General features: G+C 62.9%; 51 protein-coding genes and 3 pseudogenes (1 of these 54 running past the window's edge). 19 read left to right on the top strand and 35 right to left on the bottom strand.

All coding sequences use genetic code 11. From position 1 onward, the window contains the following. The 4 genes from ACQ4W6_RS16455 to paoA form a co-directional block, all read right to left on the bottom strand. Window positions 1-586, bottom strand: the 5' portion of a protein-coding gene (locus ACQ4W6_RS16455; protein WP_436568238.1) for a magnesium and cobalt transport protein CorA. Its footprint begins 401 nt before the window's first position; the window shows 586 of its 987 coding nt (coding positions 1-586); the start codon lies at window positions 584-586; its stop codon lies beyond the left edge, outside the window. A gap of 146 nt (window positions 587-732) precedes the next feature. After that, window positions 733-2931: an aldehyde oxidoreductase molybdenum-binding subunit PaoC gene (gene paoC / locus ACQ4W6_RS16450; RefSeq protein WP_436568237.1), complete on the bottom strand. Its 2199-nt coding sequence runs from the start codon at window positions 2929-2931 to the stop codon at window positions 733-735. 4 nt (window positions 2932-2935) lie between these two features. Further along, the gene (locus ACQ4W6_RS16445; protein ID WP_436568236.1) at window positions 2936-3904 is read right to left on the bottom strand and encodes an FAD binding domain-containing protein; all 969 of its coding nucleotides are present in this window, start codon (window positions 3902-3904) and stop codon (window positions 2936-2938) included. Further along, window positions 3901-4569, bottom strand: coding sequence for an aldehyde dehydrogenase iron-sulfur subunit PaoA (paoA, locus tag ACQ4W6_RS16440; protein WP_436568235.1), 669 nt, complete (start codon window positions 4567-4569; stop codon window positions 3901-3903). The genes ACQ4W6_RS16445 and paoA overlap by 4 nt, the downstream gene beginning before the upstream one ends. A 304-nt stretch (window positions 4570-4873) precedes the next feature. Between paoA and ACQ4W6_RS16435 the strand changes: the two genes are divergently transcribed. Together ACQ4W6_RS16435 and ACQ4W6_RS16430 are read left to right on the top strand one after the other, a co-directional pair. Next, window positions 4874-5890 carry a M14 family zinc carboxypeptidase gene (locus ACQ4W6_RS16435; RefSeq protein ID WP_436568234.1) on the top strand — a complete coding sequence of 339 codons (1017 nt, stop codon included), beginning with the start codon at window positions 4874-4876 and terminating at the stop codon, window positions 5888-5890. Then, a complete protein-coding gene (locus ACQ4W6_RS16430; protein ID WP_436568233.1) occupies window positions 5887-6699 on the top strand; it encodes an alpha/beta fold hydrolase in 813 nt (270 codons plus the stop codon). Before ACQ4W6_RS16435 ends, ACQ4W6_RS16430 begins: the two co-directional genes overlap by 4 nt. 54 nt (window positions 6700-6753) lie before the next feature. Here the strand turns inward: ACQ4W6_RS16430 and ACQ4W6_RS16425 are convergent, their stop codons facing one another. After that, window positions 6754-7563 (bottom strand): hypothetical protein, encoded by an 810-nt coding sequence (locus ACQ4W6_RS16425; RefSeq protein WP_436568232.1) that lies wholly within the window; start codon window positions 7561-7563, stop codon window positions 6754-6756. A 79-nt stretch (window positions 7564-7642) separates the two neighbouring features. After that, a complete protein-coding gene (locus ACQ4W6_RS16420; protein WP_436568231.1) occupies window positions 7643-7795 on the bottom strand; it encodes a hypothetical protein in 153 nt (50 codons plus the stop codon). Between ACQ4W6_RS16420 and gstA the strand changes: the two genes are divergently transcribed. Beyond that, entirely contained in the window at window positions 7794-8408 is a 615-nt protein-coding gene (gene gstA, locus ACQ4W6_RS16415) for a glutathione transferase GstA (protein WP_436568230.1), read from the top strand. The genes ACQ4W6_RS16420 and gstA overlap by 2 nt on opposite strands. A 22-nt stretch (window positions 8409-8430) precedes the next feature. Here gstA and ACQ4W6_RS16410 read toward each other — a convergent pair whose 3' ends face one another. Further along, window positions 8431-8811 (bottom strand): PaaI family thioesterase, encoded by a 381-nt coding sequence (locus ACQ4W6_RS16410; RefSeq protein ID WP_436568229.1) that lies wholly within the window; start codon window positions 8809-8811, stop codon window positions 8431-8433. Window positions 8812-9129: 318 nt separating this feature from the next. Between ACQ4W6_RS16410 and ACQ4W6_RS16405 the strand changes: the two genes are divergently transcribed. After that, window positions 9130-10227, top strand: a complete 1098-nt coding sequence (locus ACQ4W6_RS16405; protein ID WP_436568228.1) for an acyl-CoA dehydrogenase family protein — start codon at window positions 9130-9132, stop codon at window positions 10225-10227. A gap of 29 nt (window positions 10228-10256) precedes the next feature. Here the strand turns inward: ACQ4W6_RS16405 and ACQ4W6_RS16400 are convergent, their stop codons facing one another. Genes ACQ4W6_RS16400 through ACQ4W6_RS16390 form a run of 3 tightly spaced genes read right to left on the bottom strand, consistent with a single transcriptional unit; the run spans window position 10257 to window position 13009 of the window. Then, a complete protein-coding gene (locus tag ACQ4W6_RS16400; RefSeq protein WP_436568227.1) occupies window positions 10257-11624 on the bottom strand; it encodes an MFS transporter in 1368 nt (455 codons plus the stop codon). 36 nt (window positions 11625-11660) lie between these two features. Then, window positions 11661-12308 carry a 4-carboxy-4-hydroxy-2-oxoadipate aldolase/oxaloacetate decarboxylase gene (locus ACQ4W6_RS16395; RefSeq protein ID WP_436568226.1) on the bottom strand — a complete coding sequence of 216 codons (648 nt, stop codon included), beginning with the start codon at window positions 12306-12308 and terminating at the stop codon, window positions 11661-11663. Between the two features lie 35 nt (window positions 12309-12343). Further along, window positions 12344-13009, bottom strand: a complete 666-nt coding sequence (locus ACQ4W6_RS16390) for an RraA family protein (protein ID WP_436568225.1) — start codon at window positions 13007-13009, stop codon at window positions 12344-12346. A 95-nt stretch (window positions 13010-13104) separates the two neighbouring features. Between ACQ4W6_RS16390 and ACQ4W6_RS16385 the strand changes: the two genes are divergently transcribed. Then, window positions 13105-13998, top strand: coding sequence for a LysR family transcriptional regulator (locus ACQ4W6_RS16385; protein ID WP_436568224.1), 894 nt, complete (start codon window positions 13105-13107; stop codon window positions 13996-13998). 24 nt (window positions 13999-14022) lie between these two features. Here the strand turns inward: ACQ4W6_RS16385 and ACQ4W6_RS16380 are convergent, their stop codons facing one another. Beyond that, window positions 14023-15027: an aldo/keto reductase gene (locus ACQ4W6_RS16380; protein ID WP_436568338.1), complete on the bottom strand. Its 1005-nt coding sequence runs from the start codon at window positions 15025-15027 to the stop codon at window positions 14023-14025. A gap of 196 nt (window positions 15028-15223) precedes the next feature. Between ACQ4W6_RS16380 and ACQ4W6_RS16375 the strand changes: the two genes are divergently transcribed. From ACQ4W6_RS16375 to ACQ4W6_RS16365, 3 genes are all read left to right on the top strand, one after another. Then, window positions 15224-16057 carry an HDOD domain-containing protein gene (locus ACQ4W6_RS16375; RefSeq protein WP_436568223.1) on the top strand — a complete coding sequence of 278 codons (834 nt, stop codon included), beginning with the start codon at window positions 15224-15226 and terminating at the stop codon, window positions 16055-16057. A gap of 146 nt (window positions 16058-16203) precedes the next feature. Then, window positions 16204-16635, top strand: coding sequence for a hypothetical protein (locus ACQ4W6_RS16370; protein ID WP_436568337.1), 432 nt, complete (start codon window positions 16204-16206; stop codon window positions 16633-16635). A gap of 8 nt (window positions 16636-16643) precedes the next feature. Next, a complete protein-coding gene (locus tag ACQ4W6_RS16365) occupies window positions 16644-17561 on the top strand; it encodes a DUF2145 domain-containing protein (RefSeq protein ID WP_436568222.1) in 918 nt (305 codons plus the stop codon). On the opposite strand, the gene ACQ4W6_RS16360 is transcribed toward ACQ4W6_RS16365, so the two are convergent. The 7 genes and pseudogenes from ACQ4W6_RS16360 to ACQ4W6_RS16330 all read right to left on the bottom strand — a co-directional run bounded on the left by ACQ4W6_RS16360 (window position 17562) and on the right by ACQ4W6_RS16330 (window position 24157). Further along, window positions 17562-18137 (bottom strand): flavin reductase family protein, encoded by a 576-nt coding sequence (locus ACQ4W6_RS16360; protein WP_436568221.1) that lies wholly within the window; start codon window positions 18135-18137, stop codon window positions 17562-17564. Between the two features lie 58 nt (window positions 18138-18195). Further along, window positions 18196-18825 (bottom strand): Rossmann-fold NAD(P)-binding domain-containing protein, encoded by a 630-nt coding sequence (locus ACQ4W6_RS16355; protein WP_436568220.1) that lies wholly within the window; start codon window positions 18823-18825, stop codon window positions 18196-18198. Window positions 18826-18893: 68 nt separating this feature from the next. Further along, window positions 18894-19229, bottom strand: coding sequence for a nuclear transport factor 2 family protein (locus ACQ4W6_RS16350; RefSeq protein WP_436568336.1), 336 nt, complete (start codon window positions 19227-19229; stop codon window positions 18894-18896). Continuing rightward, window positions 19225-20346: an alkene reductase gene (locus ACQ4W6_RS16345; protein WP_436568219.1), complete on the bottom strand. Its 1122-nt coding sequence runs from the start codon at window positions 20344-20346 to the stop codon at window positions 19225-19227. The genes ACQ4W6_RS16350 and ACQ4W6_RS16345 overlap by 5 nt, the downstream gene beginning before the upstream one ends. A gap of 81 nt (window positions 20347-20427) precedes the next feature. Beyond that, window positions 20428-21012, bottom strand: a complete 585-nt coding sequence (locus tag ACQ4W6_RS16340) for a TetR/AcrR family transcriptional regulator (protein WP_436568218.1) — start codon at window positions 21010-21012, stop codon at window positions 20428-20430. Between the two features lie 68 nt (window positions 21013-21080). Beyond that, window positions 21081-22360 (bottom strand): annotated as a pseudogene (locus ACQ4W6_RS16335) (arsenic transporter). A gap of 120 nt (window positions 22361-22480) precedes the next feature. Next, window positions 22481-24157, bottom strand: a complete 1677-nt coding sequence (locus ACQ4W6_RS16330; RefSeq protein ID WP_436568217.1) for a DUF4394 domain-containing protein — start codon at window positions 24155-24157, stop codon at window positions 22481-22483. 252 nt (window positions 24158-24409) lie between these two features. On the opposite strand from ACQ4W6_RS16330, the gene ACQ4W6_RS16325 reads away from it, so the two are divergent. After that, window positions 24410-25048 (top strand): NAD(P)H-dependent oxidoreductase, encoded by a 639-nt coding sequence (locus ACQ4W6_RS16325; protein ID WP_436568216.1) that lies wholly within the window; start codon window positions 24410-24412, stop codon window positions 25046-25048. 62 nt (window positions 25049-25110) lie between these two features. Here the strand turns inward: ACQ4W6_RS16325 and ACQ4W6_RS16320 are convergent, their stop codons facing one another. After that, complete coding sequence (locus tag ACQ4W6_RS16320) at window positions 25111-26433, bottom strand: ATP-binding protein (protein WP_436568215.1); 1323 nt, start codon at window positions 26431-26433, stop codon at window positions 25111-25113. After that, window positions 26430-27092 carry a response regulator transcription factor gene (locus ACQ4W6_RS16315; protein WP_436568214.1) on the bottom strand — a complete coding sequence of 221 codons (663 nt, stop codon included), beginning with the start codon at window positions 27090-27092 and terminating at the stop codon, window positions 26430-26432. Before ACQ4W6_RS16315 ends, ACQ4W6_RS16320 begins: the two co-directional genes overlap by 4 nt. Before the next feature lie 356 nt (window positions 27093-27448). Between ACQ4W6_RS16315 and ACQ4W6_RS16310 the strand changes: the two genes are divergently transcribed. Then, entirely contained in the window at window positions 27449-28645 is a 1197-nt protein-coding gene (locus ACQ4W6_RS16310; RefSeq protein ID WP_436568213.1) for a YbfB/YjiJ family MFS transporter, read from the top strand. Window positions 28646-28785: 140 nt separating this feature from the next. Here the strand turns inward: ACQ4W6_RS16310 and ACQ4W6_RS16305 are convergent, their stop codons facing one another. From ACQ4W6_RS16305 to ACQ4W6_RS16260, 10 genes are all read right to left on the bottom strand, one after another. Further along, entirely contained in the window at window positions 28786-30978 is a 2193-nt protein-coding gene (locus tag ACQ4W6_RS16305; RefSeq protein WP_436568212.1) for a glycoside hydrolase family 3 protein, read from the bottom strand. 141 nt (window positions 30979-31119) lie between these two features. After that, window positions 31120-32301: a porin gene (locus ACQ4W6_RS16300; RefSeq protein WP_436568211.1), complete on the bottom strand. Its 1182-nt coding sequence runs from the start codon at window positions 32299-32301 to the stop codon at window positions 31120-31122. Window positions 32302-32525: 224 nt separating this feature from the next. Continuing rightward, entirely contained in the window at window positions 32526-33470 is a 945-nt protein-coding gene (locus ACQ4W6_RS16295; protein WP_436568335.1) for a sugar kinase, read from the bottom strand. Window positions 33471-33475: 5 nt separating this feature from the next. After that, on the bottom strand, window positions 33476-34972 hold the full coding sequence (locus ACQ4W6_RS16290) for a mannitol dehydrogenase family protein (RefSeq protein ID WP_436568210.1): 1497 nt from the start codon (window positions 34970-34972) through the stop codon (window positions 33476-33478). Between the two features lie 9 nt (window positions 34973-34981). Then, a complete protein-coding gene (locus ACQ4W6_RS16285) occupies window positions 34982-35770 on the bottom strand; it encodes an ABC transporter permease (RefSeq protein ID WP_436568334.1) in 789 nt (262 codons plus the stop codon). A gap of 113 nt (window positions 35771-35883) precedes the next feature. Beyond that, window positions 35884-36762 carry an ABC transporter permease gene (locus ACQ4W6_RS16280; RefSeq protein WP_436568209.1) on the bottom strand — a complete coding sequence of 293 codons (879 nt, stop codon included), beginning with the start codon at window positions 36760-36762 and terminating at the stop codon, window positions 35884-35886. Then, window positions 36759-37859: an ABC transporter ATP-binding protein gene (locus tag ACQ4W6_RS16275; protein WP_436568208.1), complete on the bottom strand. Its 1101-nt coding sequence runs from the start codon at window positions 37857-37859 to the stop codon at window positions 36759-36761. Before ACQ4W6_RS16275 ends, ACQ4W6_RS16280 begins: the two co-directional genes overlap by 4 nt. Before the next feature lie 32 nt (window positions 37860-37891). Continuing rightward, the gene (locus ACQ4W6_RS16270; RefSeq protein WP_436568333.1) at window positions 37892-39031 is read right to left on the bottom strand and encodes an extracellular solute-binding protein; all 1140 of its coding nucleotides are present in this window, start codon (window positions 39029-39031) and stop codon (window positions 37892-37894) included. Window positions 39032-39261: 230 nt separating this feature from the next. Beyond that, the gene (gene uxaC / locus ACQ4W6_RS16265) at window positions 39262-40683 is read right to left on the bottom strand and encodes a glucuronate isomerase (protein WP_436568207.1); all 1422 of its coding nucleotides are present in this window, start codon (window positions 40681-40683) and stop codon (window positions 39262-39264) included. A gap of 163 nt (window positions 40684-40846) precedes the next feature. Beyond that, entirely contained in the window at window positions 40847-41605 is a 759-nt protein-coding gene (locus ACQ4W6_RS16260) for a FadR/GntR family transcriptional regulator (RefSeq protein WP_436568206.1), read from the bottom strand. A gap of 284 nt (window positions 41606-41889) precedes the next feature. Here ACQ4W6_RS16260 and manD point away from each other — a divergent pair, with 284 nt between their 5' ends. Continuing rightward, window positions 41890-43101, top strand: coding sequence for a D-mannonate dehydratase ManD (gene manD, locus ACQ4W6_RS16255; protein WP_436568205.1), 1212 nt, complete (start codon window positions 41890-41892; stop codon window positions 43099-43101). 79 nt (window positions 43102-43180) lie between these two features. Next, window positions 43181-44809 (top strand): NADP-dependent glyceraldehyde-3-phosphate dehydrogenase, encoded by a 1629-nt coding sequence (locus tag ACQ4W6_RS16250; RefSeq protein WP_436568204.1) that lies wholly within the window; start codon window positions 43181-43183, stop codon window positions 44807-44809. 477 nt (window positions 44810-45286) lie between these two features. On the opposite strand, the pseudogene ACQ4W6_RS16245 reads toward ACQ4W6_RS16250, so the two are convergent. The 5 genes and pseudogenes from ACQ4W6_RS16245 to ACQ4W6_RS16225 all read right to left on the bottom strand — a co-directional run bounded on the left by ACQ4W6_RS16245 (window position 45287) and on the right by ACQ4W6_RS16225 (window position 51987). After that, a pseudogene (locus ACQ4W6_RS16245) lies at window positions 45287-46669 on the bottom strand (IS1380 family transposase). 101 nt (window positions 46670-46770) lie between these two features. Beyond that, window positions 46771-47874, bottom strand: coding sequence for a porin (locus ACQ4W6_RS16240; RefSeq protein ID WP_436568203.1), 1104 nt, complete (start codon window positions 47872-47874; stop codon window positions 46771-46773). Between the two features lie 85 nt (window positions 47875-47959). Beyond that, window positions 47960-49270, bottom strand: a complete 1311-nt coding sequence (locus ACQ4W6_RS16235; protein ID WP_436568202.1) for a gallate dioxygenase — start codon at window positions 49268-49270, stop codon at window positions 47960-47962. An 8-nt stretch (window positions 49271-49278) separates the two neighbouring features. Beyond that, entirely contained in the window at window positions 49279-50607 is a 1329-nt protein-coding gene (locus ACQ4W6_RS16230; RefSeq protein ID WP_436568201.1) for an MFS transporter, read from the bottom strand. 171 nt (window positions 50608-50778) lie between these two features. Further along, window positions 50779-51987: a LysR family transcriptional regulator gene (locus ACQ4W6_RS16225; protein WP_436568200.1), complete on the bottom strand. Its 1209-nt coding sequence runs from the start codon at window positions 51985-51987 to the stop codon at window positions 50779-50781. 141 nt (window positions 51988-52128) lie between these two features. Between ACQ4W6_RS16225 and ACQ4W6_RS16220 the strand changes: the two genes are divergently transcribed. The 7 genes and pseudogenes from ACQ4W6_RS16220 (at window position 52129) to ACQ4W6_RS16190 (ending at window position 57537) form a co-directional block, all read left to right on the top strand. Continuing rightward, entirely contained in the window at window positions 52129-53244 is a 1116-nt protein-coding gene (locus ACQ4W6_RS16220; protein WP_436568199.1) for a 4-oxalomesaconate tautomerase, read from the top strand. 25 nt (window positions 53245-53269) lie between these two features. Then, window positions 53270-54295 (top strand): amidohydrolase family protein, encoded by a 1026-nt coding sequence (locus ACQ4W6_RS16215; RefSeq protein WP_436568332.1) that lies wholly within the window; start codon window positions 53270-53272, stop codon window positions 54293-54295. Between the two features lie 11 nt (window positions 54296-54306). Then, window positions 54307-54990, top strand: a complete 684-nt coding sequence (gene ligK / locus ACQ4W6_RS16210) for a 4-carboxy-4-hydroxy-2-oxoadipate aldolase/oxaloacetate decarboxylase (RefSeq protein WP_436568331.1) — start codon at window positions 54307-54309, stop codon at window positions 54988-54990. 213 nt (window positions 54991-55203) lie between these two features. Then, a pseudogene (locus ACQ4W6_RS16205) lies at window positions 55204-55410 on the top strand (transposase); the annotation flags it as partial. A gap of 486 nt (window positions 55411-55896) precedes the next feature. Further along, a complete protein-coding gene (gene sodC / locus ACQ4W6_RS16200; protein WP_436568330.1) occupies window positions 55897-56409 on the top strand; it encodes a superoxide dismutase [Cu-Zn] SodC in 513 nt (170 codons plus the stop codon). A gap of 94 nt (window positions 56410-56503) precedes the next feature. Beyond that, a complete protein-coding gene (locus ACQ4W6_RS16195) occupies window positions 56504-57037 on the top strand; it encodes an ankyrin repeat domain-containing protein (protein WP_436568198.1) in 534 nt (177 codons plus the stop codon). A gap of 200 nt (window positions 57038-57237) precedes the next feature. Then, entirely contained in the window at window positions 57238-57537 is a 300-nt protein-coding gene (locus tag ACQ4W6_RS16190) for a transposase (protein ID WP_436568197.1), read from the top strand. The last annotated feature ends 134 nt before the right edge of the window (window positions 57538-57671 follow it).

Genomic DNA, 57671 nt, shown 5'->3' with positions numbered 1-57671 from the left:
GCAACTCGGTCTTGAGCTGGTAGAAATCCTGTAGTTTGTCTTCGCTCAAGCTGGGCTTGAACAGCTGGGCTTCATACTGCTGGAATTTGCCTTGCAAGAGGTCGATGCAGGGCTGGTACTGGTCGACGATGAAGTCGATGATGGAATACAGCACATAGCCGGGGCCGCTGGCCAGCTTCTCCGGCACGCTTTCCTTGCGCTCGCGCAATTTCGCATAGCCGGCCGAGGGGCCATGGCGTATGGTGATGATAAAGCGGCAACCGAGAAAAACGTGGGTTTCTCCATACACGATGGCGTCGCCATCGAGGCTGGCCGTATGCAGCACCATGAACAAGGTGTCGCCGTATTCTTCCAGCTTGGGCCGCTCGTGCGCCCCTTCCGCATCCTCGACGGCCAGTTCGTGCAAGCCGAAGGTCGTTTGCAGCGCGTGCATGGCAGCGCCATCGGGGCCGGCCAGGCCGATCCAGACGAAACAATCAGGGTCGTCGAGACATTCACTCGCCTTGTCGATATCGAAGTGTTCGATCTTCTTGCCATCGCGATATGCTTCGCAATTGACGACGGCTGCATGATTACTAAGGTCCATGGTATTTCCGGATAGTGGCTGCTGTGTTGGAGCGCCAGTATAACGGAAAGGTGCTATCAATCTGTCTATCATGCCCCCCTGGAAGCAGGCTGGCGCACGCCCCTGCCATGGTGCTTTCTCTACCGTCGCTATCTGATCGATGGCCCCTACGCCACGGCCGGCAACTTCGCCAGCAACTTATCCAGCGTCAGCGGATACGCCCGCACCCGCACGCCCGTCGCGTTGTACACGGCATTGGCAATGGCCGCCGCCACGCCGCAGATGCCCAGTTCGCCCACGCCCTTGGCTTTCATGGGCGATGACATGGGGTCGGTTTCATCGAGGAAGATGACGTCCTGGTGCGGGATGTCGGCGTGCACGGGCACTTCATAGCCGGCCAGGTCGTGGTTGACGAAAAAGCCACGGCGCTGGTCGATCATCAGTTCTTCCATCAGGGCCGCGCCCACGCCCATGGTCATGGCGCCGATCACCTGGCTGCGGGCCGCTTTCGGATTCAGGATGCGTCCCGCCGCGCACACAGCCAGCATGCGGCGCACGCGCACTTCGCCCGTGTCGCTGTCCACGCCCACTTCCACGAAATGCGCGCCAAACGTTGACTGCTGGAATTTTTTGTCGAGGTCGCCGTATTCCATATGGTCTTCCGCCACGACCTCGCCATGGTAGGCGGCGGCAGCGAGCGGCACGCTGCGCTCGCCGTCCACCACCTGGCCGTCGGAAAACCTTGCTGTGCTGGCATTCATGTCCAGCTTGCCGGCGATGGCCTGGCGCAGGCGCACGCAGGCTGCGTACACGCCGGCCGTGGAACTGTTGCCGCCCCACTGGCCGCCCGAACCGGCCGAGACGGGAAAGTCCGAGTCGCCCAGGCGCACGACAACCTTGTTCAAGGTGAGGCCCAGCATTTCCGCCGCCGTCTGGGCGATGATGGTGTAGCTGCCCGTGCCGATATCGGTCATGTCGGTTTCCACGGTCAGCATACCGTCGCCATCGAGGCGCACGCGGGCGGCGGACTTCATGACCAGGTTGTTGCGAAAGGCCGCCGCCACGCCCATGCCCAGCAGCCAGCGGCCATCGCGCCGCGTGCCGGGCTGGGCTTGCCGTTCCTTCCAGCCAAACTCCACGGCGCCCGTGCGCAGGCAATCGATCAGCCGGCGCTGGGAAAATGGGCGGCTGGGCTTTTCCGGGTCCACTTTCGTATCGTTCAGGATGCGGAAAACGATGGGGTCCATTTTCAATTTGTCCGCCATCTCGTCCATGGCAATTTCCAGCGCCATCAGGCCCGGCGCTTCACCCGGCGCGCGCATGGCGTTGCCTTCCGGCAGGTCGAGCACGGCCAGGCGCATGGCTGTCATGCGGTTGGCGCCTGCATAGAGCAGCCGCGTTTGCATCACGGCCGTTTCCGGCTTGCCGCCCTTCAAGTCGCCGGACCACGATTCATGGCCGATGGCCGTGATCTTGCCATCGCGCGTTGCGCCGATGCGCAGACGCTGGATGGTGGCGGGCCGGTGCGTGGTGTTGTTGAACATCAATGGCCGCGTCAAAGCCACCTTCACGGGACGCTGCGCCGCGCGCGCGCCCAGCGCGGCCAGCAGCGCTTCGGCGCGCACGAACAGCTTGCCGCCGAAACCGCCGCCTATATACGGCGATACGATGCGCACCCTGTCTTTCGGCACACCCAGGGTACGGGCAAGGTCGCCACGGCCCCAGTCCACCATCTGGTTTGACGTCCACACTGTCAGCTTGTCGCCTTCCCAGGCGGCAATCGATGCATGCGGCTCCATCATGGCGTGCGACTGGTCAGGCGTGGTATAAGTGGCGTCCAGGCGCACGGGCGCGGCCGCATACGCGCCGGCAAAGTCGCCCGCGCGGCTGTCCGGCTTGTCTTCCTTGGGCTTGGTGGCCGTGCCCTTGACCTTCGCCAGGTCGAAAACGCCCTGCTGTTCAACATACTTAACGTCAAGCAACTGCGCGGCCGAACGGGCCTGTTCGAACGTTTCCGCCACTACCAGCGCGATGGCCTGGTGGTAATGCTCGATTGCTGGCCCACCCAGCAGGGTGGCTGTGTTCATTTTTCCTTTTCCCAGCTTGCCCGCCGATTCAGCCGTCACCACGGCCAGCACGCCTGGTGCGCGGCGCGCGGCGCTGGTATCGATGGAGGCGATGCGGCCCTTGGCAATGGCAGCACCGACGACGTAGCCATACGCCGCATGCGGCGCGGCTTTGTTTTGTTCATACGCATACGGCGCGGTGCCCGTGGTTTTCAGGGGGCCGTCGATGCGGTCGGTGGCGCGGCCCACGACTTTCAGCTGGTCGATGGGATTGGTCGTGGCGGGTGTGGAAAATTTCATGGCCTTAGCCTTTCTTTGCTTGCGTTGCTTGTGCTTCAGCCATCACGGCAGCAATCGTGCGCTGCGCCAGGGTCACCTTGAAGGCGTTCTCTGCGGTCGGCTTGGCACCCGCCAGCAACTGCTGCGCCACGGCGGCGGCGCCAGCGGGCATCGCCTGCTCGGCTGCCGCCACTCGCCACGGCTGCGGCGCGACGCCGCCCAAGGCCAGCCTGCCCGTGCCATCGGGCAAGATAATCGCCGCCACGGACACCAGCGCGAACGCATACGAAGCGCGGTCGCGCACCTTGCGGTACACGTGCTTGCCGCCCACGGGCCGGGGCAGCACCACGCCCGTGATCAGTTCCCCGGGCTGCAGCGCCGTTTCCAGCTGCGGCGTGTTGCCCGGCAAGCGGTAAAAGTCGGCGATCGGTATCGTGCGCGCGGCGCCGCCTGGCGCCACCGTCTCGATGGCCGCGTCGAGCACGCGCATGGCCACGGCCATATCGCTGGGATGCGTGGCGATGCAGGCGTCGCTGCCGCCCAGGATGGCCAGCGGCCGGCTGAAGCCGCCAATGGCCGAGCAGCCGCTGCCCGGCAAGCGCTTGTTGCAGGCCTGATTCGTGTCATAGAAATAGGCGCAGCGCGTGCGCTGCAGCAAGTTGCCGGCCGTCGTCGCCTTGTTGCGCAGTTGCGCCGAGGCGCCGGCCAGCAAGGCGCGCGACAGCACGGCGTAATCGCGCCGCACCGTGGCGTGGGCCGCCAGCGCCGTGTTGCGCACCAGGGCGCCGATGCGCAAGCCGCCCTCTGGCGTGGCTTCCACCCGATCCAGGGCCAGGCCATTGACATCGATCAAATGCGCGGGCGTTTCGATTTCCAGTTTCATCAAGTCCAGCAAATTGGTGCCGCCGGCAATGAATTTGGCGCCCGGCGTGCCCAGGGCGGCAGCGGCCGCCTCGGCTGGCGTGGCAGCCTTTTGGTAGCTGAAGACTCTCATGCCGGCCTCCCGGCCACGTCAGTGATGGCCTCGATGATGTTGGAATAGGCGCCACAGCGGCAGATATTGCCGCTCATGCGCTCGCGCAGCTCTTCGGGCGTCGCCTGCGGCCGCGCGTTCAGGTCAAGGCTGACATGACTGGGGATGCCCTGGCGTATCTCGCCCAGCGCGGCGACGGCCGAGCAGATTTGTCCCGGGGTACAGTAGCCGCATTGATAACCGTCATGCGCGATGAAGGCCGCTTGCATCGGGTGCAGCTTGTCGGGCGTGCCCAAGCCTTCGATGGTGGTGACGTGGCCACCGTCGTGCATCACGGCCAGGGTCAGACAGGCATTGATGCGCTGGCCGTCGAGCATGATGGTGCAGGCGCCGCACTGGCCATGGTCGCAGCCCTTCTTGGTGCCCGTCAGTTGCAACTGTTCGCGCAAGGCGTCGAGCAAGGTGGTGCGCGTATCGAGTTCCAGGCTGTGGCGCTCGCCGTTGACGTCCAGATTGACTTTCATCATCACGGGCGGTGGACTGGCCGGGGCTGGCGGCGCGCCCGCCTGCGTGGCTTGCGTGGCCTGCCCGTGCGCCACGCCGGGCACGGCAACCGCCGTGGCGGACAGCGCGCCGGCAATCAGCAATTCGCGCCGGGTCAGATTGATATCGCTGGCATGATCCATGGTGTCGCTTCTCCTCGCTGGTGGCTGGGGTGCGCTGCCGCTAAAGGTCAGACGGCACAGGCAAGTAACTTTGCGCCGGAATCGATGCCGCGTCCGTGCACAAACGTACATACGCATGGATTTACTCCAACGCATGCATCGGCGCGGCAATCTGCGCTTCCAGCCTAGCAGTCAATGATGACGACGGCGTGACTTCCAAGCACGCCCTCTTCGATATTTCCAAACGGAAAATTTCCTCCGCGTCCGAGCGAATCAAAGGGGACAATTCGGCTACACTAAGGCGTACTCTCTCTTTCTGGCCTCCATGATCGAAAAGAACCTGCCCGAACTGGTCATGCTGAAACGCCTCATCGACGAGGGCGGCAGTCACCTGGAAGTGGCCGCGCCTTGCACGGTCGCCATGGATGGGCGCCAGTTTCCCGTGTACACCATTGCGCTGGGCAATCCCAGTCCGGACGTGCCTGCGCTGGGCTTTTTCGGCGGCATCCACGGCCTGGAGCGCATCGGCACGCAAGTGATCCTGTCTTTCCTGGAAAGTTTGATCGCGCGCCTGCGCTGGGATGCTACCCTGCACCAGCAGCTCGAATCGATGCGCCTCGTCTTCATGCCGCTGGCCAATCCGGGCGGCATGTGGCAAGCCACGCGCAGCAATCCTCACGGCGTCGACCTGATGCGCAACGCGCCGCTGAGCGCGCGCGAAAGGGTGCCGTTCATGCTCGGTGGGCAGCGCTACAGCGCGCGCCTGCCCTGGTACCGGGGCGCGGCAGACGGGCCGATGGAGGCGGAAAGCCAGGCCGTGTGCGACCTGGTCGAGCGCGAATTGCTGTCGCGCCAGTTCAGCATCGCCCTCGATTGCCATTCCGGCTTCGGCTTGCGCGACCGCATCTGGTTTCCCCACGCCCACACCAGGGTGCCGATCAGCCACCTGGCCGAGATCGGCGCGCTGGAAGAGCTGTTCAGCGAAAGTTACCCGAATCACAATTATGTGTTCGAGCCGCAAAGCCGGCAATACCGCACCCACGGCGACCTGTGGGACTATCTGTACCTGAACGGCACCAGCTACAGCGAGCGCGTATTCCTGCCGTTGACGCTGGAGATGGGTTCGTGGCGCTGGGTCAAGAAAAACCCACGCCAACTGTTCAACCGCGTCAGCATCTTCAACCCCACGGCCGCGCACCGCCTGCAACGCGTGCTGCGGCGCCACCTGGTGTGGTTCGATTTCCTCATGCGCGCCGCCAGCAGCCACGGCCGCTGGATGCCGGAAGGCCTGGCACGCAAGGCGCAGCGCCGGCGTGCCCTGGCGCAGTGGTACGAGTCATGACGCAGATCAAAACGCAGGAAAACTGGGTCTTGCTGCGCGGCCTGATGCGCGAACAGCGCCACTGGGGCGACTTTCCCGCCACCCTGGCGCGCGCCTTGCCGAACGCCAACATCATCACGCCCGACTTGCCCGGCAACGGCCAGCGCCACGCGCAAGACAGCGCCACGCGCGTGGCCGAGATGGTGGAATCATGCCGCCAGGATCTGTTGGCGCGGGGAATCGCCGCGCCGTATCACTTGCTGGCCCTGTCGCTGGGCGGCATGGTGGCCGTGGAATGGGCTCACCGCTACCCGCAGGAAATCGCCCGCTACGTGCTGGTCAACACCAGCATGCGGCCATTCAGCCCGTTTTACGCAAGACTACGCTGGCAAAACTACCCGGCCCTGCTGCGGCAACTGCTGTTGGGCGACCAGCGCAGCCAGGAAGCCTTGATCTTGCGCCTGACCAGCCACAGGCATGCACAAGGCAACCCCGCCTTGGTGGCCGACTGGTTAAGTTACCAGCAGCAATACCCCGTCAGCTGGCGCAATGCGCTGCGCCAGTTGCTGTCCGCCGCCCGCTACCGCGCCCCCGCCAGCGGCCCCGCCATGCCCGTGCTGGTCATGGCGGGCGCGCAAGATCAATTGGTGGACCACCGCTGCTCACAGCGCCTGGCGCGCGCCTGGCAAGCCGATTGCCTGATACACCGCAACGCAGGCCACGACTTGCCGCTCGATGAGGGGCAATGGCTGGCCGAATCGGTGGCGCGCTGGCTGGGGGTGGAGGCATGCGTGCCGCAAGCTCGCACATACGGAAGAGTAATTGTCTAGAGTGATCATATTGGCATATTGATACGCCGCCAGCGCCGGCTCAACGACAAACAACTAGCGCAAGCGGTGCCGGAAGGTCGGCTCGATATTGCGCGCATGCAGCCAGCGCACGATGTCTTCCAGGGTGGCGTCCTGCAGCAGCAAGCCTGTAGGCGCGCTCGGGGCGACCGGCGCTGGCAAAGGTGCGGGAGCAGCGACAGCCACCGCTTCCGGCACCAGCCCCGCATGCCCCTGCAACTTCGCCAGCGCCTGCGCGAACTGGGCGGGGTTGATGCTACGCAAGCTTTCCAGGAAGCCCAGCTGCGCGGCAGGTGGCGGCGGCATGTCCAGGCCCGGTTCGTCGACGAAGGCGGCGCCCATGCTGGGGTGGATGAAGGCGGCCCATTTGCCCGATGGCTGCAATGCGGGCGGCAGCATGACCTGCTCCACGTAGGCGGGCGGCGCCACGGCGAGGATGTCGGTCGATGCGGGCAGGAAAGTAGAGCGTAGCAGCTGCACGAACTGGCGCGCCTGGGCGATGGGCACGGGCGTGGCCAGGGACAGCCACAATTGAAATGCCGTGCCCGAAATGCTGACTGCGGGCGCCGGCAAGTCCAGCTCGTGCTGCACGGCATTGGCGATCGTGCACAGCGCGCTCCAGTGCTGCTCACCTCCCCTGCCGCCGCCCTTGCCGCCAAACTCCAGCACCAGCGCGCGCGCCAGGCCGCCATCACTGACCAGCCGCGCCGCCACCGTCTGTTCGCCCGCCACATGGCGCGCCAGCACGGCCGGCGTCAGCGGCTGCGCGCTACCGTCCGCATCCAGGTATTGCTGCTGTTCATCGAACAGATAAAGACGCTTGAGTTCAGAAATGAGTTTGTGCATGTGCGGCCCCGTGATGACGTTGCGCAACACTTGCCAACGTGCGGCGATTATAGCCGAGGCAGCAACTGTTTCCCGGACATCAACGCACGGGCAGTTCCACGGCGCGCCACATCCGCTGGGCGCCAAACACCAGCCAGCTGGCGACGGCCGAGGCGTTGCACGAACGCCCGTTTACCGCCGCGTTGTTCGGTACTATAGTGGCATCTTTCCCACACGTTTCAAGGATTGCCATGAAACTCTTCTACTCGCCGGGCGCATGCTCGCTGGCACCGCACATCATCCTGCGCGAAACGGGCGCGCCGTTCACCCTGGTGAAGGTCGACCTGGGCCAGCACCAGACGCAGGATGGCAGCAATTACTACGAACTCAACCCAAAAGGCCAGGTGCCGCTGCTGGCGCTGGGCGATGGGGCTACGTTGAGCGAAGGCCCCGTCATCGCCCAGTACATCGCCGAACTGGCCGGCAGGCACGATTTGCTGCCGCCGGTGGGCAACCTTGCCCGCTACAAGGTGCTGGAATGGCAGAATTACATCACCTCGGAGCTGCACAAATCGTTCAGCCCCCTGTTCGATCCCCGCTTCGACGCGGCGACCAAGGCCTTGCATGTGCAGCAACTGGGCAAGAAATATGCATGGGTAAATAGCCGCCTGGAAGGCTGTGCCTACCTGACGGGTGAGCCATTCACGGTGGCCGACGCCTATCTGTTCGCCGTGACGGGCTGGGCGCCGCGCGTGGGCCTGGACCTGTCCGCCCTGGCAAATGTGCAGGCGTTCCTGGGAAGAGTGGCCCAGCGCGACAGCGTCAAGGCGGCGCTGGCAGCGGAAGGGCTGGCAAAAGCCCCTTAAAAGCTGTGCTACGCTGCACGGATCAAGTTTTTTCCGACTTGCCGTGCATTACCATGATGGTTTGCTGCATCAGCGCGCACAGGATTTCCTTGCCATCGCGCACGGCGACCACTTCGGCCTGCGTAACGATCAGCGTACGGCCCGGGCGCACTACCTTGCCGCGCGCGATCAGCTTCTCGCCATCGGCGGGCGCCAGCAAATTCATCTTGTATTCCACCGTCAGCACGGACGCGCCCTGAGGCACCATGCTCATGGCCGCATAACCGGCGGCCGAGTCCGCAATCATGCCCACCACGCCGCCATGCACGAAGCCGTGCTGCTGCTCGATGCCGCTCCAGTGCGGCACGTGGATTTCCGTGCTGCCGTGCGCCACCACGGGCAGGCTGGCTTTGATGAGCGTCATGGCATTCTGCAAATCAAAACTGGCACGGACTCTGTCGGCAAATTGCGGATCGGGAAGACGGCTCATGGTGGAATACTTTCTCAGTGGACAGGGGAAAACTGCTGAGACGCCACTTTACCCTGCTTGTGCCAGTTCGTCGGCCTTCACCACCATGTTTCGCAAGGTAACAGGCAAGACGCCGGACGAGTACCGGCGCCGCAGCGCATAGCCGAACTCGTCGGCGCCAACAATGCTCCAGCGATACGCGAACGCGCCGGGTACCCAGAGCGCGCCGCTGTGTGCGAAAATGTCCGCCTTCGCCCTTGCCGGATTTTTCCCATGCTGCACACTGCCGTTGACACCCTTGCCGCGCGCGACGCGCAGCGCATCGCGCGCCACGCGCCAGCGGCCGATGCTGCCCGCTTCCTGCATCCGGCCCAGCAAGCGCTGCTGCACCGGCGCGGCTGGCTGACCATGCTGGCGCCGCGCAGCGCGGGCGGCGCCGAGCTGCCCTTGCCGCAGGTGGTGCGCCTGGAAGAAGCAGTGGCCGGCATCGACGGCAGCATGGGTTGGGTGCTGACCCTGTGCGCGGGCGCGGGCTGGTTCGCGGGCTTTTTATCGCCGGAACTGGCGCGCAGCATCATCGGCACGCCGCACGCCTGCCTGGGCGGCAGCGGCGCGGCCACCGGCTACGCGGAGGCAGAAGGCGACGGCTACCGCATCACGGGCAGCTGGGACTACGCCAGCGGCGCGCCGATGGCCACCCACTTCACCCTGAACGCCCAGCTGCGCGCCAACGGCCAGAGCCTGCTCGACGAACTGGGCAAGCCGCGCATCCGCGCCTTCCTCGTGCCGGCCGCCTTGGTGCAGCTGGTGCCGTCCTGGAACAGCCTGGGCATGCGCGCCAGCGCCTCGCACAGCTACCGCATCGACGCTCAATGGCTGGCAAAAGAGCACGGCTTTGCGATCAGCCCCGCAGCCGCCACGGCCGATGGCCCGTTGTACCGCTATCCATTCTATTCACTGGCGTACGTGACATTGGCCGCCAACGTGGCCGGCATGGCCAGCCACTTCATGCAACTGGCAGAAGAGTGCATGCGCCACCGCCGACACGCCCGCGCCGGCTTGCCCATGCTGGAGGTGCCCGAAGTGGCCGCCTTTCTGCACAGCAAGCAGGAGGCGTTTGCCGCCGCCCGCGCGCATTTCTACGCGGTACTGGACGATAGCTGGGCACGCGTCGCCGGCGGTGCCTCTCTGGACGCACAGGAAATGCAAGCCGTGCAGGCCAGTTCGCTGGCCCTGGTGGCCGCCTCGCGCGCTGCCGTCGATGGGCTGTATCCCTACTGCGGCCTGTACGCGGCGCGCGAAGACAGCACCATCAACCGGGTCTGGCGCGACTTTCATACGGCCAGCCAGCATGCGCTGTTGCTGCCTTGACGCGGCGAATGGTTGCATAGCCGTGCGCCTCAGGCGGCGCGCTGGCGCAGGTTCAACGGTTCGGCGATCGTCAGCACCACCAGGAACGTCAGGCAGGAAATGGCGGCCATGAAGGCGAAAACATAGTCCCAGCCGTAGTGGTCGAGCAGCATGCCAACGATCCACGGCGTGGCCGCGCCGCCCAGTTGGCCACCCATGTTGACGACGGCATTGGCCAAGGGGAATTTTTCTTTTGACACAAACTGCATGGGATACACCATGTAGGCAGAAAAACCTATGCTCAGCAGTACTCCGGTCAGAAATAGCAGCGCGCCATATTGCAGCGGATCGGCCGGCGCATGGATTAGCAAATACATCATGACAGCCGTCGACAGGGCCGAAACCAGCATGCCGGGCTTCCTGCGCTTGTCGAGCACGCGGTCGGCCAGCAAGCCGCCAAGGAGGTTGCCGAAGACGGCGCCCACCCACGGCGCAGCAGCAACCATGCCCATGTTCATGATGGAAAACTGCTTGACCGTCAGCAGATACGTGGGTATCCAGGCCAGCAGCACGCTGGAGATGCCCAGCTGGCAGCAATAGCCAAGCGCGCAGCCGATGATATTCCACGACTTGAACACGCCGGCGCTGCTGGTCACGGTGGGCAGCGTGCGCACGCGGATCAGCCTGTCGAGCCAGGGCATGGGCCGCGACGTGGCCGCCAGGGCGCTGCTGCTGCTGCCGTCCGCCGCCTTTTCCTCGATGCAAGCTAACTCTTCTGCATTGACGAAGCGGCTCTCGTCCGGCTTGTTGGTGACCAGAAAATACCAGACGATGGCCAAGACCACGCCAGGCACGGAAAACCAGATGAACACTTCGCGCCAGCCCCAGGTAGCGATGATGGCGGCCCCCAGTATGGGCGTAATGACGGGACCGAATTTGACGGCGGACAGGAACAGGCCCGATGCCGTGCCCTTCTCGCGCGAGGGAAACCAGTGATTGATGGTAGTGGTCACGCCGATCGGCAACGGTCCTTCGGCCAGCCCCAGGCCGATACGGCACAGTTTCAAGGACAGCAAGGAGCCCACCAGTCCCGTCACGCCGGTGGCGATCGAGGTCAGGATCATGGAAATGGTAAACACCTTGCGCACGCCAAACTTCGACAACAGCCAGGCGGACGGCAGTTGCGCCAGGGCATAGGCGACGAGAAAGAGGCTGACCAGGCCGCCCGCATCGGTATTGCTCATCTCGAATTCCTTGCGCAGGAAGGGCAGGACCACGCCCAGGTTGGCGCGGTCAGCGGCGGCGATCGTATACACGATGAAAAACAGCGCCGCGACGACCCAGCGGTAGCGCGTGGGGCGGCGTGCCGCCGCGGCCGAGGTGCCCACTCCGGGTGCGGCAATGGTGGTGGTATACATGGGGTGTCTCCTGGTTTTTATAATAGTGTTGCGGTATCAGCCCAGCTGCAGGCGGCGCAGCGTCTCTTCCAGTCCCAGCAGATCGACGGTCGTGGCGCCGTTTCGGATCTGCTGGCGGAAATGCGCTTCCTTTTCTTCGCGCTGCCGGCTTTTCGCCAGCACTTCATCCACCTCGTGGCGGCGCACCACCACCACGCCATCCTGGTCACCCACGATGATGTCGCCCGGATCGATGCTGACGTCGCCGATGCTGATGCTCACGTTGATGCGGCCCGGCTGGTGCTTGCCCGTGCCCTTGATCGACAGGCCGCGGCTGAACACGGGAAAGCCAGCCTCGGTCATGGCGGCCGCATCGCGCACGGCGCCGTGGATCACCAGGCCGGCCAGGCCGATCCGCTGCGCCTGCTCGGTGAAGACGTCGCCCCACACGCCCGCTTCCAGGAAACCCTTGGCGTCGACCACCAGCACGTCGCCGGGCCTGGCCTTGAGCATGGCGTAGTGCAGCATCAGGTTGTCGGCCGGGCGCGTATCGACGGTAAAAGCGGGGCCGGCGAGGCGCATGCCGGGAGAAATCGGCTTGATGCCGCTGTCGAGTGCGCCTTTGGCGCCTTGCGCTTCGTAGACGGTGGCTGCGCCCAGCTGGCGCAGGGCGTGCAGGGTCTCGGTGGATACAATCTGGTCCATGGTGTGCTTTCTGGTAAAGAGAGAGGAAATAGTGCTCAGGCAGCCTGTGCGGGCTTGCGCTGCAGGGTGTGGTAGCCGAACTGGCGCCGCGCTTCGGACAGGGCCATGCCATCGAGCGCGGCGGCAAGGATGCGCCGCTCGACGGCCTGCATGGCCAGTGCACGCTCGAAGACCTCGCGCGCCCTGGCAGCTGGCACGAAGACCACGCCATCCTGGTCGGCCACGACGATATCGCCGGGCGCGACGCGCACGCCAGCCATGCTGACGGCGCCGCCAACGGCATCGACCTGCACCCGGTCCTTGCCAGTGCGCATGAAACGCCCCAGTGCGAACAGCGCATAGCCGGCCAGACCGGCTTCGGCCGTATCGCGGCACGCGCCATGGATGACCGTGCCGGCCACGCCGCGATGCGCCGCCAGCTGGCTCATGATGCCGCCCCAGACGGTGCAATCGGCGCGGCCAGCATTGTCGAGCACGGCGACGGCGCCGGGCACAATGTCATCCAGGTAATCGCCCACCGTGCCGGGCACGCCGGTATCGACGGGGGCGAAGCGCACGGTAAACGCGGGGCCGAACAGGCGCTGCGGGCCGGCCACGGGGGCGATGCCGGGCGCGCTGCCGGGCAAGCCAAAATAATCGAGCGCATCCGATACTTCGGCGCTGCCCAGGCGCCGTGCCTGGGCAAATAGTGTGTCTTCCATGAACCGTCTCCATCCATCTTGTTGTCGTGGAGGTCAGTTTCATATAAAGTGATTTCAATATCAAACATCGATTATTGACTCTTGGATCAATAAAAATGAACTTAAGACAGCTACGGTACTTTTGCGAAGTGGTGGAAGCGGGCAGCGCGGCCCATGCGGCCGAGCGCCTGCACGTGGCGCCCACGGCCATCAGCATGCAGCTGGGGCAACTGGAAGCGCATCTGGGCGGCGAACTGTTCGACCGCTCGCGCCGTCCCATGGAAGCGACGCCGCTGGGGCGTTTCTTTTATCCGCGCGCCAAGGAATTGCTGCTGCAGGCGGCGCGCCTGGACGACGAGGCCAAGGGACTGGCCACGGGCAGCCATGGCTGGCTGGGCATTGCGTTTACCCGCTCGGCCACGTTTTCCGTCCTGCCACGGGCCATCCGGCAATTTCGCGCCGTCTACCCGCAAGTGCAGCTGGACCTGGTCGAGGCATTGTCCGAATACCAGCCGGCGCAGCTGCGGCAAGGCCGTATCGATATCGGCCTGTCGCGCTTCATCGGCCCGTTCGAGGCGCCACCCGACCTGCGCCACGCCGTCACCATCGACGACCCGCTGGTAGCGGCCTTGCCGCTGCACCACCCGCTGGCGGACCAGGCCTCGCTGCGCGCCGCCGACCTGGCCAGCATCCCTTTCATCCTGTACCCGAAAGACCCGATCAGCCCGTTCGGCTTGCAGATCGTGGCCGCGCTCAAGGCGGCGGGCGCGGAGCCGGCCGTGGCGTATTCGGCGGTGGAGATCTACACGGCGCTGTCGCTGGTAGCGGCCGGCTTGGGCGCCACCCTGGTGGCGCGCTCGATCGCGGAAAACAACCGCACCGACGTGGTGTTCCTGCCAGTGGACGACATCGCCGCCAGCACGACGGTGGTGGCCGTCACGCGGGCCGATGAAAAAAGCCGCCTGGTGGCGGCTTTCCTCGACATCCTGGCCAGCGGCGAGTCGCGCTGAGCGGCGCGCAATGCGCCGGCCTGCCTACGCCGTCTTGCGCCCCTGCACCGGATAGCCAGGGTCCGTGTAGCCATGCGTGGAGACGTGCCCCGGCGCCACCAGGCTATCGACGAAGGCTTCATCGTCTGCTCCCAGTTCCAGGTGCAGGGCTTGCATGTAACTGTCCCACTGCGCCTCGGTGCGCGGACCGGCGATGGTGGCGCTGATGTACTGGTTTTTCAGCACCCAGGCCAGGGCGAAGGCAATCGAGGTGGTGCCGCGCGCGGCCGCATGAGCGGCAATGGCTTGCGCGATGCGCAAGGATTCGGGCCGCCATTCCGTCTGCGCGATGCGCTTGTCGCCCCGCCCTGCGCGGCTGTCGGCCGGCGGCGGCGCATCGAGCGCATATTTGCCACTGAGCACGCCGCGCGCCAGCGGACTGTAGGACACGCTGCCCAGGCCCAGGTGAAAGGCGGCCGGCAGCTGTTCCACTTCCGCCGTGCGGTCGGCGATGTTGTACAGCGGTTCGCTGACGATGGGGCGCGGCATGCCCAGCTGGTCGGCCATGCGCACGATGTCGGCGATGCGCCAGCCGTGGAAATTCGATACGCCGTAGTAACGCAGCTTGCCCTGGCGAATCAGGTCATCGATGGCGCGCAAACCCTCCTCCAAAGTCACGCCGCTCAATGCCCGGTGGAAATACAGGATGTCGAGGTAATCGGTGCCCAGGCGCTTCAAACTGCCTTCGAGCGACTGCATGATCCATTTGCGCGACTGGCCCTGCTGGTTCGGCCCCGCCCCCGTGGGAAAGCCGAACTTGCTCGCCAGCACCCAGTCGTCGCGCTGCCCCGCCACAGCCTGGCCAACGATTTCCTCCGAGCGGCCGGCGTGGTAGACATCGGCCGTGTCGATGAAGTTGATGCCTTGCGCCTGCGCGCTGGCGATGATGCGCTGCGCCGTGGCCGCGTCGGCCTCGCCGCCAAACATCATGGCGCCCAGGCAGATGGGCGACACTTGCAGGGCGCTGCGGCCCAGGTAACGGTATTGCATGGTCGATGGCATGTGCTCTTTCCTCGTTGATTTGATACGGATCATGCTACCTCCAGAAACCTTCCGGCGTCAGGGGTGTACGCCGCATACGCTGATGAATGGCATGCATGGACAAAGACCGGGCAAAGGCAGCCGAACGCCCTGCCAGCGCCAATTGACTGATATTATTGGACATTGCTATTTCGCGGCCCTATCCATGCACGTCAACACCCTCAGCAGCCTGGCGCAACTCCTGGCCAGCGCCGACACGGAGTCACTGACCTTTCCCACCAGCGTCAATACAGCCTTACTCCTGCAAAAAGAACTGGCCAATCCCGATTGCCACTCGGCCGAGATCAGCCGCCTGCTGCTGTGCGAACCGACGCTGTCGGCGCGCGCCGTGGCCCTGGCCAACTCGGCCCTGTTCGCGCCCGGCATGGCACCCGCCATCACCAGCGTGCGCGCGGCCGTCGAGCGCCTCGGCCATCGCAACCTGTATTCCCTGGCGACGGCAGCCGTCATCCGCCAGCTGAACGCGGGCATCACGGACGCCGCCTTGCGCGCCCGCGCCACCCAGCTGTGGGCGCACACCGTGCACGTAGCGGCGCTGGCGCATGCCATCGCCGGCGCCGTGACGCACACGGATGCCGACACGGCCCTGTTCGCGGGCATCGTGCATGAGGTGGCCGGTTTCTACCTGCTGGCCCAGGCAGACAAGACGCCGGGCCTGTACGCCCAGCTGGAAACGCAGATGGCGCCCGCACTGGAAGTCATCGGCCGCGCGCTGATGCAGCAACTTGGCGTGCCGCAACCCGTGGCCGACGCAATTGTCGCCCTGCCCGGCTCGACCATCATGCTGCCGCCCGAAGGCTTGCGCGACACATTGCTGCTGGCCAAGGCGCTGGCGCCCGTGGCTTCGCCCCTGCCGCAGGCAAGCGTCACCGTCAGCGCGCCGCTGCAAGCCTACCTGGACAGCGATCCCGTGCTGCAGGCGCTACGCACGCAGCCCTCGGCCGAGGCGAAAGGCCTGGTCGCTGTACTGCTTAGCTGATGACTGCTCAGTTGATGGCTGCTTAGTTGATGGCCAATCTGCTATGATGGCGCGGGCCGGGATCGTCCCGGCTTGCCCCCGAATAATAAGTAATTGCTTTTGCAATATCAGTCCACTGGAAAACTGCCTTGACTACCTCCTTACGCATGCTCGGCCTGGCCGCAGCACTCACCGTGGCGTGCAACGCCAACGCCGCCAGTTTCGCTTCCTCGGCCTCCAGCGCCGGTTCCCAGTCGAGCGGCAGCATCTCCGATTCGCTCAATGGATCGAGCAACAGCTCCTCGCGCGACAACAAGGTGGCCAACGGCCCTTACCGCATCATCGACGTGGCCGCCGTGCCGGGCCGCGCCGGCATGACGCGCCTGACCATGCAGGCCGATGCCACGCAAACGCCGCTGGTGCTGGACTTGCCGCAAGTGGCGCTTGACAAGCAACAACTGGCGCAGGGCGACATGGTGCATGCGCAAAACCGCGCCTATGGCATCGAATTCTCGCGCAACGATACGCGCGCCGCCTTCTTCCTGGTATTGGCCGACGACTGGTACGGCGAACTGGCTACGCGTCCGGTCAGCCTTTGATTGTGCGCTTGACCCTGCGCCGCCTGGCGCAGTTGCTTGCCGGCTGCGCCGCACTGGCCATCGCTGGCGCCGCCCATGCGGGCGGTTCCACAGCCTCCGCGCGCTTTTGCGACCGCGCGCAGGAACTGACTGCCACCGAACAAGACCGATTATTGCGCTTTGCCGCCGTGGTGCGCGAGGAACTGGCCGCCACCGAAGGCAGCGTGGCGCTGATCAGCCGCTCGGGCCTGGACCTGGCACGCTTCGGCATCCGCTATTCGCACGCGGCGCTGGCCTGGCGCCACGATGACGGCGCCTGGTCCGCGCGCCAGCTGTACTATGCCTGCGACGAAGGCCGTCCGCGCATCTTCGACCAGGGCACGGCCGGTTTCGCCATGGGGACGGAAAACCCTGCGCTCGGCTACATTGCGCTGGTAAAGCTGCCGGCCGAAACCGTGACGCCCCTGCGCCGCGCCCTGCTCGATCCCGCGCGCGTACAGCAACTGCTGGCCGGGCGCTACAGCGCCAACGCCTATGCATTCAATTTGAAATATCAAAATTGTAACCAGTGGGTAGTGGAATTGCTGGCGTCCGCCTGGGGCGAGCTGGCCGATGGCGCCGACTTGCGCGCCCGCGCCCAGGACTGGCTGCGCGCCGCGCCCTACACGCCCGCTCCCGTCGACGTGGGTTCGCGCTGGCTGATGCTCGCCTCCATCGTCGTGCCGCTGGTGCACATGGACGATCACCCGCGCGAGGCCATTGGCACGATGCAGCTGGAAGTGAGCTTGCCGGCCAGCCTGGAAGCGTTTGCGCGCCAGCGCCTGCCCGCCAGCGAGCGCGTGGAAATTTGCCACGACGGCAAACAGGTGGTGGTGCACCGGGGCTGGCAACCGATCGCCGACGGCTGCGTGCCGGGTGCGAACGACAGAATCATTGCGCTCGATTAATCAAGTCTTTGCATCGAGCGCCTCGCCGATCGCATAAAAACGCCCGCCGGCAATGTAGTGCAGGCTGCGCCACGCTGGATCGGCATCCTCGAAATGCCAGTGCCCGTCGCGAAACACGCGCGTATCGGCCCAGGCGCCCACCACTTCACCGATGAACAGGTCATATGCACTCTGGTTGTGCGGCTCGGAAATCAAGCGGCAGGCAAGCCAGGCGGAACAGCCGGCCACGAATGGCAAGTCGTTATTATCCATGTGAAACAGTTCCACACCCGCACGCGCCAGCTTGTCCGGCTGCGCGTCGAGGCTGTGCGTGCCCACGGCGTGCGTCAGCTGCAGCTGCGCCGCCGTCGGCACCTGGATCACGAAGCTGCCGCTGCCCTCGACCAGCGCGCGCGTGCGCGTCGCCTTGTCCAGCACCACCGTCAGCTTCGGCGGCGCAAAATCGAGGGCGCAGGCCCAGGCGGCGGCCATCACGTTATCCACCCCGCCATGGCGCGCCGAGACGAGGATCGAGGGGCCGTGGTTGAGCAGACGGTAGGCTTTTTCCAGCGGCACCGCGGCGATATGGCGATTCATTGATTTTCCTTAAAACATGAGCGGCCAAATGAGCGGCCGATAAAGGGACGCGCTGCCTTCACGCCAACTGCTCCGGCATCACCACATGCACGCCCGGCACAGCGGCAATGGCCGCTTCCAGCAAGGCGCTGGCGATGCGCGGCGCGGGATTGATGCGCCAGCGGCGCGGCAGCACGGGGCCCAGCACGCGTAAGACGCGCAGTGCGGCGCCCTCGCCCGCGCGCGCCGTCTCGCGTTCGCCGCCAATCAAGCCCGGGCGCACATGCGTGAGCGAAGCAAAACCCAATGTTTCCAGGTCGCGTTCCAGCTCGCCCTTGACGCGGTTGTAAAAGAAGCGCGACGCGCGGTTCGCCCCGGCAGCGGAATTGAGCGCATAGGTGCGCGTGCCGGCCGCCAGCGCCAGGCGTGCCACGGCCAGCGGATAGTCGTGGTCGACGCGCCGGAACACTTGCCGCGTGCCAGCCACTTTCATGGTCGTGCCCAGGGTACAAATGACGGCATCTGCCTGCCACCAGGGCGCGTCCGGCGGCAGTTGATCAAAATCAACGATGGGCGATTGCAGCTTGGCATGTACTGGCAATGGCCGCCGCACCGACGCCACGACGCCCGTGACACGCGCATCGGCCAGCGCCAGTTGCAGCACGTGGCTGCCGACGAGGCCAGTGGCCCCAATCAGTATCAATTGCATTCACTCTCCCGGCAGGCATTGGACGCCACACGATACAGCATCTGGCGTCCACCTACGCGTACGTGTGCTCAGGCGCCCGCGTGGGTGTGATAGATCTTGCTGACGACGAGCCATTCGCCCTGCACCTTGAGCAAGTTGAAAAGGTCGGTGAAGCGGAAAGCCGAGATATCGTCCGTATCGACGCGCACGATGGCGGCCTGCGCCTGTGGCGATGGCTGGAAGGCGCTGTCAATGACCTCGAACAGGCCTTCGATAGGCCCGCCCGTAAGCCTGCCTTCGCCATCGACGTCGAAAATATTCGCCTGCTCGCTGAAGGCCGGGCGCATGATGCGGCTGTCGGCCTGCGCGCCGCCCGCATTGTATTTATTCAGCACCGCGACGATGGCCTGGTAGTCCTGTTTAATTAGAGGGGATGGGATTCAAAAATGTGGCCGTGGGCCAGTCGGTATAGCCGGCGGCGCCGCCACCGTAATACGCTTCGCGTGGCGCAATGGCCAGCGCGGCGCCATGGCGCAGCCGCGCCACCAGGTCCGGGTTGGCGATGAAGGGACGGCCGAAAGCCACCGCATCGACCTTGCCTGCGGCGCGGCGCGCCAGTGCCAGAGGCAAGTCGTAATGGTTGTTGCCGATGTAAGGGCCATCGAAACGGGCGCGCAGCGCGTCGAGGTCGACACCATCGGGCACATCGCGCGACGTGGCCGTGGCGCCTTCGACAAAGTGCAGATAGGCCAGCCCGTAGCGGTTCAACTGTTCGATCAGGTAGCCGTAGGTGGCCAGCACGTTGCTGTCGACAGGCGTATTGCCCGCGTCGGGCGTCACGGGCGAGAGGCGGATGCCAACCCTGGTCGCGCCCCACACGTTGACTACGGCTTCGGTCACTTCCAGTGTCAGCCGCGCACGGTTCTCTATGCAGCCGCCATACGCATCCGTGCGCCGGTTGGTCGAATCGCGCAGGAACTGGTCGAGCAGATAGCTATTGGCCGAATGCACTTCGACGCCGTCGAAACCGGCACGCAGCGCGGATTCGGCGGCATGCACGTACTGCGCGACGATGCCGGCGATTTCCTGCGTTTCCAGTGCGCGCGGCATGGACACGGGCTGCATGCCGCTCTCGGTATACGTGCTGCCTTCGGCCTGGATGGCTGAAGGGGCCACGGGCGCCGCGCCATCGGGCTGCAGGCTGGCATGCGAAAAACGCCCCACGTGCCATAGCTGGCAAACGATCTTGCCGCCCGCCGCATGCACGGCATCGGTCACCAGTTTCCAGCCAGCCACCTGCGCGTCTGTCCAGATGCCAGGCGTCAGGGCATAACCGCGCCCCTGTGGCGAAATATTCGTCGCCTCGCTGATGATCAGGCCGGCACTGGCGCGCTGGGCGTAATACTGTGCATGCAAGGCATGCGGTACACCATCGTCGCCCATGCGGCTGCGCGTGAGCGGAGCCATGACGATGCGGTTGGCCAATGCCAACGCACCCAACTTGACAGGTGCGAATAAATCGCTGGTGTGATGCTCGGTCATCGTATTCCTTTTCATGGTAGGTGATAGTTGACCGGTCTTTTATAAGCCGACCGGTCGTCTAGTTTCTGATTAAAAAAATGCCTACACCAGCAACCGTTGCGTGGCCAGCATGGCCGTCTCGAACGGCGCGCCGCTCCTGGCTACTTTTGTCAGCAGGGAAGCTCCCAGCCACAGCTGGTAGAGGGACTCGGCCAGCACGCGGGCCGGCATCGTCGCCGCCAGGGAACCGTCGAGGTGCCCCGCCTCCACGCATTGCGTCAGGCGTTCGAGCACGGCGCCCGTACCTTGCTGCAGCACGGCGCCCATGTCCACCGACAGGTCGCACACTTCCGCACCCAGCTTGACCACCAGGCACTTGCCTTCGGGGGTGGCAGACGTCTGCGACTGCGCCCAGTACCGGCAATACGCCAGCAAGCGCTCGCGCGCCCTACCCGGCCCGGCCAGCAAGGCGTCGACCGTTTGCAGATACGTGCTGAAATAGTCAACGAGCAAGGCTTGGCCAAACTCTTCCTTCGACTTGAAGTAATAGTAAAAGGAACCCTTGGGTACGCCGGCGGCCGCCACGAGTTCTGCCAGGCCCACGGCCGTATAGCCTTTCTGGGCCATCAGTGACTTGGCGATGTCGATCAGGTGCTGGCGCATGTCAGCGGAAGATTTTTTGCTCATGCGGCCAGTATAGCAAAAAATCTGACCGGTCGTCTAACTGAGTAAAAAGCGCCCTCATCCCTCTTCTCTTACCCCAGGCGCAGCGCCAATGCCGCCAGCGTTAGCAGCAGCACGGGCACGGCCAGCACGATGCCGACGCGGAAATAATAGCCCCAGGAAATGTGGATGTTCTTGCTGTCGAGCACATGCAGCCACAGCAAGGTGGCCAGGCTGCCGATGGGCGTGATCGTTGGCCCCAGGTCGCTGCCGATGACGTTCGCGTAGATCATCGCCTCGCGCACGGCCCCCTGCGCCGTGGTCGGGTCGATCGCCAGCGCACCCACCAGCACCGTCGGCAGGTTGTTCATGACGGACGACAACAATGCCGTCAGCACGCCCGTGCCCATGGCCGCGCCCCACACGCCGTACTGGGCAAAATGGTTCAGCATGCCCGTCGGTAGCCCGTCAAGCCCGCATTGCGCAAGCCATACACGACCAGGTACATGTCCAGCGAAAAGACGACGATATGCCAGGGCGCATGGCGGATCACGTGCCGCGTGGAAATCACATGGCCCTTGGCGGCCACCGCCAGCAGCAGCGCGGCGCCCACGGCGGCGATCAGGCTGATGGGCACGCCCAGGCTTTCTTGCGAGAAAAATCCCACCAGCAGCAGCGCCAGCACCAGCCAGCCGGCGCGGAAGGTGGCCCGGTCGCAGATGGCGGCGCCGGGGCGCTTGAGTTGCGCCACAGCATAGTCAAGTGGGATATCCTTGCCGAAAAAGAGCAGCAAGGCGCCCAGGGTGGCCAGCACGGCGACGCCATTCACGGGCACCATCACGGCGGCGTACTCGGCAAAGCCAATGTTAAAATAATCGGCCGAGACGATATTGACCAGGTTCGACACCACCAGCGGCAGGCTGGCCGTGTCGGCAATGAAACCGGCCGCCATGACGAAGGCCAGGGTAGCCTCGGCGGAAAACTTCAGCTCGCGCAGCATGGCGATGACGATGGGCGTGAGAATCAGCGCGGCGCCGTCATTGGCGAAAATGGCGGACACCGCCGCACCGAGCAAGACCAGCAGCACGAACAGCTTGCGTCCGCTGCTGCCGCCCCAGCGCGCCACGTGCAGCGCGGCCCACTCGAAGAAGCCGGCCGCGTCCAGCAGCAGGCTGATGATGATCACCGCGATAAAGGTGCCGGTGGCGTTCCAGACGATGTGCCAGACGACGGGAATGTCGGCCCAGTGAATCACGCCAGCGAGCAGCGCCACGCCGGCGCCGATGACGGTGCTCCAGCCGATGCCCAGGCCGCGCGGCTGCCAGATGGCCAGGATCAAGGTGGCCAGGAAGATCAGAAAAGCGATGAGCATGCGGTGAGTGTCCCGTGCGATGCGGCGTCGCCGGCACCATGCGCCGCAGCCTGTGAATGTCAACAATAATTCCATAATACTGGAATTATTGAATGAATGCAAAGCTGCGGCGAATTTCCCTTATTTCAGCGCGATCGCGATATCGACCAGTCCCACCGCGCCATTGCCGATGGCAGACGCAGCCGGCGTGGCCGCGCCGCCGCTCAGCACCGCCGCGCCCGTCGCCAGGTCGATGCGGTACAGGGAACTGGGCCCCGTAGCCGAGGTGCGCAGGGCCGCCAACGCCAGGCCGTTGGCACCGCCCGCGATGTCGAAGCCCACGTCGCCAGCCACAGTGAGGCCCAGCAGGCCTATATTGACAAGCGTGCCGTCGTTGGGCGGATTTTGCAAGGCAAGCGAGGCGCTGGCCGTGTCGATATCGAGCAGCATGGTCGCCGTCGTGCCCGCATAACTATTCGTGTAGGCGGCGGCCGTGACGACAGGCGCCGCGCCCGTGCGGTTGATGGCGCCATCGGTGGTGGTGGCGCCCGTGTCGACATTGATGCGCAGGCTTTGGCCTGTGTTGCCGATCACGCGCAGACGGTCGGCGACGGGGTTGAAATCCACGCCGAAGGCCGTGCCTGCAATGGCCGTGTACGGCGCAGTGGCGTCGGCCGCATCGGCCGCCAGGGTCGCCTTCACAGTAACGGCGCCCGTGGCCGGCTCGATGGTGACGATGCGCCCCGCCGAGGAAATGCCGTACAGCAAGCCATCCTTGGGACGGATATCAAAGCCCAGCAGGCGTTCGCCCGCCGCCAGGCCCGTGACGGCCACGTTGGCGTCAAACGTATTCGGCGTGGCCGTCTTGAAGGTGACGATGCGGCTGTCGTCCGTCAAGCCATAGGCAATGGGCGCCGCTGGTGTTGTCAGGGCGATGCCGCGCAGCTCTTCCGTCACGCCGATGGCCGCTACCAGGGTTGCCGGCGCGGTGGCTGCGGCCAGGTTCAGGGTGTACAGATTGCGCACGCCGGCCACCGTCATGATGGCGTAGCCCGTGTTGCTGCGCGCGTCGATGTCAAAGCCGGCCACGCCAGTCGCCGCCAGGCCCAGCGGCACGGCGCTGGCCAGGGTACCGTTGTTTGGCGGATTTTGCGTGTACAGGGTGGCGTTGGCCGCGTCGATGACGAACAAGGTGGTGCTGGCCGTGCCGGCAAAGCTGTTGCTGTAGGCCGCCGCCGTGATGGCGGTATTGGCCGCGCCGCCATTGATATTGCCATCCGTGGTGGTGGCGCCCGTATCGACATTGATGCGCAGGCTTTGCCCCGTGTTGCTGACGATGCGCAGGCGGTCGGCGACAGGGTTGAAATCGACGCCGAACTCGGTACCGGCCAACGCCGTGTAGGGCGCCGTGGTGTCGGCGGCGTCGGCCGCCAGGCTCGCTTTCAGCGTGGCGGCGCCGGTGCTGCCATTCAATGTGTAGATGCGCCCCGTGCTGCCGACGCCATACAGCTGTCCATCGGCGGGCCGGAAATCGATGCCCAGCAGGTTTTCGCCGGCCTGCAAGCCCGTCACGGTGGCCGTGGTGCGGATGGTGGCCGGCGTGGCGCGGTCAAAAGAAAGCAGCTTGTTGCTGACCGTCAGCACGAAGACATCGCCTGCAGCCACCGCTGGCGGCGGTGGCGTGACGACAACATCGTCGTGGCTGTCGCCGCCCCCGCAGGCGGACAAGGTCATGGCGACGGCGGAAACGAGCAGTAGCCTGGCAAATGGCAAGGATGGCAAGGATGGCAAGGATGGCAAGAGTGACAATGTTGGCATGATCGTGGCCCCTGTAAGAGTGAGTGGACGTGTCGCCCATTCCGCCTCGGCAGGGAGCGCACCCCTGTACTACCCGCCATGCCCGCGTTTGGATGCAGCGGCGCACAAAAAAATTTCTGGCCCTGTTCATAACAGAGAGCGCCGATGGCAACTGTGTCTCCAGCGATGCAACGCTCTTTTGCGATGCCCACTTGAAATAACTAAATCCGCTATCATTTCAATCTGAACTATTCACAAAGAAAGAGATATCCCATGTCCGATTTGCTCGAAACACTGCAATGGCGCTACGCCACCAAGAAAATGGACCCAACGAAAGTGGTGCCGCAAGACAAGGTCGAGCGCATCCTGGAAGCGGTGCGCCTGACGGCCAGCTCCAGCGGGCTGCATCCCTATGAAGTGTTCGTGGTGACGAATCCGGCCCTGCGCGAGCAGATCAAGCCGCACGCGTGGAACCAGTCGCAAGTGACGGACGCCTCGCATTTGCTGGTGTTTGCCGCCTGGGACAACTATACGGTTGAACGCATCAACCATATGTTTGACCTGGTCAACACCGTGCGCGGCTTCAAGAACGAAGGCTGGGAAGCGTACCGCCAGCAAATCCTGGCCACGTATCCACAGCGCGATGCCGAAACCAACTACCAGCACGCGGCGCGCCAGGCGTATATCGGCGTGGGCACGGCCCTGATTGCCGCAGCGCAAGAAAAAGTCGATTCGACGCCGATGGAAGGTTTTGACCCTGCCAAGGTCGATGAAATCCTGAACCTGCGCGAACGTGGCCTGCGTTCCGTCGTCATGTTGCCACTCGGCTATCGCGCCGAGGAAGGCGACTGGCTGGTGGACCTGAAAAAAGTGCGTCCTGCGCGCGAGCAGTTCATCACCGAGCTGGCGTAAGCTCCTCGCATCTTGTACCTTGCAAAAAGCGGATGCTGGCGACAGCATCCGCTTTTTTGCATTCAGGCTGGCAGCGGAAAGCGCACCGTCACGCAGAGGCCCCGCCCCGCTTCGCCATCGGCCAGCGCGATATCGGCCTGGTGATGTTCGGCAATATGGCGCACGATGGACAGGCCCAGGCCGCAGCCCCAGGCGTCGTTGCCGTCAGGACGGAAGAAGCGGTCGAACAGGCGCGCATGGTGCTGCCGCGGCACGCCGGGGCCGTTGTCGGATACGCGCAGCAAGGGCCTGCCGTCTTCCAGCGCCGTCTGCAAGTCCACCCTGCCGCCCTGCTGGGTGTAGCGCAGGGCATTGTCGATCAGATTATTCAGCAAGACCTGCAAGCCATCGGGATCAGCCCTGACCAGCACGGGCGCGGGCGCCCCGGCGCCGACCGGTTCCAGTACGCCCAGGTCGATAGCGCGGCTGTCAGCCAGCGCGCTGTGGTCGGCCACGGCCGCTTCCAGCAACTGTCCCAGATCCACCGTTTGCAGCTGGCTGGCCGTCAGCGCCGTCTCGTGGCGCGCCAAACTGAGCAATTGGCGCACCAGGTGCGTGCTGCGGTCGAGCCGACCGTGCAGCTTGGCCAGCGCGGCGCGGCGTTCGTCCTCGCTGCCGGCCCGCTCAGCTACCTGCAACTGCAGTTTCAGCGCCGTCAGCGGCGAACGCAGCTCGTGCGCGGCATCGGCGACAAAGGTGCGCTGCGCCGCCAGCGCCGTCTCGAATTGCTGCATCAAGCCATTCAGCGCCAGCACCACGGGGCGCAGCTCGGGCGGCATGCTATCGGCCGCCAGCGGCATCAGCGCATCCGGCGAACGGCCCGCCACCGATGCGGCCAGCCGGTGCAGTGGCGCCAGCGCGCGCGCCACCACGGCAACGATCAGCAACGCCAGGATCAGCGCAAACACCAGCAGCGGTGCGCCGGCGCGCATGGTCATTTGCCATGCCAGCTGGTCGCGCACGGCCTGCGCCTGCGCCACCTGCACGTAGCGCCCGCGCCGCGTCTCGCCGTACAGCCGCCATTGCTCGCCGTGCACCATGACATCGGCAAAACCGCTCAGCGCGTAGCGCGGCAGTTGCGGCTGATTTTGCAATACTGGCAATGCCTGGCCATCCTCGTCCCAGGCTTGCAGCACGAACGCTTCTTCCGGGTCCTGCGCCGTGGGCAAGCCCGTCTGCGGCTCAAATTCCTCGGGCAAGGCCACGGCCAGCTGGCGCAGTTGCAAATCAGCAAGTTCGTTGGTTTCTTCCAGCAGCGAGCGAAACAGCGAAATGCCCGCGCCCAGCACGCACAGCAAGGTGGCGGCCAGCAAACCGAGCAGCAACTGGCGGCGGATGCTCATCATGGCGCCGCCCGCATCTTGTAGCCCACGCCGCGCACGGTCTGGATGCACTGCGCGCCGAATTTCTTGCGCAATTGGTACACATACACGTCGACGGTATTACTTTCCACTTCGCTGTCCCAGCCATACAGCTTTTCGCCCAACTGGCGCTTCGATACCACCTTGCCCGGATGGTCGAGCAAGGCGCGCAGCACGGAAAACTCGCGCGGCGGCAGTTTGATCTGCGCGCCTTCGAAGGTGACGTCATGGCTGGCCAGGTCCAGCGTCAGCGCGCCATGCTCGATGACGGAGCGCGAACGGCTGGCACGGCGCCGCAGCAGCGCGCGTATGCGCGCCAGCAACTCGTCGAGGTCGAACGGCTTGACCAGGTAATCGTCGGCGCCGCTGTCGAGCCCTTCCACGCGGGCCCGCGTGCCATCGCGCGCCGTGATGATCAGTACGGGCAAGTCGCCGCCGCGCGCACGCATGGCACGCAGCACCTCCATGCCCTCCTTGCCCGGCAAGCCCAGGTCGAGCAGCATCAGGTCATAGGCGAAGCCGGCCAGCGCCAGCTCGGCGTCCTTGCCGTCGCGCACCCAGTCCGCCGCATAGGCCTCGGCGCGCAGGCCATCGACAATGCTTTCCCCGATCATTGGATCGTCTTCCACCAGCAACACGCGCACGCAGTCCTCTCAAGGTCTTGAAAATACCCACATTTTACCTTGAGCAGGCATCGCCCTGCTTGCGCCCACGGCACGGCAACAGCCGCCACAGTTCCCTCAATGCGTGACATCCATGGGCAGTGCCCGCACAAATCGATACTGAGAGCGCATGATCAATTTCTGCGAGGCACCCTGACAGGGCATGTCGGCGCGCGGCCAGCGACTACTTGACTTCTAAATTGATATTCATTAACTTGATCGTGAAATGTGTGCGGTGACCGTCGTATAGCACTGCCACCCACAGACCCTGCCTGCCGAGGTGCCGCACCTCGGCTTCGATTTCACTGCACGCTTTCATATTGACGGGTCCCAAGGCCATGCCGACACACGATCATTCTCCGACCCATCCGCTGGCCACAGCGCTGGCGCTCTCGCTGGGCGCCGCCGTCGCGCTGGGCCTGTCGCGCTTTTCCTATGGCTTGCTGCTGCCGCCCATGCGTGCCGATCTCGGCTGGTCCTACCTGCTGGCAGGGGCGATGAACACCTTCAATGCGCTGGGCTACTTTCTGGGCGCCCTGGCCACGCCGGCCCTGATGCGCCGCCTGGGCGTGTGGCGCTTGCTGCTCACCGGTTCCGTGCTGGCCAGCATCTTCATGCTGCTGTCGGGCCTGGTCAGCGACACCAGCGCCCTGTTCCTGCAACGCGTGTGCGCGGGCGTGGCCAGCGCCTTCATTTTCATCGCCGGCGGCGTGCTGGCGGCGCGGCTCGGCTCCATGCACAGCCAGCGCGCCGGCTTCTATATCGGCCTGTATTACGGCGGCACGGGATTCGGCATCGCGCTGTCAGCCCTGCTGGTGCCGGCCGCATTGGCCAGCGCCTTGCAACACGGCGCCGCGCATGCGTGGCAATGGCCATGGCTGGCGCTGGGCATCGCCTGCCTGTGCGCCACTGCCATCATGGCCTTGCCGGCCAGGGCCATCGGCGAAGCGCCGCGCGCCCTGGGCACGCTGCAACGCTTCGCCTGGCGCCCTTTCACCCCCAGCCTGGCCGGCTATTTCATGTTCGGCGTCGGCTATATCGGCTACATGACGTTCGTCATCGCCCTGCTCAAGCAGCAAGGCATGGCTGCCCATCGGATCACCGTGTTCTACACCTTGCTGGGCCTGGCGGTGGTGGCATCGTCGCGCATCTGGGCGCGCATGCTGGACCGCTACAAGGGGGGCGAGTCGCTGGCGATCCTGAGCGCCGTGCTGGGCGTGGTGACAATCCTGCCCGCGCTGACCAGTTATGTACCCGTGGTGTTCATTTCCGGCCTCGTCTTCGGCGCCGTGTTCCTGTCGGTGGTGGCATCGACCACGGCCCTGGTGCGGCATAATTTGCCACAAGAATCCTGGACCGCCGGCATCAGCGCCTACACGACGGTGTTTGCGCTGGGCCAGATCGTCGGCCCCATCGTCGTCGGCTGGATCGCCGATGGCCCGTCAGGCCTGGAACGCGGCTTGATCGCCTCGGCCATCGCCTTGTTCATCGGCGCGGCGCTGGCAGCGCGGCAAAAGGCGCTGAGCCCGCCTTAGGTATTGCCTGTTTATGCGCTCCAGCGACAGCGCGCTTGAACAGAGATGATCAGCGGGACCCGTGTCAGCGCCCCGCCCGGCATGCCTGCCGCGTTTGGCACACCGGCTTGCGCCAGTGTGCTTGCTACTCAATGCATCGCTCAATAACTCAAGCCGTGGCCAAACGGATACAGTGTGTCTTTCGCGGCATAGCCTGGCGCGTCGGAATCATTGTTGATGACAGCGTCCAGATTGTTTGCCAGTGCGAATGGCAACTTGCCCTGGGGTTTGAACTTGCCTGTCAGCACATCCATCAACGCCGCATCGCTCACGCCGAATCCTGCCAGAATGCCGCCAGCCTGTTTGAGTCCACTGGCCTCGTCGAGGACGAACGGTTGACGGAAATACACGTTCAGAATCGTTTTCTTCGCCCCCACCGTGTTCATGACGGCCTGAATATCCTTGAGCGAAGGTGAAATTTTCCACGACCGCGCAGCAGCCATCGTGGTGAACGACAGGCTGTTGAGCTCCTCAGGCAAGGCGCCGCCGAACTGCAGATTGAATTCCCCTTCTTTGGGCACATAGTCCTTGGGCAGCACATTCGTCACTTCCACACGAATGACGGCGTAATCGGTATCGGCCGGCACGGCCGGCCGGGTTTGCCCCTTGCTCGCGTCGTAGTCCCCCGTGACGACAGTGTAGCCGTACTGCTTGTCGCCCACCACGCTGGCGTTCATGCCCATCGTGTAGAGCTTGACGGCTTTCGTCGCCGATGGCGCCGCCAGCGGCAGGGTATTGTTCTGGTTCTGCAGCAAAACAATCGATTTGCGCTGAGCAAGCTCGGCCTTGGCGCGGAAGGCGTCGTTGCCGACAATGCCGGCCGCTTTGCTGGCGTCGACGTAAGGATTTTCAAACAGGCCAAGCTTGAACTGCTCGATCAACAATCGGCGCACCGATTCATTGATGCGCGTTTCGGCGATTTTCCCGGCCTTCACCAGATCGGTAATAGTCGCGTTCGTATGGTATCCCGACATCACGTCGGTACCCGCCGTAATGGCAATGGCCATGCGTTCGGGTACCGTCTTGTCTTCGAGGCCCCAGGCACGGTCATTGATGATGCCGGTGTCGGAATTGACATAGCCGGTGAAGCCGAGCTTGCCGCGCAGCAGATCGGTCACGATTTGCTTGGAGAAGGACATGCCGATCTGATCGTACGTGACGCCTTCGTACGTCAGCTTGATCGGCACGCCGTAATACGGCATGATGGCCGCCACGCCTGCGTCGATCGCCGCCTTGAACGGCTTGATGTGGTCGCCGAACCTTCCTGCCGGGTAAACTTGATTCTTGCCGAAGGCGTAATGCGGATCGCCGCCCCCTTCCTGCGGGCCGCCGCCGGGGAAATGCTTCATCGTCATCGCTACATTGCTGCTCGGGCTGAGCGGACCGCCCTGCAGGTTTTTCACCAGCGTGGTCACGATCTGGGCATTCAGGTCGGCGTCTTCCGAAAACGTTTCATGGACACGGTACCAACGCGGTTCGGTCGACAGATCGGCCATGTAGCCATACAAGCCGCGCAAGCCGATGGCCTTGAATTCGGCGCCGGCCGTTTGCGCAAAGTCCTTGATAAGCTCCATATCCCGCGTCGCTGCCAGGCCCGGTTCCTTCGGCCATTCGGAGAACGAGCCGGATGGTTCGTTGATGCCGGCACGCGCGGCGCGATCGTAGTGGTTGCGCGCGTTGGACTTGAACACGAGCGGAATGCCCAGCCGCGTGGCCTCGGCCATTGCCTGCATCGCATTCATGAACTGCGCCGCTTCCGTCGGCGAGACTTGCGCGCCGCCGAAGCCGCCGCCTGCGCCTGCCGCATTGACGGGATTGGCGATGACGGTGCTGCGGAAGATGAAACGCGTCATCTTCTGTGCCTTGACGTAGTCGGTTGCCGTCGGCGAGACGACACCGCCGGCATCCGGATTCAAGGTATCGATCAGCATCATCCCGGCTTTCTCTTCGAGTGTCATTTGCGCCAGCAAATCCTCGACTCGCAAGGCGACGGGCACGCGCCAGTCTTCGTATGGATCCAGCTTGCCATTGCCGTTCAAGTCCCGGAAAGTGGCGCCATCGACCGTCAAGATACCTTTGGAGCGCGCCTCCAGCAGGGGTTGCGGGCCAGCGCCGGAGCCGCCGCCACCGCATGCGGCAAGCATCAGGCTGCCGACGAGTGCGCTCACGCCGAGCGCAATCGGTTTGGCCTCCAAGCGTACGCCGGCCGTGCCCGGCATGGCCATTCTCGTCGTCACGTCCTGGGCATTGCCATCAGCGGCAGTATTTTTTTTGGTACGAAACATCTGCGTCATTTTTTATCTCCATTATTTTTTTAACAACTCAACTCCATCCCGTCCGCGATGTCACGGACAGGTGTCGATGCCAGCCTGGATGCGCCGTCATGGACGGCAGGAAGCAAGCCTCGCGTCCAGGCTCGGCAGTAACGGCAACGCTTAGAACGAATGGCGTATCCCGGCCATCACCACCGCTTGATTGCGGGCGTTGGACGGTGAGCCGTTTTGCGAATCGCCGACCGCCGCAACGGCATTGACCTGGTTGCCAATGCCGGCCGCACCCAGCGTTTTGCCTTTGGCATACTGATATGCTTCCAGCAGGTACAGCGAGGTGCGCTTGGACAGGGAGTAGGTTTGTTCCAGGGCCAGCTGCTGGTACTTGGCCGTATCGCTGATGCCGTTGGCCGCCTTTTCACGCGTGTAGCTGTAGCCGCCGCTGACAAACACGGCCGGTGTCACTTGATAGGTGGCGAGCACACCGCCCGTATTGAAGATCGCCGTATTGGCAAACAGGGAGCCGAGTTTCGGCGCATATTTCACATTCGATCCGTTCAGGCCCAACTCCAGTGCGCCCAGCTTGTAACGCGCGCCGCCGGCAATGTACTGCACCGATTCGGCCGAGAGATAGCCCTTGTTGATGACCGAAGTGGGGAAACTGCCCGCGGCGGTCGGGCTCCAGCCAGCGGCGACATTCGCGCCATTTTTCAATTTCAGGTAGGCCAAGGCGAAGCGGAAGTCATTCACGTCATACTTCAGCGCGGCGCTGAAGGCATTGGCCGTCGAAGTCGAGCCGGCGACCTCGCCAAAACCATATTGCGCGCTTACCTGCGCGCCACTCATCACCGGCGAGGTATAGGTGAGCGAATTGTTGATGCGGATGGTGGTATCGAGTCCGTCGATATCGCCTGGGTGGGCGCCCGTCGCGCCGGTCAAGGCGCTGGTGGGGCCGACCGGGCCGACGAACAGGTAATACGGCGTATATTGACGTCCCGCCGTCAGGCTGCCGTAGTTGCTGCTGCTGAGGCCGACATACGATTGACGATTGAACAAGGTATTTGCCGCGCCCATGCTGCCATCGTCGACATTAAAACCGTTTTCCAGCACGAACAAGGCATTCACGCCGCCGCCCAGATCTTCCGTCCCTTTAAAACCAAGCCGGCTGCCGGCCAGGTTGCCGCTGCGTTCATAGGTGTTCGACTTGCCGCCCTGGTTGCTGGAATAGACGACGGCCACATCCACAATGCCATAGATGCTCACGCTGCTCTGGGCATACGCGTTACACACCGCCCCTGCCGACAGGGTAAGTACGGTGGCCATCATCAAAGTGCTTTTCGTTTTCATTTCTTGTCCCTATTTATAGATTATCGAATGCTGCTTGGAAGGATGCTGCTTGGAAACTACGGCGCTGCTGGCTACGGCGTCCGAGACACTTTTGATGTAGTACGGACGCAAGTGTGCTTCTGAGGGTGGTATGCGCACTCTCATCGTCAAAGGTGCTGAATCGGCACCTGAATAGGATTGCGGAAATCTCCGCGATAACTGGCTGGCTCTGCCAGGCGGGGCGCTTAGGTAGCGGCCTCGGTCAATTGCCTGGCCAGTGCCATCAGAACCTCGGCCAGATGCGGAATGGGTGCAATGGCCCCATATCCGGTTGCCGAGATTGCCGCCGCTACATTGGCGTAACGCACGGCGTCGAGCAAACTGTCGCCGACGGCAAGGCGGGCCACGAGGCTGCCGTCAAAACAGTCACCGGCGCCGGTGGCGTCGACAGCCTGTACAGCGAATCCCGGCACATGTCGCGGCGCAGTATCATGGGCTTGCCAGATCCAGGCGCCTTGCGCACCGCATTTGAGCACGACCTGCTTCGCGCCATGCCGGGCGCACCACGCAAAGACGCCGTCGCGGCTATCGGTACCGGCAAGTATCATGGCTTCATCGAGGCTGGGCAGGAAAACATCGATCTGCGCGATAGTCGCTTCGATGACCGCCCTCGCCCTTGCCAGCGGCCATAGGCGCAAGCGCAGATTCGGGTCATAGCTGATGCATGCGCCGGCAGCGCGCGCCGCTGCAATCGCCGCCTGCACCGCATCGCAGGCAGTCACGCTGATGGCCTGGCTGATGCCCGACACATGCAGGAAACGCGTGCCACGCAGTGCCGCCAGCGGCACATCCTGCACGCCCATGCGACTGGCGGCCGATCCGGCGCGCAAATAGTCGAACTGATGGCCTTCGGCGCCGTGGGTGACGAAATAGACGCCGGTAGGGGCCTCCGCATCGATCTCCACGGCGGAGGCATCGATCCCTTCTGCGCGCCATAAGTCGAGCAGCATGCGGCCGAAACGATCATTGCCGAGCCGGGTGCAGTAGGCAACGCTGGCGCCCTGCCTGGCTGCGGCCACCGCGAAATTGGCAGTGTCGCCGCCAAATCCCTGGCGGTACAGCGCGCTGCTGGTTTCATTGAACTCGATCATTGGCTCGCCCAGGGCGACGATGTCGAAGCGTTTATCCATCCCCATCATTGCATCCTTTCCTGTTGGGAAGTCGCCACGGCAGCCATCGCCGCAGCGACGCCATGCTGGCCGATATTGCGCAGATGCCGCGTCAACGTGGCAACAAAGCGCGGATCGGCAGGCAAGTCATCACCAAACACTTCACGCACCGCCAGCAAGGCGGCGACCTGGTCCATCGGATCCGGCGAGCTGGTGACGGCCACCTGCAACACGCCGGCGAGGGGATCGGCAATCGCATACGCCAGGCCGGCTTCGTCCTTGCCTGCCAGATAGCGGCACCAGGCGGCCACGGCAAAACACAGGCGCTCGCATGGGGCGCCGGCCAGCAAGCGGTCGCGGATCGTCCCCAGCAGGCGTTGCGGCAGCTTTTGCGAACCATCTGTCGCAATTTGCTGCAATTGATGCTTGAGCGCAGGATTGCGGTAGCGCGCCAGCAAGGTGGCGCGATACGCTGCCAGGCCGGGACGCGACAGCGTGGGCTCAATCTCCTCGGCCATCATGGCCGCAATGAACTCAGCCAGCCTGGCATCGGCGATAGCGGCATCGACTGTCGCGTAAGCCATCAAGGCCCCCAGGTAGGCGAGGCTGGAATGGGTGCCGTTGAGCATGCGCAGCTTGGCCTTTTCGTACGGTTCCACCTCCGCGACGATGGCCGCACCGGCATCCTCCCAGCGTGGCCGCGGCCCGGCGAAGCGGTCCTCGATCACCCACTGGCTGAACGGTTCCGTCATCACCGGCCACGCATCCTCGGCGCCAAGGCAAAGGGCGACGCTGGCGCGGTCGGCGTCTGTGGTCTTGGGCACGATGCGGTCCACCATCGCATTCGGAAATGCGCCATACACGTCGATCCAATGCGCCAGTGCCGGATCGACGGCGGTGGCGAACGCCAGTACCAGGCCACGCGTCGTCAAGCCGTTCGACGGCAGGTTGTCGCACGACAGCACGGTAAATGGCGGCAAGCCAGCCTGCAGGCGCAGCGCCAGTGCCCGCACGATGAAACCGATGGCCGAGCGCGGCGTATCCGGCTGCGCCAGGTCATGCGCAATATCGGGATGCGCCAGGTTCAAGGCGCGCGTGGCCGGATCGTGGCAATAACCTTTCTCGGTCACCGTCAGGCTGACCACGTGGCAGCGCGGATCGGCCATGACGGCCAGCACCGCCTGGGGATTCTCCGGCGCCACCAGCGAGGCGATCAAGGCGCCAACGACGTGCAGTCGTTCGCCCTCGGCATCGCGCACCACCACTGTATACAAGTTATCCTGGGGCGCCAGCGCATCGCGGGTATCGGCCTGGCGCAGCGAGACGCCGACGATGCCCCAGCGCAAGTCGCCAGCGGCAATAGCGTGATCGGTGTACATCGCCGCATGGGCGCGATGGAAAGCCCCCAGCCCCAGATGCACGATACCGGGCGAGAGCAGATGGCGTGCGTAGTGCGGCAAGATCGGGGCCTGGCTCGCCCGAGGCGCGCCTAGCGATGCCAGAACCGTATTTGACAGTCTCATGGCATCTCCCTATGCGCTCTGCGGGTGCTCGCGCACGCGGGAAACGAGTTGCGTCGGGCTGACGAAACGCATGGCGATCAGCAGCCATATCAGCGTGATGACCATGTACACCATCGCCATCGCATCGATCGATTGCGGTGCGCGCACGCCGGCGGCAAACACCGAGTAGTACAGCGCCACGACCAGCGTCTGGGTATCCGGTCCGGCCGTCATGAACGTCAACTCGAACATGGCAATGGTACGCACCAGTACCAGCAGCGATGCGGCGAGTATGCCGGGCGCCAGCAACGGCACCAGTACATGGCGGAATACCTTCCGGGTCGGCGCACCGAAAACGCGTGCCGCCGATTCCAGGTTCGGGTCGATCTGCTCGATGAACGGCGTCATGACCAGGATCACGAACGGCAGCGCGGGCAGCAGGTTGGCCAGCACCACGCCAAACAGCGTACCGGCAAGGTGCAATTGATACATCAGCGTGGCCAGCGGAATGCCATAGGTAATCGGCGGCACCATCAGCGGCAGCAGGAACAGCATGGTCAACAGGCGCTTGCCGCGGAAGTCCCGGCGCGCCAGGGCATACGCCGCTGGCACGCCGATGAGCAGGGACAGCAGCACCACGGCCAGCACCACTTCCACCGTGACGAGCAAGACGTCGCCGAGCTGGAATTCGGTCCATGCTGCCGCGTACCATTCAAAGGTAAAGCCGTCTGGCAGCCAGGTGCCAAACCAGCGGCGGGCGACCGAGTTGGTGGCCACCGAGGCAATCATCAAGCCGACATTGAGCAAAAAGAACGTCATGAAGCCAACAACCAGCCCGCTCCAAAGACGGCTCCACCAGTTAATGTGCGCCTTGGGCGCGACTGCGCCAGCGACCTGCACCAGCGCATCCGGAGATATCGATTTCATCATCATTAACCCTTTCCACCTGTGACTGGACCGCGATAGACCATGCTGCGCAGACCCAGGACACCGGCAACAACAGCCAGTTGCACCATGCCCATGATCATGGCGATCGTCGAGGCCATCGGATAATCGTAGTTTTCAAAGGCAGCCTCATAGGCGGCGATCGAAATGACGCGTGTTGGTCCCGCCGGCGAGCCAAGCAAGACGGCCGACGGAAAGACGGAGAACGCCTGCACGAATGACAGACAGAACGCCATCGCCAGTCCCGGTATCAGCAGCGGCAGCACGATGTGCTGGAACTGTTTGTAGGGACTCGCTCCCAGCGTGGCGGCGGCGCGCGTCAGGCCGGGATCAATCCCCGTGATATACGACAGGATCAGCAAGAAGGCGAACGGAAAACCGGAAATGATCAGCGAAATGAGCACGCCCCAGTAATTGTGCGTCAGGCGTATGCCGCCTTCGAACAGATGGAACAGTTGCAACACCTGCGTGAACCAGCCTTTCGGGCCAAAGTATGTCAGCATGCCTTCGGCGATCAGCACCGTGCCCAGCGTGATCGGGATCACCAGGATGGTGGTCGCGATCTTCTGGTAACGCGACTTGTGGCGCAAGCGATACGCGATCGGCAAGGCGATGCCCACATTGATGATCGTCGCCGGCAAGGCCAGCTTGAGCGTGGTGCCGATCGTCTGGATCAAGTTCTCGGTGCTGAAGAACTTGACGTAATTCGACCATGCGCCCCCTTCCAGTGGCTCGAACGACAACAGCAAGCCGTGCAGGAAGGGATACACGAAGACGGCCAGCATGAAGAGCACGGCCGGCGCCACCATCCACATCACCGGGTCGAGCCAGCGCGAGCCGGCAGCTTGTGCGCGGCTGTGCATCATGCCACCTGCTCGGATGGATAAGCGAGGACGCGCTCAGGCGGCACCGATACCGTCATATTGTCGCCTGGCTGCGCGGTCCCTTCCGTGCGCACGAACAGGCGCGTACTGTCTTGCGTGCGCAGCATGAACAGCGATTCGCGGCCATAATATTCGACGGCCTCGACACGCGCGGTGATGCTGTTGGCCGCCTGCTGGCCGGGCGCGCAGATGGAAAACTCTTCCGGCCGGATCGATACGGCGGCGCGTGCACCGATGCCATGTTGCGGCACACCGTGCAGCTCGATGCCGGGGCCGGTCAGGTGAATGCTGCCGCTGCTCTTGTGCGCCACATCGAGCAGCAGCTCATTGCGATAGCCCATGAAGCGCGCCACCGACAGATTGGCCGGCTGGGCATACACCTCTTGCGGCGTGCCCACTTGCTGCACCAGGCCATCTTTCATGACGACGATACGGTCGGCCAGCGACAAGGCTTCATCCTGGTCATGCGTCACGTAAATGGTCGTGCGTCCCAGTTCGCCATGAATGCGGCGGATTTCAGAGCGCATTTCAAGGCGCAGCTTGGCATCGAGGTTCGACAGCGGCTCATCCATCAAGATCAGCGGCGGCTCGATGACGATGGCGCGCGCAATGGCGACGCGCTGCTGCTGGCCGCCCGACAGCTGCCCAGGCAGCTTGCCGGCGTGCATGCCCAGTTGCACCAGGTCAAGCGCCCGCTTGACACGCACCTCGATTTCGCTCGCCGACACGTTGCGCATCAGCAAGCCAAAGCCCACATTCTTGGCCACCGTCATGTGCGGGAACAAGGCATAGTTCTGGAATACCATGCCGAAGCCCCGCTGCTCGGGCGGCAGCGTATCGATACGCAACTGATCGAGATAAATCGCACCGCTCGACAGGGCCAGCAGCCCGGACAGGCAGTTCAGCGCGGTCGATTTTCCGCAGCCCGACGGTCCCAGCAGCGCGATGAATTCGCCACGGGCGATATTCATCGTCAGGCCGCCCAGCGCTGGCAACGGCGCGGCACCGGAAGCGCTCGGCGGGCCACCGAAATTACGCGTGACACGCTCTAAGCGCAGTGTTTTGAAGTCATGTTTCATATTGACAATTCCCGGTTAAATACGTGACATGCTCACTTGGACTTCTGGCTGCCGATCTGTTGATCCCAGAGCTGGAACGCTTTCACCATATCCTGCGCATCAAGCGGCTGCGCGTGGGGATTGTTGGCGATCAATGCATCATATTCAGGACGGCCAAACTCCTTGATCACCTCCTGGCTGGACTTCGGCGCCATGCTCAGGGGAACGTTCTTGATCGCCGGGCCAGGGTAGAAATAACCCTTGTCGTAGGTCATCGCCTGCTGCTCCGGCTTGAGCAAGTAGTTCATCACGTCGAGCACGATTTTCGACTTCTCCGCCGTCAGACCCTTGGGCATCATCATGTAGTGGGTATCGTTGATCCAGGTCATGTTCTTGAATGCGCCGACCTTGAAATTTTTTGGCACCACGCCCAGCGCCCGTGGATTGATATCCCAGCCCGTGACGGTGACCGTCATGTCGCGCGAGCCCTCGCCCAGCTCCTTCATCACCGCGCCGGTACCGCCCGGATAGTATTCGATGCAGGTATTGAGTTCTTTCAGGAAAGCCCAGGTCTTGGCCCAGCCGTTGACCGGGTCTTTCGGGTCTTTGTCGCCCAGCAAATACGGCAGGCCCATCAGGAAGGTGCGGCCAGGACCGGAGTTCGATGGGCGCGCGTAGATCAGGCGGTTGGGATTGGCCTTGCAATAGGCGAGCAATTCCTGCGGCGACGTCGGCGCCTGTTTGACCTTGTCGGGATTGTATTCAAGCAAGGGACCGGCTGGCATGAAGGCAACGGCCAAGGCCTGATCCTGCGCCAGTTCCTGCATCTTGTTCACTTGCGGCAGGTAATTAGCCGCCAGATTCGGGAACTTGCCTGCATTGTCGGGCAATAACTTGACCCACAGCTTTTGCTCGATACCTGCAGCAAGAACGTCGGTGCCGCCCAGGACCAGATCGATATCGCTGCGATTGGCCGCCTGCATCGCCTTGAGCTTGCTCGGCAACTCCGGCGCCGGCGCCTTGGTGAAGGTGAACTTGACGTTCGGATTTTTCACCTTGTACGATTCGATCGCTTCCTGCAACAAAGCCAGGCTGCCTGCCACATCCACTACATTGATCGTCACGGGCGCCTGGGCCAGCGCCGGCACACTGAGCGTGGCACTGAAGGCCCCAGCGATGCTGCCGGCAATCATCCGCACCATGGCGCGCTTGTTTACATTCGAAGTATGTTTTGTCATTCTCGTCTCCAGTTTTTATGTGTATTGAACGTTCCAGGAATGGGTGCAACCAGCGTCTCAACGACGCCTTCAGCCTTACTGCTTACTTAGAGCCTGCCTCTGTAGAAAATACGCCGCCTTCTGTCAGCCCGACGTGTGCTCTCCTGCCGACGCCGTCAGCCTGACTGCTTACTTAAATTCAAGTGCTACAGGCGATACGCCGCCTTGGCGAGCCGATAGCTCAGGTCGTATGCCAGTTCGAATGCCTCGTCTTCGCGCAAACGGTGTTCCGCCACCAGCCGCGCCAGAAAACCGCAATCGATACGGCGCGCCACGTCATGCCGCGCCGGAATGGACAGGAAGGCGCGGGTGTCGTCATTGAAGCCGACGGTATTGGCAAAGCCGGCTGTCTCGGTGGTCTGTTCGCGGAAGCGGCGCATGCCTTCAGGCGCATCGTGGAACCACCAGGCAGGGCCCAGCTTGAGCGATGGATACACGCCGGCCAGCGGCGCCAGTTCTCGCGCGTAACTGGTTTCATCGAGTGTGAACAGGATGATGGAAAGTTTGGGATTGAGGCCATGCTTGTCGAGCAAGGGCTTCAAGGCATCGACGTAGCTGGTACGGGTGGGAATATCGAAGCCCTTGTCGCGGCCAAAGGACGCCAGCATGTCGGCGCTATGGTTGCGCCATGCGCCCGGATGGATTTGCATCACCAGCCCGTCGTCCAGGCTCATGCCGGCCATTTCGGTCAGCATCTGGGCGCGGAATGTCTCGGCGTCCAGGGTGCAGGCATTGCCCGCCAGCACCTTCGCGTACAAAACCTCGCATTCGGCCAGGCTGAGGTCCGCAGTACGGGCGCTGGGATGACCGTGATCGGTCGAGGTGGCGCCCAGGTTCTTGAAATACGCGCGCCGGCTGCGGTGGGCCCGCAGGTATCCGGCCCAGGTCCCGGTATCTTCCCCCGTTATTTCGCCCAGTTCCGCGACGTTGCGCACAAACCCGTCAAATGCCGGGTCGACGACGGGATCCGGCCGGTAAGCGGTAATGACGCGTGGCTTGCCATTGACGCTTTGCCAGGGATCGGCTGCCAGCGCCCGGTGATGGCTGAGCGCATCTAGCGGCGACTCAGTGGTTGCGATGACCTCGATATTGAATCGTTCAAACAGCGCCCGCGGACGGAATTCGGGCTTTTTCAGGCAGGCATCGATGTGATCGTACAAGGCATCGGCATTGGATGGCGTCAGCGCCCGCTCGATGCCGAACACTTCTTCAAACACATGATCGAGCCACAGGCGCGAAGGCGTACCGCGGAACAGCGGCCAATTTTTTGCCAGCACGCGCCAGATTTTTCGCGGATCGGCCTCTACATGTCCATTGTCGCGGCGGCGCACTCCCAGGTCTTCGAGCCGCACACCCTGGCTGAACAGCATGCGAAATACATAATGATCAGGCTGGATCAACAAGGCTGACGGGTTGCTGAACGCGGCGTTCGTTGCAAACCAGGCCGGATCGGTATGGCCGTGCGGACTGATGATCGGCAGCGCCTTGACGCTGTGATACAGCTGCCGCGTGATGGCGCGCGTCGCGGGATCGGCAGGAAACAGGCGGTCTGGGTGGAGCAGTGGCATGGGGTTCCGTTCTCTATCGTAGTGACATTTACGTTGAAAAACACACATTTCTATATGCAATGCGCAATACAGCCAGATCAAATTCAAGCGCTTTGCGCTGGATCCCTACCGGGATAGGCAATCAATTGAAGATCAGTTCCCATCCTGCCCAGGCGCTGTCCCGTTACACTTGCCAATCACTCTCATTACCCGCAGCGCGACTGGCGCCCTTGACACCCCAGCCGCGCGAGAATTCCCGCATGACCCGCTCGAGGTGGGCACGCATGGCGCGGCGCGCGCCAGCCGCGTCGCGCGCCGCGATCGCCTCGACGATACGGCGATGGTCGACCAGCGTCTGCTGGCGCAATTCTGCGGTGTGGAAGTGCTCTTCCATCTTGCTCCACAGGTGACCACGCTCATCCCACAGATTGGTCAGCACCAGTACCAGGGCGCTATTGCCGGTGGCCTTGGCGATGGCCATGTGAAAAGCACGGTCGGCCGCATCGCTCTTGACCTGGTCCTCGCCATGGCGCTCCATATCTGCAACGGTCTGCATGATGGCGTCCACGGCCGAGTCAGTTGCCAGCTTGGCAGCCATGGCCGCGACCTCCCCTTCAATCAAACGCCTGGCCGACAGCACTTCGAAAGGACCGCAGCCCGCGCCATTGATGTCGGCTGGCGCACTATTTCGGTCGTTGACATAAATGCCCGACCCACCACGCACTTCAATGACGCCGGTCAACTCGAGGGCGATGAGCGCTTCGCGCACGGAGGCGCGGCTCACATCGAGCCGCGCCGACAAGTCGCGCTCGGAAGGCAGGCGTGTTCCGGGCAAAATCTTTTCATCTTGAATCATCTGCTGAATCTGCCCGGCAACCACGCGATACAAGCGCGCATCAGCTGGTACGGCAAAGTCAACGGAGACAGGTGTCGGTTTACTCATTTTTTCTCTCTTCACTAGAAATGAATGGAACGCCATTTTATATGCAGCGACACCTTCCATTGCATTTCCCCATTCTTCGACTGCAACATCGTGACCGCCAGCGGATCACGTTCAACGTACCGGCCATCACATCGCAAATTTTGTCAGCTAAATTTTCAACCGGTCAGGCCATTCTATTTTGGTCCGACCAAAAATGCAACAAGGTCTAGCCAAAATAAATGATTAATGCCATACTGGCCTGACCAATTAGAGACAACTTTCTCCACCCACCCAATGAGGACGCCGTGAAAATCACCGATGCCAAAGTCATCATCTGCTCTCCAGGCCGCAATTTCGTCACCCTGAAAATTTATACCGATGAGGGCTTGACCGGCATCGGCGATGCCACTTTGAATGGCCGCGAACTGGCCGTTGCCTCCTACCTGACCGACCATGTGATCCCTTGCCTGATCGGGCGCGATGCCCATCAGATCGAAGACATCTGGCAATACCTGTACCGTGGTGCCTACTGGCGGCGTGGCCCCGTGACGATGAGCGCCATTGCCGCCGTCGATACGGCGCTGTGGGATATCAAGGCCAAGGCGGCGAATATGCCGCTGTACCAATTGCTGGGTGGAAGAAGTCGCAATGGCGTGATGGTGTACGGCCATGCCAATGGCGGCGATATCGAGGAAACCGTGGACGAAGTGCTGCGTTACGCATCGATGGGCTACAAAGCGATCCGCGCGCAGGCTGGCGTGCCTGGCTTGAAAAAAGTCTATGGCGTGTCGAAGGACAGCATGTTCTACGAGCCGGCCGATGGGTCGCTGCCATCCGAACACGACTGGTCCACCGAACGCTACCTGGATCACGCACCGAAACTATTCGACCGCTTGCGCGACAAATTGGGCTGGGAACACCACCTGCTGCACGACGTCCACCACCGGCTCACCCCGATCGAGGCGGCGCGCCTGGGCAAATCGATGGAACCGTACCGTTTGTTCTGGATGGAAGACCCGACGCCGGCCGAGAACCAGGATGCCTTCCGCCTGATCCGCGAGCATACCGTGACGCCGATTGCGGTCGGCGAAGTGTTCAATACCATCTGGGATTGCAAGGAACTGATCGAGAAGCAATATATCGATTACATTCGCGCCACGGTCGTCCATGCAGGCGGCATCACGCACCTGCGCCGCATCGCCGATCTGGCGGCGATGTACCAGGTGCGCACCGGCTGCCATGGCGCCACCGACCTGTCGCCCGTTTGCATGGGCGCAGCGCTGCACTTCGATACCTGGGTGCCCAATTTCGGCATCCAGGAATACATGCGCCACACAGAAGAGACCGACGCCGTCTTCCCGCATGACTATCGCTTCGAGGATGGCTTCCTGCACGTGGGCGACACGCCCGGCCATGGCGTCGATATCGACGAAGCCCTGGCCGCCAAGTATCCGTATCAGCGCGCCTACCTGCCAGTGAACCGCCTGGCCCATGACGGCACGCTCTGCAACTGGTAAGGCGCTGCCGGGCAAGCTTGGGGGGGCAGGACGGCCGCACCTTGCCCCTCACCATCCGCACTCCAATGGAGCGAAATGCATGAAGATGATAGACACTCTGAAGAACATTTTCCCTCGCGACGAGGACATTCCGCCGCAACACCGGCTTCCCGGGCAACTCCATCAGCGCGCCATGCTCGTCAACGGCGTGCTTGAAACCTGGGCCGGAGATATCCGCACGGTACTTTCGCCGCTGCATGTTGTAGACACGGATGGCGTCGTGCGCCGCGTCGAGGTCGGCAGCTATCCGGTCGCCGGCGTCGCAGAAGCGCAGCGCTCGCTGGATGCGGCCATTGAGGCCTATGACAATGGGCGCGGTCCATGGCCGACCATGTCAGTCGGGGACCGCATCGACTGCGTGCTCAACTTTACCAATCAAATTGTTGCCAAACGACAGGAAATCGTCAAGCTGATCATGTGGGAAATCGGCAAAAGCGCAGTCGACTCGGAAAAGGAATTTGACCGCACAATCGACTACATCAAAGCGACGATCGATGCCTTGAAAGAACTCGACAATGGCAACTCGCGCTTTCAAAGCGTGGACGGCACCATTGCCCAGATCCGCCGCTCGCCCCTCGGCGTCGTACTTTGCATGGGGCCTTACAACTATCCGCTCAATGAAACCTTCACGACGCTGATTCCCGCACTCCTCATGGGCAACGCCGTCGTGTTCAAGCCGCCAAAATTTGGGACGCTGCTATTTTCCCCCATGCTGGAACCCTTCCGCAGCGCCTTCCCCCGCGGCGTCATCAACACGGTGTATGGACGCGGCGCCGAAGTGGCGCCACATTTAATGCGTACAGGAAACATCAATGTGCTGGCCCTGATTGGCTCCAGCAGGGTGGCAGACCAGCTCAAGAAGCAACACCCGAAGTCCAACCGCCTGCGGGCCGTCCTGGGGCTGGACGCAAAAAATGCCGCTATCATCCTGCCCGATGCCGACATCAACCTGGCCGTCAAGGAATGCATCGCCGGCGCCCTGTCCTTCAATGGGCAACGCTGTACGGCGATCAAGATGATCCTGGTGCACCAATCGATTGCCGATGATTTTTTGCGCCATTTTTGCGAAGAAATCGGCAAACTCAAGATTGGCATGCCGTGGGACAATGGGGTCACCCTCACACCACTTCCCGATGCTGAAAAGATCCACTACCTGAGCGCATGCATTGACGATGCAACAGCGCAAGGAGCAAGCGTCATCAACGAAGACGGCGGCGCGACATACGGGACGCTGTTTTACCCTGCCGTGGTGTTCCCCGTCAAGCCAGGCATGAAGCTGTACCGGGAAGAACAATTCGGCCCGGTAGTGCCAGTTGCGCCATTTACGGAAATTGAAACGGCGCTGGACTATGTCATGAGCTCCGATCATGGGCAGCAGGTCAGCATCTTCGGCACCGATCCTGCGCAGATCGGCTCGCTTGTAGATTCGCTGGTCAATCAGGTATGCCGCGTGAACCTGAATTGCCAATGCCAGCGCGGCCCCGATGTATTTCCCTTTACCGGACGTAAAGATTCCGCAGAAGGAACACTATCCGTGGCCGATGCCCTGCGCGCCTTCTCCATTCGTTCGATGATTGCGGCCAAGCAGAGCGAAACGAGCAAAAAACTATTGACCTCGATCGTACTCGACCATCAATCAAACTTCATCAATACCCGCTTCATTCTATAACTGACGGATCGCGCCATGCAGCATGCCTGCATGGACAGATGAATCAGACACGCAAGAAAAATAGCCCACCAGAAAGTGTAATGCCATTCAGTTGAGGTCTCTTTTCAGTAAGCGCCACGGTGTGGCGCTGAGGTAAAGCCTTTACGGCCCGGTCGAATTTTCGGTCGAGCCGTTCTTCTTTTAGCAGAGATAGCTGTCAATCGCGTGGCTGAGCGTGCAGCGCCTCTCCGTGATGAATTCCGCGGCAAGGCGCTCGACCTCGGAGACCATCAGGCTCGCGCGGTCTCGCCCTAGCCTGAATGTTTCACAAGTTGCCACTACGGCCTCGGTCTGCCGACATCGGACTGCATCGGCTGCAATTGGGACGTCGCGGGCGATGTCGTCCCTACCCAATTGAACGGGGCTCAAATGAAGCGGCATGCGGGTTGATTGTTGGCGGCGGGTTGGTCAGTTCTCGGCAGGCCGGACGTGACTTGCTTAGGACGAGTTGATGGTCTTGGCGTGCGTCGGCAGATACATTCGCTCGGTCAATGTCTGCAGCAAATCTTTGACAGCGCACGCGCTTGGCAGATGGAGGACGATTTTGTTCTTGTACTGCCTGACCTGCACGGCGATTTTGAACAGTTTCGAGATGACCGTCGATGGCTGCGCGCCCGACAGTGCGGTATGCTGCAGCGCCTGCGTACGCAGTTGCTGGTGCAAAACATAGGCCGCTGCATGCAGCAACAAGCGCATGCAATTGGCGAGGAAGCTAGTGCACGGGGTGCGATCGGCCGCCAGATCATTCTTGAGATGCTTGATGTAGTTTTCGGCCTGACCACGCGCGCAATAAATGTCTTCGTACAGCGTGCCGGCATCGACTCCAATTAGCGAGGTCACGCTGAACCGCGTGTTCTCGCCGAGCGCCATGACCTCGGCCTTCAACAGCACGCGCCAAGCCCTCGGCCATGAGCGCGCCTTTAAGTAAATTCATCGAACAGGCGCACCGCGCTCGGCACCACGTCCTGCGTTTGCGCCGCTACCCAAAGATCGCAGGCGCGAAGCTTTGTTGGCTCAGCCATCGCGTGCAGCTTGACGTTGCAGGAGAAACCGAAGATGAAGTCGGTGTTCGGCATGCTGTCGATCAGGCCCATCAATTCAGGTCCGCTGAAATGACCGTCGCCCCGAACGCGAATGTGGGTGGCGGGGAAATGGCGGCGAATCAGTTTTAGAACGCGCCGCATGATCATCGCATTCTCCTCGCCAAATGGTCGCTTGCCGGGCCGTAGCACGGCCGCTATCAAGGCGCCGGATTGGCCATCGAAAATCATCAGCGGCAGGTAACACGTCGAACCATAGTGGTGGTGGTAGAACGCCAGTGGCTGCTGGCCGTAGCACGCATCACTCGGAGTGATCCAGGTCGAGAATTAAGCTTTTTGGCGCACTGGCAAAGCTGGCAATGAACTGCTCGACGAGGGCCTCGCTGACACGATAGATGTCTTGGCGTCTCACGGCATGTTCGAAGCGTGAGATCGTCGCCCCCGATGCCAGTGCAGCGTCATCGTCGAGCGGCAAACGGGCCACGCCAAGCTTGAACATCGGGTCATGGCGCAGGCTGTTCGAATCGTTCCCGTCCTCGTAGCCGCAGCCAATTTGGTAGATTCGCTGCGTCAAAATATCGTGATACGAATGGTTCACGTAACTCTGATGACGGCGGTCAGGCAAGGCTGCAGCGATGCGTGCCGTCAGGCCAATCTGGAGGTCGATACCGCGCAGTAGAATCGGGCCGAGATCGGACGACAAGCCGCCACCGGCGAAATCTGCGCGGACGCTATGGGCGGGAATGGATGCAAAACGGAGCTGCTCTGGGGTAGAATTCATACCGGGCAAGGTGTGTTCGTGTAGATGAATGTGTTTTAGGGATAACTCACATTTTATCAATCACTTACGGCACTCTTGCCCTTTTTTATGCAAAATTCAGGCTAGAAGCTGTGCTTGATGCCAGTGATGATGCCTGCCTGGTTCTTGCCGGCGCCGACGGAACCGCCAGCGCTCAACGCCAGTGCCGCCGTGCCGTCATTGCTGATGCGGCCCACCGCCAGGTACACGGCGCTGCGCTTGGACAGGTTGTAGATCCCGCGCAACAGCACCTGGCCGCTGTCATTGTTGCTGTTGCGGTAATCCAGCTTGGCCAGTTGAGCGTCCACCGTCAGCAGCGGCGTCATATTGTAGGCCGCACTGATGTAGTACAGATTGCTGCGTGGCGTGGCCGAACCTTCGTTCTTGCGCGTGATCACGCCGCCTCCCACCCGCCAGTCGTCCGACTTGACAAAGGCGGCGGCGTGGAAGCGGCTGTCCGTCTTGTCGCTGCTGTTCAAGCCGCCGGAGGCGCTGGGACCACCGTAGATGCGGTCATACGCGCTCATCAGCGCAAAACCCTGGCCGTCGTATCGAAGCAGCGCCGACCACTCGCGGCATTGCATGGCATCGGTGGCACTTTCGCCGCCGCAATTCGTGCCGGCCGGGCCGCCGGCCGACGAGGTGTCGCGCCCCAGGCTATATGTACCGCCCACGGTCACGCCGCTGAAAGCGCCCTTATAGGCGATGGAATTGTCGCTGCGGCCATTCGGAATGAAAGAATCGAGCGAGCCGAGGCCGTATTGCGACGGGCCGATGATGTCGACGTCATAGGTCGAGGTGGTCAGCATATTGTAGTTGCGGCCCACGGTGACGGTGCCCCAGTTACCGGACAGGCCGACATTCGCCTGACGGCCAAAAAGGCGGTTACCCTGGCCCAGCACGCCCGTGTCCGGCGCGAAGCCATTTTCCAGCACGAAGACGGCTCTCAGGCCGCCGCCCAGGTCTTCCACGCCGCGAAAACCCAGGCGGGAAGGAAACATGCCGCCACCCAGGCTGGGCATGCGGGTGACACTGTTACCGGCCGCGTCGGCATTGCTGTAATACTCCACGGCCGCATCGATGATGCCATACGTGGTGATGCTGCTTTGCGCGTGGGCGACACACGGGGCGAGGATGGCAGCGGCGAGGGCAACGGCGAGGGTGCTCGGGATGATTTTTTTGTTCATTGTGTCTCCTGTTTTTGGTTTTGATCAGACGTGTTGAGATAGCGCCACCTCTTGCGAGGCGGCGCTGAGGCTACAGCGATACAGCTTATTTGGCGGCGGGCTTGTCCCAGTTCGTCGCGCCGGCCGTGGACGTCGATGCCACCGAATACAGCGCGCCGGGGGCATTGCGGGTTTGCTGGAAATCCGCCAGCGACTGGCCGCGCATGGCAGCGTAGATGTGCAGGTTTGACACACCCACGGCGGCGCCCAGCTTTTCCAGCAGGAAAAAGATCACCCCGTACTGGATCATGCCGCGCCAGTTGCGCGTGCTGATCAGCTCGCGCTCTTCAGTCGTCAGCTGCGCAGCATCGTAGGTGGCCTCGGGGCTGGCCAGGAAGCGTGCGCGAAAACCCGGATCGATCAATTGATGCAGATACTTGTTGACGCGGTAGGCACGCACGCTGGTCTCCAGCGTGAATGGATAGGTTCCCGGCAGTTCCTCCACGCCATGCGTCTGGTGGGCGATATGCGCACGGTGCTGTTCGATGGCGCGCGCCGTCAGCGCCGCATCCACGGTGGCGACATTTTCATACAGAGCCACGGCAATGCCCGTCATCGACGGCAGGTAATACTCGCGGTGCAGGCAATGTAACTTGGCCGACATGGCACCACGCATGGCCATCCACATCACCACTTCGGCGCTTTCCCAGCCGCCCAGGCGGGCAAAGTCGGCGTGCGTCATATTCAGCAAGGTTTCCGGATCGTTCTCAAACAGGTCGAGGAATTGATGGTCCCACGGCGTGTTGTTGAAACCGGCACGCTCGCCGTGCACCTGGTGCGACAGGCCACCGGTGGCTACCAGCACAACGTTCAAGTCTTCCGGATAGCTTTCGATGGCCCGGCGCAAGCCCTGCCCCAGCTTGTAGCAGCGGCGCGCCGACGGCACGGGGAACTGCAGCACCCCCATCTGCAACGGCACGATGCTGCCCGGCCAGGCACCGTTCGCGCGCGGCCAAAGGATGGACAGCGGCGAGAAGCAGCCGTGGTCGAGCGCCTTGTCCTGGAAGAAGGACATGTCGAACTCGTCGGCCATCAGCGAGGCGCCGATGTGCCGCGCCAGGCCCGCATGGCCAGCAACCGGCGGCAGGTCGCGCGCGCCACCGCCTTCATCGGCCGCCGGATAACTCTCCCCTATGCCCAGTGCAAAGGCTGAATAATGGTCGAAGAAGAAGGACGTGACGTGGTCGTTGTAGATGACCAGCAGGACGTCGGGCTTTTTCTCCGCCAGCCATTGCTGTACCGGCTCGAAGGCCTTGAAGATGGGCGCCCAGACGGCGTCCTGCTGCTTGGCGGCGTCGAGTGCAAAGCCGATGGTGGGGGTGTGCGAACAGGCGATGGCGCCGATGATGTTAGCCATGTCGATTCCTAAGCTGCCACGGCGCGCGGGCCGGATTTATTAAAGATGATGAAGAGTGCGGCGATGCTTGCCGGCACGGCCAGGATGGCGATCACGGAACTGAAACCCCAGCCCATCGATAGCAACAGGCCACCGGCAAACGAACCGAGGATGCTGCCGAAACGGCCCACGCCCAGCATCCAGCTGACGCCCGTGGCCCGCACAGCGGTCGGGTAGCACGATGGTGCAAAGGCGTTCAAGCCAGTTTGCGCGCCGCTCATGCAAAAACCGGCCAGCAGCACGAAACCGGCAAAGCTCGACGACGTCACGCTGCCCGAGGCCAGGAACAGGATGAAGACCGCGCCGGCAATATACGCGGCGGCGATGACGCGGTTAGGCGCCATGCGATCCATCAAATAGCCGACGATCAGTGCGCCCACCGTACCACCAAGCTGGAACAGCGCGGTGATGTTGGCGGCGCGTTCGATCGGCAGGCCGGCGTCCTTGATCAGGGTCGGCAGCCAGCCGCTCAGCAGGTAGATCACCAGCAAGCCCATGAAATACGTGCCCCACAACGACAGGGTGATCGAGCGATAAGCAGGCGACAACAGTACCTTGCCCGGTTGCGAGCCTGTCACTTGCGGTTCGCTGATGGTAAACGCTACGCCATCGGGCACCGCGCCGCCCACCACGCGGCGCAGGGTACGGCCGATGCGCTCGGCAGGAAACTTGCGCACCACCAGGAAACGCACGGATTCCGGCACCAGCAGCATGTAGAACGGCAGGCAAGCCAGCGGAATGACCCCGCCGACGATCAATACCGTGCGCCAGCCATGCTCTGGCAACAGGGCGGCCGCACCGAAACCGACCAGCGCCGAGCCCAGGTTAAAACCGGTAAACATGAAGGCGATCAGCGCGCTGCGCGAACGTTCCGGCACATATTCCGACAACAAGGTGGTGGTGTTCGGCATGGCCGCTCCCAGGCCCAGGCCGGTCAGGAAGCGCAGCACCGACAGCGTGACCACATCAGGCGAGAAAGCGCTGAGGATGCTGAACAGGCCGAACCAGGCGACGGACACCATCAGCAGCTTCTTGCGTCCGTATTTGTCCGACATGGGGCCAACGAGCAAGGCGCCCACTGCCAGACCGATCGGTGCGGCACTCATCACCACGCCGAAGGCGGCACGCGAAATGCCCCACTCCCTGATGATGTCCGGCGCCAGGAAGCCCATGATCGCGACATCCATGCCATCGGTGGCGACAATCAGGAAACACAAGGCCAGCAAAAGCCACTGATAGCGGCTCATCTTCCTGTTATTGATGTGTGCTCTGACATCGAGCGTTTGTCCTATATTCATTAAGTCTCCTGTCTGGATCTATGTTTTATGTAAAGAAATGTAAAGACAGATGGCAGTGCCACCGCTCTCGCAGTGTACGTTTTGACAGGAATGGATGTATTGCTTTTGCTTGCCGTACCGTTTCAATTTGCTTATCGGTCTGCAATGGTACGCAGAGATTCGTGACGCGCCTTATTGGCGCCAGCGGGCGCTGACCGTCTCGATTTCCGCCAGCAGTGCGTGGGCACCGGGTGACAGTAGGGCACCCTTGCGCGTGGTCACGCCGATGCCCCGCTCCATGCCCGACATCTCGAACGGCAGCACCACCAGCTGGCCTGTCTGTACCTCGTGATGCAACTGGTGCGCGGACAGCACGGTAAGCATGTCGCTGGCCACCAGCAAGCCGCGCAGCAGCGCCAGGTCGCCCGTTTCGACGGCAGGTACAGGCGCCTGCGCGCCCTGCCCCGCATAGAATTGCAGCAGCGATTCGCGCAAGGGCGTGCCAGCGCGCGACAACACCCACGGGTAACCGGCCAGGTCCCGCAAACCGAGCTTCTTGCGCGAGGCCAGCGGATGGCCGCTGCGCGCCACCAGCGCCGCCTTGTCTTCAAACAGTGAACGCGAGACAAAGGCATCGCCCGCGCCGGCCCGCTGCGCACCGACGATGAAGTCGACTCGCCCGCTCAACAGGCTGGCCGTGAGTTCCTCATAGGGGCTTTCCAGCGAACGGATGTGCAGTTGCGGATGGCGTTCCAGCACGGCGGCAATGGCCATCGGCAGCAACTGCGAACGCGCCAGCGGCAGCGCGCCGATGCTGACCACGCCCAGCACCACGCCGGTCAGCGCGGCGATGTCTTCCGGGATATACCGCAGTTCGGCCAGCACCCGCTCAAACGATTCCGTCCAGCGCCGGCCCGCGTCGGTGGGCATCATGCCGTGCGCCGTGCGCAGGAACAAGGGCTGGCCCAGCATATCTTCCAGCCGCGCGATGGCCTGGCTCACGGCCGACTGCGACACACCCATGGCGCGCGCCACGCTAGGCATGTGATGCACTTCGGCCAGCAACGCCGCCGCCTGCAGGCGGCGTTCATTGAGCAGCGCCTCGAGGCCACCCACCTTGCTGCCACCACGGTCGCGCAGACGCACCGCGTCCTCACGCACCAGACGCAGTTCCGCTTCGATGCGCTCGGCACGCGCACGCACCACCTCGCCGGCGGCCGTCAGCAGCATGCCGCGTCCCTTGCGCTCGAATAGGGGTACGTCCAGGCTGGCTTCCAGTGCGGCGACGGAACGGGCCACCGCCGACGATGCCCGAAATAAGCTCTCCGACGAGCGCCGGATGCCGCCCGTGGCGGCGACGACGTTGAAGGCGTGCAAGTGGCGCAGGCTGACCAGTAACATGAGGACTCCAGAGCGGTGAAATGTTGGGACGAAAGTCGTTCCGATAAGCAGATTAGAACAAATCAAAGCCCACAATGCAACCACACAAAGGGCACCGGGGCCGATACTGGCTGCATCGCCACTGCCTGCTTGCCTGTCCTTATGAACCAACAACCTGACTCCGATCTGCGCGCCATTCCCTGCATGCTGATGCGCGGCGGCACTTCGCGTGGGCCGTTCTTCCTGGAATCGGACCTGCCGACCGACACCGCCGAACGCGACCGCGTGCTGCTGGCGGCGCTGGGCTCGCCGGATCCGCGCCAAATCGACGGCTTGGGCGGCGCCCATCCGCTGACCAGCAAGGTCGGCATCGTGCGCCGCAGCAGCACACCCGGCGTCGACCTGGACTTCCTGTTCGCCCAACTGCAGCCGAGCAACGACACGGTCGACGTCACGCCCAACTGCGGCAATATGCTGGCCGCCGTGCTGCCCTTCGCCCTGGAACGGGGCTTGCTGCCCATCGCCGATGGCATCACCACGGCGCGCATCCTGACGCTGAACACGCAGATGCAATGCGACGCCAGCATGCCAACGCCGGGCGGCAAGCTGCAATACGGTGGCGACGCCCGCATCGACGGCGTGCCCGGCACGGCGGCCCCGATCAGCATCAATTTCCTCGATACGGCCGGCTCCGTCTGCCCTGCCCTGCTGCCCAGCGGCAAGGCACTGGACCGCATCGCCATCGGCGGATCAGCACCGTGCGAGGTGGAGGCCACGCTGATCGACAACGGCATGCCGATGGTGCTGGTGCGCGCTGGCGATTTTGGCATCTCCGGCTACGAAAGCGTGGCAGAACTGAACGCTGATACGGCGCTGCGCGCCTGCGTCGAAGCGCTGCGCCTGGCCGCCGGCCCGCTGATGGGCCTGGGCGATGTGACGACAAAAAACTATCCGAAGATGTGCCTGATCGCCGCGCCGCGCGCGGGCGGCAGCCTGACCACGCGCTGTTTCATCCCGCACGTCTGCCACGAATCGATCGGCGTGCTGGCGGCCGTCACCGTCGCCACCGCCTGCGTGCTGCCAGGCTCCATCGCGCAAGGCATAGCCAAGACGCCGGGCGGCACCAGTCAGACCCTGTCCATCGAACACCCGACCGGCGAATTCAGCGTGGAGCTGGCGCTCGATCCGAACCATCCCGGGCTGGTCGCACGCGCCGCGCTGCTGCGCACTGCCCGTCCCATCATGCGGGGAGAAGTCCTCATCCCCGCGTCCCTCTGAAAAGGAATACCGCATGCGAGCACCCCTGATTATCGATTGCCATGGCCACTACACGACGGCGCCGCCCGCGCTGGAAGCGTGGCGCAAGCGCCAGGTGGCCAACCTGGCCACGCCGGCACTGGGCCCGAAAGTGTCGGAACTGCGCATCAGCGACGACGAGCTGCGCGAATCGATCGAACTGAACCAGCTACGCCTGATGAAGGAGCGCGGTTCGGACCTGACCATCTTCTCGCCGCGCGCCAGCTTCATGGCCCACCATATCGGCGACTTCAACACCAGCGCCACCTGGGCCGCCATCTGCAACGAGCTGTGCGCGCGCGTGGCCGAGCTCTTCCCGGACAACTTCATCGGCGCGGCGATGCTGCCGCAATCGCCCGGCGTCGATCCCGCCAGCTGCATCCCGGAACTCGAGAAATGTGTCAAGCAATTCGGCATGGTGGGCATCAACCTCAATCCCGACCCCTCGGGCGGCCATTGGACCTCGCCCCCGCTGTTTGACAAATCCTGGTATCCGATCTATGAAAAGATGGTGGAATACGGCATTCCCGCCATGATCCACGTCAGCACCAGCTGCAACGACTGCTTCCATACGACGGGCGCCCACTACCTGAACGCCGACACCACCGCCTTCATGCAGTGCCTGACCAGCGATCTGTTCAAGGATTTCCCGGACCTGAAATTGCTGATCCCGCACGGCGGCGGCGCCGTACCCTACCACTGGGGCCGCTTCCGCGGACTGGCGCAGGAGATGAAGAAACCCCTTTTGAGCGAGCACCTGCTGAACAATATCTTCTTCGACACCTGCGTCTACCACCAGCCGGGCATCGACTTGTTGACCAAGGTCATACCCGTGAAAAACGTGCTGTTTGCGTCCGAAATGATCGGTGCGGTGCGCGGCATCGATCCGGAAACAGGTCATTACTACGACGACACCAAGCGCTATATCGAGGCGGCAAATCTCACCGATGCCGAGCGCTACAGCATCTTTGAAGGCAATGCGCGCGCCGTGTTTCCGCGCCTGGACAACATCTTGAAAGGAAAAGGATTATGAGCACACCATTGATGAATCAACTGGGCGTCGTCAAGCGCAACATCGTGCGCGCCGAACAGCAGCATGTGGCACACCTTGGCCAGTTCGGCAGCGCCACCGTGCACGAGGCCATGGGCAGAGTGGGCCTGCTGAAGCCGTATATGCGCCCCATCTATCCGGGCGCGCTGGTGGCCGGGACTGCCGTGACGGTGTTGCTGCATCCGGGCGACAACTGGATGATGCACGTGGCAGCCGAACAGATCGAGCCGGGCGACATCGTCGTCGCCGCCATCACTGCCGACTGCATGGATGGCTATTTCGGTGACTTGCTGGCCACCAGCTTCATGGCACGCGGTGCCAAGGCGCTGATCATCGACGCCGGCGTGCGCGACGTGCGCATCCTCAAGGAGATGGGCTTTCCCGTCTGGAGCAAGGGTGTCAGCGCCAAAGGCACGATCAAGGCGACCCTCGGCTCCGTCAACATCCCCGTGCTGTGCGCAGGCGCCTTGGTAAACGCGGGCGACGCCATCATCGCCGACGACGATGGCGTGGTAGTCGTGCCGGCGGCCGACGTGGCGCGCGTAGCTGCCATCGCCCAGCAGCGCGAAGATTTGGAAGAAGAAAAACGCGCCAGGCTGGCGTCCGGCGTGCTGGGCCTCGATATGTACAATATGCGCGGCCCGCTGCAGCAAGCCGGCCTCACTTATATCGACTGAGACAGGTATTCCCGCCTTGCGGCCGTGGCTTGGGCACTTCCCGTTGATCACTACCCTCGACGGCCTCAAGTCACCCTCGCGGCGCACGCGCGTGAAGGCTGGCATGCCTCATGTGAATTTCCATGACCCGCACTGGCCAGCAACTGCGTTTCCGCCACAATGCTGCTGCCGCGATTGTCGTTGCCGGCGATCAGCGCCACGCTACCGCCTTGCACCAGCTTTCTCGCCAATTGCATGTGCTTGTTGCTGCATGCAGCGGCCTATGTCTTGCACCAGCAACTGCGGACCCAGGCACTGCAGCATCCAGCGCTGTCGCAGGCGCAGCCATCGACCGTCATCTCCAAGTTGTTCAAAATCGCGGTCCAAGTTCGCCAGTGCAAAAACAAGATCGTTCTGCATCTGCCCAGCGCCTGCCCGGTCATCGCAATCGATGCGGCCGCCCAGGTTGTTGACGTTCTCCGCATTGGGCAGCACCACATCGCGCCCGGCAATGGTGCCGCTGTTGGTCAGGTCGCCCGTGATGTTGATATCGACATCCTTGCCGGCCAACAAGGCGCCCGTGCCATCGATGTCATCGATGTCATCGGCGCGCAGGCGCACATACACTTGCGGCACGAGGACCTTTTGCCATGCCCAAAAGAACCGCCTCTTTCCGCATATCAAGCAGGACAGTCAGTCGAGCCCTATCCGCATTTGAGAAAACACTGCTTGCTGCGCACAAGGCGGATCAACAGGCCAAAGCTGAGATCGTGTCTGAATGGCAGACCTGACACCGGCCCCCTGGGTACCGTCCGCCACCGGCGTGCAAAGATAGCTGCAACCGGGCGCGGCAAATTCCGGCGTAATGCGACAATGGCCACAGCACAGTGCATGTGCCCTATTTGGCAAGTCAACCTGGGAGCGAATATGAAGATGCTATTGATGGCAGTGTTGGTATTCGGTGCGCCGCTGGCCCAAGCGCAAACAGTGGAACTATTCTTTGCGGGGCCGAATGGCGTGGAACAGGCCGCTGGCACGGTCAGCATCACGCAAACTCCCTACGGCGCCCTGCTCACGCCCGACCTGAAAGGTTTGCCCGCCGGCACGCACGGCTTCCACCTGCATGAAAAGCCGTCGTGCGACGCCAGCGTCACCGACGGCAAGCCGACGCCTGCGGGTGCCGCCGGCGGCCACTGGGATCCCGCAAAAACGGCGGCGCACAAGGGGCCATACGACAAATCCGGCCACAAGGGCGACTTGCCCGCGCTCTACGTCGGCGCCGATGGCACGGCCACCTACCCGGTGCTGGCGCCGCGCCTGAAAGCCGATGAATTCAAGGGCCATGCCCTGATGGTGCACGCGGGCAGCGACAATCACAGCGACCATCCGGAAAAACTCGGTGGCGGCGGTGCGCGCATGGCTTGCGGCGTGGTGAAGTAAGCGTGATGAATTAGTACGGGCCATCGCGGCACCCGTGCCGATGCCGTTCGCATAGTAGACTGGGCACCTTGACCACCTTCGCTGAAAGAACACAATGAACGCCGATGCAAGGAAAATCCCGGCCACGATGGATGCCGAAACGCTGGAATTCATCCAGGGCCTGTTCGCCCTGGTGCGCGAAGGCGATACGCAGCAACTGGTGTCCATGGTCGCCCAAGGTGTACCGGTCAACTTCCGCAACGAAAAAGGCGACAGCCTGATCATGCTGGCCAGCTACCACGGCCACCTGGAAACCTCGCGCCTGCTGCTCGAAGCGGGCGCCGACGCCAACGTGCCCAACGAGCAGGGGCAAACGCCGCTGGCTGGCGTGGCGTATAAAGGCTACCTGGACATCGCCGAACTGCTGCTCAAACACGGCGCCAGGGCGGACGGCGCCAGCCCGGACGGCAAGACGCCATTGATGATGGCAGCCATGTTCAACCGCCTGGCCATCCTTGATCTGCTGCTACAACACGGCGCCAGTATCGATGCGGTGGACAGCCGCGGCATGAGCGCCGTATCGCTGGCCAAGACCATGAATGCGCAAGACACCCTGGCCCACCTGGTCAGCCTGGGGCAAACGGCATAATTGGCGGCGACAGCAGTGTTACTGCGGTGACTGGCATGAAATCGGGATAGGGGCGGCCAGTAACTGGCCGGTCCCCTCCCACACCACCCCGCATGCGGGTCCGCACCGGGCGGTTGAAACGGTTGAGGTCGACATGTGCTGTGGTCTAATTTGCCCGGACACCTCAATAGGTGGAAAATCCATCTTCTGAGGAGTGAAGCATGACAACAAAAAAACGTAGAGTATTCGATACCAGCCTGAAGCTGGAAGTGGTACGCATGGTCCAGGAACAAGGTCAAAGCGTCCAAAATGTCAGCGAGACCATGAGCATCGGCCAGACCGCGATCCGGCGCTGGTTGATGCAGTACAGTGCCGAGCAGAACGGCCAGCCAGGCATCGGCAAGCCGCTCACGGCCGAGCAGCAGAGAATCCGGCAATTGGAGCTGGAAAATCTGCAACTTCGGCAGGACGTCACCATCTTAAAAAAGGCATCGGCCTTCTTTGCCCGCGAAATGAAATGATTTATACGGTCATTCGACAGCTGCAAAAGGAGGCCATTCCGGTGCAACAAAGCTGCGAGGTTTTGGCCGTGAGTCGATCTGGCTTTTACGAGGCGCAACACCGCTCTGCCAAACCGGCGGTATGCAAGGCGAGC

It is taken from the genome of Janthinobacterium woesei, from assembly GCF_051380875.1.
In the GTDB taxonomy this organism is placed as follows: domain Bacteria; phylum Pseudomonadota; class Gammaproteobacteria; order Burkholderiales; family Burkholderiaceae_D; genus Janthinobacterium.
Note: the sequence above shows the minus strand (reverse complement) of the source record. Positions and strands in the feature narration are given on the sequence as shown.

Coding starts and splice junctions, on each gene's coding strand:
- paoC (WP_436568237.1), bottom strand. CDS start 2,931: ATGAAATTTTCCACACCCGCCACGACCAATCCCATCGACCAGCTGAAA.
- ACQ4W6_RS16445 (WP_436568236.1), bottom strand. CDS start 3,904: ATGAGAGTCTTCAGCTACCAAAAGGCTGCCACGCCAGCCGAGGCGGCC.
- paoA (WP_436568235.1), bottom strand. CDS start 4,569: ATGGATCATGCCAGCGATATCAATCTGACCCGGCGCGAATTGCTGATT.
- ACQ4W6_RS16435 (WP_436568234.1), top strand. CDS start 4,874: ATGATCGAAAAGAACCTGCCCGAACTGGTCATGCTGAAACGCCTCATC.
- ACQ4W6_RS16430 (WP_436568233.1), top strand. CDS start 5,887: ATGACGCAGATCAAAACGCAGGAAAACTGGGTCTTGCTGCGCGGCCTG.
- ACQ4W6_RS16425 (WP_436568232.1), bottom strand. CDS start 7,563: ATGCACAAACTCATTTCTGAACTCAAGCGTCTTTATCTGTTCGATGAA.
- gstA (WP_436568230.1), top strand. CDS start 7,794: ATGAAACTCTTCTACTCGCCGGGCGCATGCTCGCTGGCACCGCACATC.
- ACQ4W6_RS16420 (WP_436568231.1), bottom strand. CDS start 7,795: ATGGCAATCCTTGAAACGTGTGGGAAAGATGCCACTATAGTACCGAAC.
- ACQ4W6_RS16410 (WP_436568229.1), bottom strand. CDS start 8,811: ATGACGCTCATCAAAGCCAGCCTGCCCGTGGTGGCGCACGGCAGCACG.
- ACQ4W6_RS16405 (WP_436568228.1), top strand. CDS start 9,130: ATGCTGCACACTGCCGTTGACACCCTTGCCGCGCGCGACGCGCAGCGC.
- ACQ4W6_RS16400 (WP_436568227.1), bottom strand. CDS start 11,624: ATGTATACCACCACCATTGCCGCACCCGGAGTGGGCACCTCGGCCGCG.
- ACQ4W6_RS16395 (WP_436568226.1), bottom strand. CDS start 12,308: ATGGACCAGATTGTATCCACCGAGACCCTGCACGCCCTGCGCCAGCTG.
- ACQ4W6_RS16390 (WP_436568225.1), bottom strand. CDS start 13,009: ATGGAAGACACACTATTTGCCCAGGCACGGCGCCTGGGCAGCGCCGAA.
- ACQ4W6_RS16385 (WP_436568224.1), top strand. CDS start 13,105: ATGAACTTAAGACAGCTACGGTACTTTTGCGAAGTGGTGGAAGCGGGC.
- ACQ4W6_RS16380 (WP_436568338.1), bottom strand. CDS start 15,027: ATGCAATACCGTTACCTGGGCCGCAGCGCCCTGCAAGTGTCGCCCATC.
- ACQ4W6_RS16375 (WP_436568223.1), top strand. CDS start 15,224: ATGCACGTCAACACCCTCAGCAGCCTGGCGCAACTCCTGGCCAGCGCC.
- ACQ4W6_RS16370 (WP_436568337.1), top strand. CDS start 16,204: ATGCTCGGCCTGGCCGCAGCACTCACCGTGGCGTGCAACGCCAACGCC.
- ACQ4W6_RS16360 (WP_436568221.1), bottom strand. CDS start 18,137: ATGAATCGCCATATCGCCGCGGTGCCGCTGGAAAAAGCCTACCGTCTG.
- ACQ4W6_RS16355 (WP_436568220.1), bottom strand. CDS start 18,825: ATGCAATTGATACTGATTGGGGCCACTGGCCTCGTCGGCAGCCACGTG.
- ACQ4W6_RS16345 (WP_436568219.1), bottom strand. CDS start 20,346: ATGACCGAGCATCACACCAGCGATTTATTCGCACCTGTCAAGTTGGGT.
- ACQ4W6_RS16340 (WP_436568218.1), bottom strand. CDS start 21,012: ATGAGCAAAAAATCTTCCGCTGACATGCGCCAGCACCTGATCGACATC.
- ACQ4W6_RS16330 (WP_436568217.1), bottom strand. CDS start 24,157: ATGCCAACATTGTCACTCTTGCCATCCTTGCCATCCTTGCCATCCTTG.
- ACQ4W6_RS16325 (WP_436568216.1), top strand. CDS start 24,410: ATGTCCGATTTGCTCGAAACACTGCAATGGCGCTACGCCACCAAGAAA.
- ACQ4W6_RS16320 (WP_436568215.1), bottom strand. CDS start 26,433: ATGATGAGCATCCGCCGCCAGTTGCTGCTCGGTTTGCTGGCCGCCACC.
- ACQ4W6_RS16310 (WP_436568213.1), top strand. CDS start 27,449: ATGCCGACACACGATCATTCTCCGACCCATCCGCTGGCCACAGCGCTG.
- ACQ4W6_RS16305 (WP_436568212.1), bottom strand. CDS start 30,978: ATGACGCAGATGTTTCGTACCAAAAAAAATACTGCCGCTGATGGCAAT.
- ACQ4W6_RS16300 (WP_436568211.1), bottom strand. CDS start 32,301: ATGAAAACGAAAAGCACTTTGATGATGGCCACCGTACTTACCCTGTCG.
- ACQ4W6_RS16295 (WP_436568335.1), bottom strand. CDS start 33,470: ATGGATAAACGCTTCGACATCGTCGCCCTGGGCGAGCCAATGATCGAG.
- ACQ4W6_RS16290 (WP_436568210.1), bottom strand. CDS start 34,972: ATGAGACTGTCAAATACGGTTCTGGCATCGCTAGGCGCGCCTCGGGCG.
- ACQ4W6_RS16285 (WP_436568334.1), bottom strand. CDS start 35,770: ATGACGTTCTTTTTGCTCAATGTCGGCTTGATGATTGCCTCGGTGGCC.
- ACQ4W6_RS16280 (WP_436568209.1), bottom strand. CDS start 36,762: ATGATGCACAGCCGCGCACAAGCTGCCGGCTCGCGCTGGCTCGACCCG.
- ACQ4W6_RS16275 (WP_436568208.1), bottom strand. CDS start 37,859: ATGAAACATGACTTCAAAACACTGCGCTTAGAGCGTGTCACGCGTAAT.
- ACQ4W6_RS16270 (WP_436568333.1), bottom strand. CDS start 39,031: ATGATTGCCGGCAGCATCGCTGGGGCCTTCAGTGCCACGCTCAGTGTG.
- uxaC (WP_436568207.1), bottom strand. CDS start 40,683: ATGCCACTGCTCCACCCAGACCGCCTGTTTCCTGCCGATCCCGCGACG.
- ACQ4W6_RS16260 (WP_436568206.1), bottom strand. CDS start 41,605: ATGAGTAAACCGACACCTGTCTCCGTTGACTTTGCCGTACCAGCTGAT.
- ACQ4W6_RS16250 (WP_436568204.1), top strand. CDS start 43,181: ATGAAGATGATAGACACTCTGAAGAACATTTTCCCTCGCGACGAGGAC.
- ACQ4W6_RS16240 (WP_436568203.1), bottom strand. CDS start 47,874: ATGAACAAAAAAATCATCCCGAGCACCCTCGCCGTTGCCCTCGCCGCT.
- ACQ4W6_RS16235 (WP_436568202.1), bottom strand. CDS start 49,270: ATGGCTAACATCATCGGCGCCATCGCCTGTTCGCACACCCCCACCATC.
- ACQ4W6_RS16230 (WP_436568201.1), bottom strand. CDS start 50,607: ATGAATATAGGACAAACGCTCGATGTCAGAGCACACATCAATAACAGG.
- ACQ4W6_RS16225 (WP_436568200.1), bottom strand. CDS start 51,987: ATGTTACTGGTCAGCCTGCGCCACTTGCACGCCTTCAACGTCGTCGCC.
- ACQ4W6_RS16220 (WP_436568199.1), top strand. CDS start 52,129: ATGAACCAACAACCTGACTCCGATCTGCGCGCCATTCCCTGCATGCTG.
- ligK (WP_436568331.1), top strand. CDS start 54,307: ATGAATCAACTGGGCGTCGTCAAGCGCAACATCGTGCGCGCCGAACAG.
- sodC (WP_436568330.1), top strand. CDS start 55,897: ATGAAGATGCTATTGATGGCAGTGTTGGTATTCGGTGCGCCGCTGGCC.
- ACQ4W6_RS16195 (WP_436568198.1), top strand. CDS start 56,504: ATGAACGCCGATGCAAGGAAAATCCCGGCCACGATGGATGCCGAAACG.
- ACQ4W6_RS16190 (WP_436568197.1), top strand. CDS start 57,238: ATGACAACAAAAAAACGTAGAGTATTCGATACCAGCCTGAAGCTGGAA.